This is a genomic window from Pseudomonas sp. I2 (assembly GCF_040984075.1).
In the GTDB taxonomy this organism is placed as follows: Bacteria; Pseudomonadota; Gammaproteobacteria; order Pseudomonadales; family Pseudomonadaceae; genus Aquipseudomonas; species Aquipseudomonas guariconensis_B.
In genome coordinates, this window is the sequence record NZ_JBCGFQ010000047.1 from 1 (window position 1) to 41059 (window position 41059).

The 41059-nt window shown below is 64.9% G+C and carries 35 protein-coding genes and 2 tRNA genes; 18 read left to right on the forward strand and 19 right to left on the reverse strand.

Going from position 1 to position 41059, the window contains the following annotated elements:
- Window positions 1–115: 115 nt before the first annotated feature.
- Together narL and WCE05_RS20685 are read right to left on the reverse strand one after the other, a co-directional pair.
- On the reverse strand, window positions 116–754 hold the full coding sequence (gene narL / locus WCE05_RS20680) for a two-component system response regulator NarL (protein ID WP_253080263.1): 639 nt from the start codon (window positions 752–754) through the stop codon (window positions 116–118).
- Window positions 751–2550, reverse strand: a complete 1800-nt coding sequence (locus tag WCE05_RS20685; protein WP_368816478.1) for a HAMP domain-containing protein — start codon at window positions 2548–2550, stop codon at window positions 751–753. Before WCE05_RS20685 ends, narL begins: the two co-directional genes overlap by 4 nt.
- 231 nt (window positions 2551–2781) lie before the next feature.
- Here WCE05_RS20685 and WCE05_RS20690 point away from each other — a divergent pair, with 231 nt between their 5' ends.
- The 11 genes from WCE05_RS20690 to WCE05_RS20740 all read left to right on the forward strand — a co-directional run bounded on the left by WCE05_RS20690 (window position 2782) and on the right by WCE05_RS20740 (window position 17818).
- Window positions 2782–4026: a nitrate/nitrite transporter gene (locus tag WCE05_RS20690; RefSeq protein ID WP_225786582.1), complete on the forward strand. Its 1245-nt coding sequence runs from the start codon at window positions 2782–2784 to the stop codon at window positions 4024–4026.
- A gap of 19 nt (window positions 4027–4045) precedes the next feature.
- Window positions 4046–5461, forward strand: coding sequence for a NarK family nitrate/nitrite MFS transporter (locus WCE05_RS20695; protein WP_225786581.1), 1416 nt, complete (start codon window positions 4046–4048; stop codon window positions 5459–5461).
- Window positions 5462–5522: 61 nt separating this feature from the next.
- Window positions 5523–9293 carry a nitrate reductase subunit alpha gene (locus tag WCE05_RS20700; RefSeq protein WP_253090691.1) on the forward strand — a complete coding sequence of 1257 codons (3771 nt, stop codon included), beginning with the start codon at window positions 5523–5525 and terminating at the stop codon, window positions 9291–9293.
- Between the two features lie 10 nt (window positions 9294–9303).
- A complete protein-coding gene (gene narH, locus WCE05_RS20705; protein WP_225786579.1) occupies window positions 9304–10842 on the forward strand; it encodes a nitrate reductase subunit beta in 1539 nt (512 codons plus the stop codon).
- A gap of 2 nt (window positions 10843–10844) precedes the next feature.
- On the forward strand, window positions 10845–11597 hold the full coding sequence (gene narJ, locus WCE05_RS20710; RefSeq protein WP_368816479.1) for a nitrate reductase molybdenum cofactor assembly chaperone: 753 nt from the start codon (window positions 10845–10847) through the stop codon (window positions 11595–11597).
- Window positions 11590–12285 (forward strand): respiratory nitrate reductase subunit gamma, encoded by a 696-nt coding sequence (gene narI, locus WCE05_RS20715; RefSeq protein WP_225786577.1) that lies wholly within the window; start codon window positions 11590–11592, stop codon window positions 12283–12285. The genes narJ and narI overlap by 8 nt, the downstream gene beginning before the upstream one ends.
- 47 nt (window positions 12286–12332) lie before the next feature.
- Window positions 12333–13178, forward strand: a complete 846-nt coding sequence (locus WCE05_RS20720) for a peptidylprolyl isomerase (RefSeq protein WP_368816480.1) — start codon at window positions 12333–12335, stop codon at window positions 13176–13178.
- Between the two features lie 66 nt (window positions 13179–13244).
- A complete protein-coding gene (gene moaA / locus WCE05_RS20725; protein WP_368816481.1) occupies window positions 13245–14234 on the forward strand; it encodes a GTP 3',8-cyclase MoaA in 990 nt (329 codons plus the stop codon).
- Between the two features lie 164 nt (window positions 14235–14398).
- A complete protein-coding gene (locus WCE05_RS20730; RefSeq protein WP_225786574.1) occupies window positions 14399–15349 on the forward strand; it encodes a TAXI family TRAP transporter solute-binding subunit in 951 nt (316 codons plus the stop codon).
- Between the two features lie 28 nt (window positions 15350–15377).
- On the forward strand, window positions 15378–17405 hold the full coding sequence (locus WCE05_RS20735) for a TRAP transporter permease (protein ID WP_368816482.1): 2028 nt from the start codon (window positions 15378–15380) through the stop codon (window positions 17403–17405).
- Window positions 17402–17818 (forward strand): DUF1850 domain-containing protein, encoded by a 417-nt coding sequence (locus WCE05_RS20740; protein ID WP_368816483.1) that lies wholly within the window; start codon window positions 17402–17404, stop codon window positions 17816–17818. The genes WCE05_RS20735 and WCE05_RS20740 overlap by 4 nt, the downstream gene beginning before the upstream one ends.
- Window positions 17819–18073: 255 nt before the next feature.
- On the opposite strand, the gene WCE05_RS20745 is transcribed toward WCE05_RS20740, so the two are convergent.
- From WCE05_RS20745 to WCE05_RS20780, 8 genes are all read right to left on the reverse strand, one after another.
- Entirely contained in the window at window positions 18074–19072 is a 999-nt protein-coding gene (locus WCE05_RS20745; RefSeq protein ID WP_368816484.1) for an Abi family protein, read from the reverse strand.
- A 916-nt stretch (window positions 19073–19988) separates the two neighbouring features.
- Window positions 19989–20064 (reverse strand) — tRNA-Thr (locus WCE05_RS20750).
- A 97-nt stretch (window positions 20065–20161) separates the two neighbouring features.
- Window positions 20162–20404 (reverse strand): hypothetical protein, encoded by a 243-nt coding sequence (locus WCE05_RS20755; RefSeq protein WP_368816485.1) that lies wholly within the window; start codon window positions 20402–20404, stop codon window positions 20162–20164.
- A gap of 357 nt (window positions 20405–20761) precedes the next feature.
- A complete protein-coding gene (locus WCE05_RS20760) occupies window positions 20762–21982 on the reverse strand; it encodes a methyltransferase (protein WP_368816486.1) in 1221 nt (406 codons plus the stop codon).
- A gap of 176 nt (window positions 21983–22158) precedes the next feature.
- A complete protein-coding gene (locus WCE05_RS20765; protein ID WP_225786562.1) occupies window positions 22159–22848 on the reverse strand; it encodes an ABC transporter permease in 690 nt (229 codons plus the stop codon).
- Window positions 22845–23540, reverse strand: coding sequence for an ABC transporter permease (locus WCE05_RS20770; protein WP_225786561.1), 696 nt, complete (start codon window positions 23538–23540; stop codon window positions 22845–22847). The genes WCE05_RS20765 and WCE05_RS20770 overlap by 4 nt, the downstream gene beginning before the upstream one ends.
- A 55-nt stretch (window positions 23541–23595) precedes the next feature.
- Window positions 23596–24348: an ABC transporter substrate-binding protein gene (locus WCE05_RS20775; RefSeq protein WP_225786560.1), complete on the reverse strand. Its 753-nt coding sequence runs from the start codon at window positions 24346–24348 to the stop codon at window positions 23596–23598.
- A gap of 11 nt (window positions 24349–24359) precedes the next feature.
- Window positions 24360–25133, reverse strand: coding sequence for an ABC transporter ATP-binding protein (locus WCE05_RS20780; RefSeq protein WP_225786559.1), 774 nt, complete (start codon window positions 25131–25133; stop codon window positions 24360–24362).
- Window positions 25134–25740: 607 nt separating this feature from the next.
- On the opposite strand from WCE05_RS20780, the gene gabP reads away from it, so the two are divergent.
- On the forward strand, window positions 25741–27141 hold the full coding sequence (gabP, locus tag WCE05_RS20785; protein WP_253081639.1) for a GABA permease: 1401 nt from the start codon (window positions 25741–25743) through the stop codon (window positions 27139–27141).
- A 167-nt stretch (window positions 27142–27308) separates the two neighbouring features.
- Here the strand turns inward: gabP and WCE05_RS20790 are convergent, their stop codons facing one another.
- The 6 genes from WCE05_RS20790 to WCE05_RS20815 form a co-directional block, all read right to left on the reverse strand.
- Window positions 27309–27752 (reverse strand): hypothetical protein, encoded by a 444-nt coding sequence (locus WCE05_RS20790; RefSeq protein ID WP_225786557.1) that lies wholly within the window; start codon window positions 27750–27752, stop codon window positions 27309–27311.
- 204 nt (window positions 27753–27956) lie between these two features.
- Window positions 27957–28970 carry a polyphosphate kinase 2 gene (gene ppk2, locus WCE05_RS20795; RefSeq protein WP_253167833.1) on the reverse strand — a complete coding sequence of 338 codons (1014 nt, stop codon included), beginning with the start codon at window positions 28968–28970 and terminating at the stop codon, window positions 27957–27959.
- A gap of 225 nt (window positions 28971–29195) precedes the next feature.
- A tRNA-Phe gene (locus tag WCE05_RS20800) sits at window positions 29196–29271 on the reverse strand.
- Between the two features lie 90 nt (window positions 29272–29361).
- Entirely contained in the window at window positions 29362–29634 is a 273-nt protein-coding gene (locus WCE05_RS20805) for an oxidative damage protection protein (RefSeq protein WP_225786555.1), read from the reverse strand.
- On the reverse strand, window positions 29631–30698 hold the full coding sequence (gene mutY, locus WCE05_RS20810) for an A/G-specific adenine glycosylase (RefSeq protein WP_225786554.1): 1068 nt from the start codon (window positions 30696–30698) through the stop codon (window positions 29631–29633). The genes WCE05_RS20805 and mutY overlap by 4 nt, the downstream gene beginning before the upstream one ends.
- Window positions 30695–32938: an AsmA family protein gene (locus tag WCE05_RS20815; protein ID WP_368816487.1), complete on the reverse strand. Its 2244-nt coding sequence runs from the start codon at window positions 32936–32938 to the stop codon at window positions 30695–30697. The genes mutY and WCE05_RS20815 overlap by 4 nt, the downstream gene beginning before the upstream one ends.
- A gap of 288 nt (window positions 32939–33226) precedes the next feature.
- On the opposite strand from WCE05_RS20815, the gene hisB reads away from it, so the two are divergent.
- From hisB to hisF, 5 genes are all read left to right on the forward strand, one after another.
- Window positions 33227–33820, forward strand: a complete 594-nt coding sequence (gene hisB, locus WCE05_RS20820) for an imidazoleglycerol-phosphate dehydratase HisB (protein ID WP_225786552.1) — start codon at window positions 33227–33229, stop codon at window positions 33818–33820.
- Window positions 33820–34458 carry an imidazole glycerol phosphate synthase subunit HisH gene (hisH, locus tag WCE05_RS20825; RefSeq protein WP_225786551.1) on the forward strand — a complete coding sequence of 213 codons (639 nt, stop codon included), beginning with the start codon at window positions 33820–33822 and terminating at the stop codon, window positions 34456–34458. The genes hisB and hisH overlap by 1 nt, the downstream gene beginning before the upstream one ends.
- A complete protein-coding gene (locus tag WCE05_RS20830; protein ID WP_225786550.1) occupies window positions 34459–34719 on the forward strand; it encodes a DUF2164 domain-containing protein in 261 nt (86 codons plus the stop codon). It begins immediately after the preceding gene.
- 100 nt (window positions 34720–34819) lie between these two features.
- Complete coding sequence (gene hisA / locus WCE05_RS20835; RefSeq protein WP_253081642.1) at window positions 34820–35551, forward strand: 1-(5-phosphoribosyl)-5-[(5-phosphoribosylamino)methylideneamino]imidazole-4-carboxamide isomerase; 732 nt, start codon at window positions 34820–34822, stop codon at window positions 35549–35551.
- 97 nt (window positions 35552–35648) lie between these two features.
- Window positions 35649–36419, forward strand: a complete 771-nt coding sequence (hisF, locus tag WCE05_RS20840) for an imidazole glycerol phosphate synthase subunit HisF (RefSeq protein ID WP_368816488.1) — start codon at window positions 35649–35651, stop codon at window positions 36417–36419.
- 54 nt (window positions 36420–36473) lie between these two features.
- Here hisF and choV read toward each other — a convergent pair whose 3' ends face one another.
- The 3 genes from choV to WCE05_RS20855 form a co-directional block, all read right to left on the reverse strand.
- The gene (gene choV, locus WCE05_RS20845) at window positions 36474–37652 is read right to left on the reverse strand and encodes a choline ABC transporter ATP-binding protein (RefSeq protein ID WP_225786547.1); all 1179 of its coding nucleotides are present in this window, start codon (window positions 37650–37652) and stop codon (window positions 36474–36476) included.
- Window positions 37649–38497, reverse strand: coding sequence for a choline ABC transporter permease subunit (gene choW / locus WCE05_RS20850; protein ID WP_368816490.1), 849 nt, complete (start codon window positions 38495–38497; stop codon window positions 37649–37651). The genes choV and choW overlap by 4 nt, the downstream gene beginning before the upstream one ends.
- A 91-nt stretch (window positions 38498–38588) precedes the next feature.
- Window positions 38589–39536, reverse strand: a complete 948-nt coding sequence (locus WCE05_RS20855) for a choline ABC transporter substrate-binding protein (protein ID WP_225786546.1) — start codon at window positions 39534–39536, stop codon at window positions 38589–38591.
- Between the two features lie 431 nt (window positions 39537–39967).
- On the opposite strand from WCE05_RS20855, the gene WCE05_RS20860 reads away from it, so the two are divergent.
- On the forward strand, window positions 39968–41059 hold a 1092-nt coding region (locus tag WCE05_RS20860; RefSeq protein ID WP_368816489.1), incomplete at its 3' end, for an L-serine ammonia-lyase.

Here is a 41059-nt window from a genome sequence, read left to right on the forward strand (position 1 = left end):
CGGCCCGCCGGCCCCCACAGCGCCCCGCCAAACCGCATCATATGTGGTCGCCGCGGTCCCTGTGGGAGCCGGCTTGCCGGCGATGGGGCGCGAAGCGGCCCCGGGAATGCAGGCCCTAGCGCAGGTTCTCCAGCGCCCAGACCGCCGCCTCCACCCGCGAGCGCAGCCCCAGCTTGTGCAGCAGGTTCTTCACATGCACCTTCACCGTCCCTTCGGTGATCCCCAGCTTGTTGCCGATCATCTTGTTGCTCAACCCGCCGGCGATCATCTTCAACACCTGCCGCTCCCGGTCCGTCAGGTCCTGCGAGCTGGCGCCGTGGGATGCCCGCAGCGCCTGGGCCAGCACCGTGGTCAGCGATGGGCTGACCACCAGGCCCCCCGCCAGCACCTCGTGCAACCTGTCGATCAGCAGCTCCGGCTCCATGTCCTTGAGCAGGTAGCCATTGGCACCGAAGCGCATGGCATCGCTCACATCCTGTTCGGCATCGGACACCGTGAACAGCAGGATCCGCCCCGCATAGCCCTGCTCGCGCAGGCGCTTGAGCGCTTCGACGCCGTTGAGTTCAGGCATGTTGTGGTCGAGCACCACCAGGTCCGGCTGCAGCCGCTCCACCAGGGCGCAGGCTTCCAGGCCGTTGTTGGCCTCGCCGACCACCACCAGGTCGTGCTCCAGCTCGATCAACTGGCGCAGCGCGCGGCGCATCATCGGGTGGTCGTCGGCCAGCAGCAGGGTGTGAGGGGCGGTAGCGTTCATGCGAGTACCTCGGGTTGACGCAAAAAGCTCGGCGCGAAACGTAGTCGCACCTGGGTGCCATGGGGTTCACGGGGGGCCAGGCTGAGCTGGCCGCCCAGGCTGCGGGCGCGCTCTTGCATGATGTTCAGGCCATGGTGCAGGCGGCCGTCGTAGCCGGGCTGGATGCCGATGCCATCGTCCTCCACCAGCAACTCGACCTCGCCGCCCAGCTGGCGCACGTGCACCCAGGCCTCGCTGGCCTGCGCGTGGCGGGCGCAGTTGGACAGCGCTTCGCGGGCGATCTGCAGCACGTGGATCTGTTCGTTGGCGCCGAGGCTGAAGGCCAGCGGCTGCTGTTGCAGGTGTACGCGCATCGCGCCCCGTTCGGCGAACTCGCGGGCGGTGTCCTCCAGCGCCTGCTCCAGGCCACCGTCCTGGATCTGCAGGCGGAAGGTGGTCAGCAGCTCGCGCAACTGGCGATAGCCATTGTTCAGCCCTTCGCGCAGTTCATCGCTCACCACCAGCAGGTGCTCGGCGTTCTCGCCACGGCGGATCAGGGTTTGCAGGCGGCTGACCTGCAGCTTCATGTACGACAGGGCCTGGGCCAGGGAGTCATGCAGCTCGCGGGCGATGGTGGTGCGCTCGTCGAGCAGCAGCAAGCGGTTGTCCTTCTCGCGCTGGCCTTCCAGCGACAGGCTGGTGCCGATCAGGTCGGCCAGGGCCTGGATCAGTTCGCGCTCCCATGGGTGGGCGGCATGGCCGTCGATGAAGTGGGCACGCAGGTCGCCGAGCACGTTGCCCTGGGAGCTGACCTGCAGGCTGAAGCGGTTGGCCAGGCGCTGGCGTTCGCAACCGGCGCAGTCCTGGGGGGCGCACACTTCACGGGTGTCGTTGTCGCCATGCAGGGCGATCAGTTGCCCCTGGCCGGCCTCGGCTCCGCCGCGCAGGCACAGCGACAGGCGCAGGCCGGGCAGGCGTTGCTGGAAGCTGACGATCAGTGCGTCCAGGTGCTCGGCGCTGGTCGGCTGGGTGGCGATGCTGCGGCTGGCATGGCAGAGCAGGTCGAGGGCGGCGTTGCTCTGGGCCAGTTCCTGGGTTTTCTCCGCGACCCGCGAAGCCAGCGTGCGGTGGGACTGTTCGATGGCCTCGGCCATGGCGTTGAAGCTATCGGCCATCTGCCCCAGTTCGTCGCGCGAGCGATAGCGGATGCGCGCATCGAGCTTGCCGGCGCGAAAGCGCTCGGTGGCGCGGACCAGCTCCTGTAGCGGTGCGATCACACCGCTGTGCAGCTCGAACAGGCCGACCAGCAGGATGACCACGGTGATCAGCAGCGCCGCGCCCTGGATGTTCTGTTGCCAGCCCTGGCGCCGCTCGCTCTGTTTCTGCAGTTGCAGGACGAAGTCTTCGAGATGGTCGACGAACACCTGTGCCTCGCGCTGGAACAATTGCCGGTCATTGGCCTCCAGCGCCGGCAGCAAGTGACCTTGCCATTGTCCGAGGACCTTCGAGAAGGCCTTGCCGACCGGGCTGTCGTCGCCGTCTTGCAGCGTGTACGCCAACGTTGGGCTCGCCAGGCGCTGCTGCATGTCCTGGCGCAGTTGCTCGAGGGTGGCGGCCGAGGCATCGGACGCCAGTTGCCAGTTGAGGCGGAAGGTGGCCATGCGCAGGGAGCCGGCGGTGTTCATGGCCGCGGCGTCGTTCTCGCTGACCCGGGCGATCAGCACGGCACTGAAGGTGCTGGCCAGGCTGAGGGTGGCCAGCAGGACCACGGCCAGCCCTGCCCGCGCGGGCAGCGAGCTCTTCAGCCAGTTCAGCATCGCGCTACCTCCAAAGAATCCCAGGCCGTCCAGTGGCGTCGCGAAGCGTCCTGCAATATTGACTAACTATTTGATTTAAAAGGATTAAACCGCCAAGTAAGGCTCTACCACTTTGGTGGTAGATGCCGCCATGGTAAGCCCGCCCCGGCCCCTGCCGCCTTGATGCAGGTCAATCGTGGCCTGCCGGCATGCTCCTAGCCTGCGCTGGACAAGTCGCCCTGGAGAGCGTTCATGCAACGCAAGGTACAACAGGGGCTGGTGCTCGGGATGAGCACGACCGCGTTCACCGTCTGTTTCATGGTGTGGATGATGTTCGCGGTGCTGGGGGTGCCTATCAAGGATCTGCTCGACCTCAACGAAACCCAATTCGGCCTGCTGGCCGCCACGCCGGTGCTCAGTGGCTCGCTGGTGCGCCTGCCGCTGGGCATGCTGGGCGACCGCTTCGGCGGGCGCATCGTGTTCTTCGTGCTGATGCTGGCCTGCGTGTTGCCGATCTACCTGATCGGCCATGCGACCGCGTACTGGCAGTTCCTCGTCCTGGGCCTGTTCGTCGGCCTTGCCGGTGGTTCGTTCTCGGTAGGCATCGCCTACGTCGCCAAGTGGTTCGACGCGTCCAGGCAGGGGCTGGCCATGGGCATCTTCGGCGCCGGCAACGCCGGCTCGGCGCTGACCAAGTTCCTCGCCCCGGCGATCATCGTCGCTGCCGGCTGGCAGATGGTGCCGAAGGCATTCGCGGCGATCCTGCTGGTCACTGCGCTGCTGTTCTGGTGCTTCACCTTCGACGACAAGTCGCACCGGGTGGCGGCCAGCGTGTCCCTGCGCGAGCAACTCGCCACCCTCAAGGACCCCCGCGTCTGGCGTTACTGCCAGTACTACTCGATCGTCTTCGGCGGCTACGTTGCCCTGGCCCTGTGGATGACCCAGTACTACGTCGCCGAATACGGCTTCAGCCTGCAGGGCGCCGCGCTGCTGGCCGCCTGTTTCTCGCTGCCGGGCGGCGTGCTGCGTGCGCTGGGCGGCTGGATGTCGGACCGCTGGGGCGCGCACAGCGTGACCTGGTGGGTGCTGTGGGTGAGCTGGGTGTGCCTGTTCTTGCTGTCGTACCCGCAGACCGACCTCACCCTGCACACCGTCGACGGCCCGCGCACCTTCCACATCGGCCTCAACGCCTGGGTGTTCACCCTGTTGATGTTCGTCGTCGGTGTCGCCTGGGCCTTCGGCAAGGCCTCGGTGTTCAAGTACATCGCCGACGAGTTCCCGGAGCGCATGGGTGCGGTGTCCGGCATCGTCGGCCTGGCCGGCGGCCTGGGCGGCTTCGTCCTGCCGATCCTGTTCGGTGCGCTGGTCGACCTGACCGGCGTGCGCAGCTCCAACTTCATGCTGCTGTACGGCGTGGTCTGGGTCTCGCTGATCTGGATGTACCTCAGCGAAGTCCGTCGGACACCCGTCCTCGGCACCCCCCGTTCCGATTCCTGAAACCTCGAGGAGACTGATCATGTCGGCATCCAACAACCCCGCTGTGGGCGGTGCGCTCCAGCCGGGGCCAGTGATCGAAGACTGGCGTCCGGAAGACCCGCAGTTCTGGGGCGCCACCGGCAAGGCCATCGCCAGCCGCAACCTGTGGATCTCCATCGCCGCGCTGTTCCTGGCCTTCGCCATGTGGATGGTATGGAGCACGGTGATCGTGCGCATGAACGCCGCAGGCTTTGCCTTCACCACCGACCAGCTGTTCTGGCTGGCGGCGCTGCCGGGCCTGTCCGGTGCGGCCTTGCGGGTGTTCTATGCGTTCATCGTGCCGGTGTTCGGCGGCCGCCGCTGGACCGCGCTGAGCACCGCTTCGCTGCTGCTGCCGGCCGTGTGGATGGGCGTGGCGCTGCAGGACACCGCCACGCCCTACAGCGTGTTCGTGATCATCGCGCTGCTGTGCGGCTTCGGCGGCGGCAACTTCGCCTCGTCGATGTCCAACATCAGCTTCTTCTTCCCCAAGGCGCAGCAGGGCACGGCCCTGGGCCTGAATGCCGGGTTGGGCAATTTGGGGGTGTCCGGGATGCAGTTCCTGGTGCCGCTGGTCATCGGCGTGGGCCTGTTCGGCGCCGCCGGTGGCGAGCCGAGCGAACTGGCCGATGGCGGGGCGATGTGGCTGCAGAACGCCGGCCTGGTCTGGGTGCCATTGATCATCCTGGTGACCCTCGCCGCCTGGTTCGGCATGAATGACCTCAAATGCGCCAGCGCCTCGTTCTCCGAGCAGGCGGTGATCTTCAAGCGCAAGCACAATTGGCTGATGTGCTGGCTGTACCTGGCCACCTTCGGCTCGTTCATCGGTTTTGCCGCCGCCTTCCCGCTGCTGATCAAGACCGCCTTCCCTGAGGTCAATGCGCTTCAGTTCGCTTTCCTCGGCCCCTTGGTCGGGGCCCTGGCACGGCCACTGGGTGGCTGGATCTCGGACAAGCTTGGCGGGGCGCGGGTGACCCTGTGGAACTTCGTGCTGATGATCGCCGCCGTGCTTGGGGTCATCGCCTTCCTGCCCGGCGAAGGTGAGGCGGGGCACTTCTTCGGCTTTCTCAGCATGTTCATGGTGCTGTTCGTCACCACCGGCATCGGCAACGGCTCCACCTTCCGCATGATCCCGGTGATCTTCCGCACCCTGCACGAACGCGCCAGCGCCAAGGCCCAGCCGGCCGAACGCGAGCGGGCCCTGCGCGAGGCGGGCAAGGAGTCGGCCGCGGTGCTGGGCTTTAGCTCCGCCGTCGGCGCCTTCGGCGGCTTCTTCATCCCCAAGAGCTTCGGCAGCTCCCTGGCCCTGACCGGGGGGCCGGAAGCGGCCCTGTACGCGTTCATCGCCTACTACGTCAGCTGCATCCTGGTGACCTGGTGGTGGTACTCGCGCAAAGGCGCCGAGACCCCTTGCTGACCGAGCCCGACGACTTGACCACGAGCGCGGGCCACCGCGCTCAGCCTGAGAGGAACAGAACATGAGCCACCTACTCGACCAGATGCGCTTCTTCAAGCGCAAGCAGGGTGAGTTCGCCGATGGCCACGGCGAGACCCGCCAGGAGTCCCGCGACTGGGAGAACGTCTACCGTTCGCGTTGGCAGTACGACAAGATCGTGCGTTCCACCCATGGGGTGAACTGCACCGGGTCGTGCTCCTGGAAGATCTACGTGAAGAACGGCCTGATCACCTGGGAAACCCAGCAGACCGACTACCCGCGTACCCGCAGCGACCTGCCCAACCACGAGCCACGCGGCTGCCCGCGCGGTGCCAGCTACAGCTGGTACATCTACAGCGCCAACCGCCTGAAATACCCCAAGGTGCGCAAGCCGCTGCTCAAGCTGTGGCGTGAGGCGCGCCGCACGCTGGCGCCCGTGGACGCCTGGGCCAGCATCGTCGACGATCCGGCCAAGGCCGAGTCGTACAAGTGCCAGCGCGGCATGGGTGGCTTCGTGCGTTCGAGCTGGGACGAAGTCAACGAGATCATCGCCGCAGCCAACGTGCATACCGTCAAGCAGCATGGCCCGGACCGGGTGGTGGGTTTCTCGCCGATCCCGGCCATGTCGATGGTCAGCTACGCCGCCGGTGCCCGCTACCTGTCGCTGATCGGTGGCGTGTGCCTGTCGTTCTACGACTGGTACTGCGACCTGCCGCCGGCCTCGCCGCAGGTGTGGGGCGAGCAGACCGACGTGCCGGAGTCGGCCGACTGGTACAACGCCAACTACATCATCGCCTGGGGCTCCAACGTCCCGCAGACTCGAACCCCGGATGCGCACTTCTTCACCGAGGTGCGCTACAAGGGCACCAAGACCGTGGCCATCACCCCGGACTACGCCGAGGTGGCCAAGCTCACCGACCTTTGGCTCAACCCCAAGCAGGGTACCGACGCGGCGCTGGCCCAGGCCTTCGCCCACGTGATCTTCAAGGAGTTCCACCTCGACACGCCCAGCGACTACTTCCGCAGCTACGCCAAGCGCTACACCGACTTGCCCATGCTGGTGCTGCTCCAGGCGCGGGACGATGGCTACAGCGCCGACCGTTTCCTGCGGGCCTCGGACCTGGCTGGCAACCTGGGCCAGGACAACAACCCCGAGTGGAAGACCATTGCCATCGACGACAACAGCGCCGGGCTGGTCTCGCCACAGGGCGCCATCGGTTACCGCTGGGGCGAGAAGGGCAAATGGAACATCGAGGCCCGCGAGGGCGGTGAGGGGCGCAGCACCGACTTGCGCTTGAGCCTGATCGGCGACGGCGATGTCGCCGAAGTGGCCTTCCCTTACTTCGGTGGCCAGTACCACGAACACTTCGCCGCCGCCCCGGGCGACGAGGTCCAGCTGCGCCGTGTGCCGGTGCGCACCCTGACCCTGGCCGACGGCCGCCAGGCCAAGGTCGCCACGGTGTTCGACCTGATGGCCGCCAACCTCGGCATCGACCGTGGCCTGGGTGGCGCCAACGTGGCCAGCAGCTACGACGACGCCAGCGTGCCGGGCACCCCGGCCTGGCAGGAGCGCATCACCGGCGTGTCGCGCGAAAAGGCCATCCAGGTTGCCCGCGAGTTCGCCGACAACGCCGACAAGACCCATGGCCGCAGCATGATCATCGTCGGAGCGGCGATGAACCACTGGTACCACATGGACATGAACTACCGCGGGCTGATCAACATGCTCATGCTCTGCGGTTGCGTCGGCCAGACCGGTGGCGGCTGGGCCCACTATGTCGGCCAGGAGAAGCTGCGCCCGCAGTGCGGCTGGCTGCCGCTGGCCTTCGGCCTGGACTGGAGCCGTCCGCCCCGGCAGATGAACGGCACCAGCTTCTTCTACAACCACAGCTCGCAGTGGCGCCACGAGAAGATGAGCATCCACGAAGTGCTCTCGCCGTTGGCCGACAAGTCGCAGTTCCCCGAGCACATGCTCGACTACAACATCCGCGCCGAGCGTGCCGGCTGGCTGCCCAGCGCGCCGCAGCTCAACCGCAACCCGCTGCAGATCACCCGCGATGCCGCCGCGGCCGGCATGACGCCGCAGGACTACGTGCTCACGTCGCTGCAGGACGGCTCCCTGCGCTTTGCCTGCGAGCAGCCGGACAACCCGGCCAACTTCCCGCGCAACCTGTTCATCTGGCGCTCGAACCTGCTGGGCAGCTCCGGCAAGGGCCATGAGTACATGCTCAAGTACCTGCTCGGCACCCGCAACGGCGTGATGAACGAAGACCTGGGCAAGCGCGGCGGCGTCAAGCCGAGCGAAGCCGAGTGGGTGGAGGAAGGTGCCATCGGCAAGCTCGACCTGGTCACCACCCTGGACTTTCGCATGTCCTCGACCTGCATGTACTCCGACATCGTCCTGCCGACCGCGACCTGGTACGAGAAGGACGACATGAACACCTCGGACATGCACCCGTTCATCCATCCGCTGTCCGCCGCCATCGACCCGGCCTGGGAAGCGCGTTCGGACTGGGAGATCTACAAGGGCATCGCCAAGGCGTTCTCGGCCATGAGCGAAGGCCAGCTGGGTGTCGAGCAGGACCTGGTCACCGTGCCGCTGCTGCACGACACCCCCGGCGAGCTGGCCCAGCCGTTCGGCGGCAGCGACTGGAAGACCGAAGGCGTGGCGCCGGTGCCGGGCCTGAACTGCCCGAACATGACCGTGGTCGAGCGCGACTACCCGGCCACCTACAAGAAGTTCACCTCCCTCGGCCCGCTGCTCGACACGCTTGGCAACGGCGGCAAGGGCATCAACTGGAACACCGAGCACGAGGTGGAGTTCCTCGCCGAGCTCAACCACACCGTGCGTGACGAAGGCGTGAGCCAGGGCCGGCCGAAGATCGAGTCGGCCATCGACGCCGCCGAAGTGATCCTCAGCCTGGCGCCGGAAACCAACGGCCATGTGGCGGTGAAGGCCTGGGCCGCGCTGTCGGCGTTCACCGGCCGCGACCACAGCCACCTGGCCGTGCCCAAGGCGCATGAGGCGATCCGCTTCCGCGATATCCAGGCGCAGCCGCGCAAGATCATCTCCAGCCCCACCTGGTCGGGCCTGGAGGACGAGCACGTGAGCTACAACGCCGGCTACACCAACGTCCACGAGCTGATCCCCTGGCGCACCCTCACCGGCCGCCAGCAGTTCTACCAGGACCACCCGTGGATGCAGGCCTTCGGCGAGCAGTTGCAAAGCTATCGTCCGCCGATCGACACCCGCACCGTGGACTACGTGAAGGGCAAGAAGCCCAACGGCAACCCGGAGATCGCGCTCAACTGGATCACCCCGCACCAGAAGTGGGGCATCCACAGCACCTACAGCGACAACCTGATCATGCTCACCTTGAGCCGTGGCGGGCCGATCGTGTGGCTCTCGGAGATCGACGCGAAGAAGGTCGGCATCGAGGACAACGACTGGATCGAGTGCTTCAACGCCAACGGTGCGCTCACTGCCCGTGCGGTGGTCAGCCAGCGGGTCAAGGAGGGCATGGCGATGATGTACCACGCCCAGGAACGCATCGTGAACGTGCCTGGTGCCGAGAGCACCAAGACCCGCGGCGGCCACCACAACTCGGTGACCCGCGTGGTGCTCAAGCCCACCCACATGATCGGTGGCTATGCCCAGCAGGCCTACGGTTTCAACTACTACGGCACGGTCGGCTGCAACCGCGACGAGTTCGTCGTGGTGCGCAAGATGAGCAAGGTCGACTGGCTCGATGGCACCGATGTCGGTGGCTTGGGCGGCGATGCCCTGCCACAGCCACTGCCCAACGACCTCTGAGGAGATAGCCATGAAGATTCGATCGCAAGTCGGCATGGTCCTGAACCTGGACAAGTGCATCGGCTGCCACACCTGCTCGATCACCTGCAAGAACGTCTGGACCAGCCGCGAAGGCATGGAATACGCCTGGTTCAACAACGTCGAGAGCAAGCCCGGTATCGGCTACCCCAAGGAATGGGAGAACCAGGACAAGTGGAAAGGCGGTTGGGTGCGTAACCGCGATGGCTCGATCAACCCGCGCATCGGCGGCAAGTTCCGGGTGCTGGCGAATATCTTCGCCAACCCTGACCTGCCGGCCATCGACGACTACTACGAGCCGTTCGACTTCGACTACCAGCACCTGCACAGCGCGCCGCAGGCCAAGCACCAGCCGGTGGCGCGGCCGCGTTCGCTGGTGTCTGGCCAGCGCATGGAGAAGATCGAGTGGGGGCCGAACTGGGAGGAGATCCTCGGCACCGAGTTCGCCAAGCGGCGCAAGGACAAGAACTTCGATCAGGTCCAGGCCGACATCTACGGGGAGTACGAGAACACCTTCATGATGTACCTGCCGCGCCTGTGCGAGCACTGCCTGAACCCCGCCTGCGCGGCGTCTTGCCCCAGCGGGGCGATCTACAAGCGCGAGGAAGACGGCATCGTCCTGATCGACCAGGAGAAATGCCGTGGCTGGCGCATGTGCATCAGCGGCTGCCCGTACAAGAAGATCTATTTCAACTGGAAGAGCGGCAAGTCCGAGAAGTGCATCTTCTGCTACCCGCGCATCGAGGCGGGCATGCCCACGGTGTGCTCGGAAACCTGCGTCGGGCGTATTCGCTACCTCGGCGTGCTGCTGTACGACGCCGACCGCATCCATGAGGTGGCCAGCACCCCGGGCGAGCAGGACCTGTACCGCAAGCAACTGGAGATGTTCCTCGACCCTAACGATCCGCAGGTCATCGAGCAGGCCCTGAAGGATGGCGTGCCGATGTCGGTGATCGAGGCGGCGCAGCAGTCGCCGGTGTACAAGCTGGCGGTGGACTGGCAACTGGCCCTGCCGCTGCACCCGGAGTACCGCACCCTGCCGATGGTCTGGTACGTGCCGCCGCTGTCGCCGATCCAGAACGCCGCCGCTGCCGGCAGCGTGAGCCTGGATGGCGTACTGCCCGATGTCGACAGCCTGCGCATCCCGGTGCGCTACCTGGCCAACCTGCTCACCGCCGGCGACGAAGCGCCGGTGCGCCTGGCCCTCAAGCGCCTGCTGGCGATGCGCGCCTACAAACGCGCCGAGCAGGTGGACGGCGTGCGCGACCTGGACGTGCTGGCCTCGGTCGGCCTGACCCAGGCCCAGTGCGAGGACATGTACCGCTACCTGGCCATCGCCAACTACGAAGACCGCTACGTCGTGCCCTCGGCGCACCGCGAGGAGGCCATGAGCGACGCCTTCGCCGAGCGTTCCGGCTGCGGCTTCAGCTTTGGCAGCGGGTGTGGCGGCAGCTCCGACATCAACCTGTTCGGGGCGAAGAAGGCCAACCGCCGCGATGTGCTCAAGACCGTCCAGCTGTGGGAGAAATGAACATGCGCATTCTCAAGGTGATTTCCCTGCTGCTCGACTACCCCGAGGCGCCGCTGTGGCAGGCCCGTGCCGAGCTGGCCCAGGCGATCGACGCCGCCCGCCAGATCAGCCCCGCCCAGCGCGCGGCGTTGCGCTGCCTGCTCGACGAACTGACCGGCGCCGAGCCAATGGATGTCCAGGAGCGCTACGACGCGCTGTTCGAACGGGGCCGGGCGTTGTCCCTGCTGCTGTTCGAGCACGTGCATGGCGAGTCCCGCGACCGTGGCCAGGCCATGGTCGACCTGATGGCCCAGTACGAAGCCGCCGGCTTTGCCATCGGCGTGCGCGAGCTGCCGGACTACATCCCGCTGTACCTGGAGTACCTCGCGACCTGCGACGACCTGGGCGCCCGCGAGGGCCTGGCCGATGTAGCGCACCTGCTGGCACTGCTGGCTGCGCGCCTGGAGGAGCGGGGCAGCCGCTACGCGGCGTGTTTCCGGGCCCTGTTGCAGATCGCCGGGGTGCAATCGGGCCAGGTCATGGAGGCTGCCCGCGAACGGGTGGCCGACGAGCCACGCGACGACTCGTTGGAAGCGATGGACAAGGTCTGGGAGGAAGAGGCCGTGGACTTTCTCAAGGCCGAGCAGCAGGAGCGCTGCGCCAGCCAGCCACGTGCGCCTGGCAAGGCGCGCGAGGAGGTGCCGGTGCCGTTGCACTGGGTGGATTTCAAGCATGAGGGGGCGGATGCCCAGGCTCGGGAGGTGCGCAATGTCTAACGTCGATCTGCTGGTGTTCGGGGTCTACCCGTACATCGCCCTGGCCATCTGCCTGGTCGGCAGCTGGGCGCGCTTCGACCTGTCGCAGTACAGCTGGAAGGCCGGCTCCAGCCAGATCTTCAGCCAGACCCCGGCCGACCGGCGCTACATGCGCATCGCCAGCAACCTGTTCCACGTCGGCGTGCTGTTCATCCTCGCCGGCCACTTCGTCGGCCTGCTGACGCCCGAGGCGGTGTACCACCATGTCATCGGCACTGCCGAGAAGCAGTTGCTGGCCATGGTGTCGGGTGGTTTCTTCGGCGTGCTGTGCTTCATCGGCCTGGTGATGTTGCTGCATCGGCGCCTGTTCAACCCACGGGTACGTGCCAGCTCGAGCGTCTCCGACATCCTGATCCTGGTGGTGTTGCTGACCCAGCTGTCGCTCGGCCTGCTGACCATCGTCGCGTCCACCCAGCACCTGGACGGCTCGGTGATGGTGATGCTGGCCGACTGGGCGCAGTACACCGTGACCTTGCAACCGCAACGGGCGGCCGCGGCGATCGCCCAGGTGGGCCTGGTGTACAAGCTGCACGTGTTCCTCGGCCTGACCCTGTTCGTGCTGTTCCCCTTCACCCGCCTGGTGCATTTCGTCAGCGCGCCGGTGTGGTACCTGGGCCGGCGCTACCAGATCGTGCGCCAGAAAGGTTGATGACCGTGGGGGCGCGAGCCCCCGCACTGGATGAAGGAGGCCCGAACATGGGCATTGCAAATACCCACGAGCAGCTGCCGGATGCCGCGACGCTGATCGCGACCAGCGAGCTGCAGTGGCCGCGTATCACGGTCAATGGCGTGGCCCTCGAAGGGGCGGCGATCGCCCGCGAGCTGCAGTACCACCCGGCGCCGAGCCGCGAGGAGGCGATCTTCCTGGCCAGCCAGGCGTTGGTGGTGCGTGAACTGCTGCGCCAGCGCATCGCGCAACTGGGCTTGCAGGCGCAGTGCGCGCAGGGCGAAAGCGAGGAAGAGGCGCTGACCCGGATGCTGATCGAGCAGGAGCTGCAACTGCCGGGTGCCGACGAAGCCATTTGCCGGCACTACTACGACAACAACCGCGAACGCTACACCAGCGCGCCGCTGCTGGCCGTGCGGCATATCCTGCTGGCCTGCGCCCCGGACGATGCCGAGGCGCGCAGCCACGCCAGGGCCTTGGGCGAACGCCTGATCGCCCAGCTGGCCGAGGATGGCGCGCGCTTCGCCGAGCTGGCGCTGGCCCATTCGGGGTGCCCGTCGAAAGAGCAGGGCGGGGCGCTGGGGCAGATCAGCCTGGGGCAGACCGTGCCCGAGTTCGAGCGGCAACTGCTGCGCCTGCCGCCAGGGCTGGCGCAGCAGCCGCTGGAAAGCCGCTATGGCGTGCACCTGGTGTGGGTCGACCAGCGTGTCGAAGGCCGTGCGTTGCCGTTCGCGGTGGTGCACGAGGCGATTCGTGCCGAGCTCGATCAGCGCGTGTGGCAGGTGGCGGTGGCGCAGTACCTCAAGAACCTGGTCGGCCAGGCTGATATCCGCGGCATCTTGCTCGATGGCGCGGATTCGCCGTTGGTTCAATAGCGTTTTGCGCGCCTCTTCGTGGGTTTGCCGGCGATGGGCTGCCAGGCAGCCCCAAGGACTCTCCGAATGAACACCCCGCTGCTCGACGGCCACGGCCGGAAAATCGACTACCTGCGCATCTCGGTCACCGACCGCTGCGATTTGCGCTGCGTCTACTGCATGGCCGAACACATGCATTTCCTTCCCCGCCAGCAGGTGCTGAGCCTGGAAGAAATCGAGCGTGTGGCGCGGCTGTTCGTCAGCCAGGGCGTGCGCAAGATCCGCCTCACCGGCGGCGAGCCGCTGGTGCGCCCTGGCATCGTCGGCCTGTGCGAGCGTATCGCGACGCTGCCGGGCCTGCACGAACTGGTGATGACCAGCAACGGCTCGCAACTGGCCAAACTGGCCCATCCGTTGGCCCAGGCTGGCGTCAAGCGCCTCAACATCAGCCTCGACACCCTCGACCCCAAACGCTTCCGTGCCATCACCCGCACCGGTGAGCTCGACCGTGTGCTGCACGGCATCGAGGCGGCACGCTCGGCAGGTTTTGCCGCCATCAAGCTCAACACCGTGGTGATGCATGGCCGCAATAGCGACGAAGTGCCCGCCTTGGTCGAGTTCGCCATCGCCCACGGCCTGGATATCAGCTTCATCGAGGAAATGCCGCTGGGGGACGTGGGCCGCTCACGCCACGAAAGCTATTGCGCCAGCACCTGGGTGCGCGAGCGCATCGCCGAACGCCATGCACTGATCGACAGCGCTGAGCAGAGCGGCGGCCCCGCCCGTTACGTGCGGGTGAGCGGGCATCCTGGTACGCGCATCGGTTTCATCTCGCCGATCAGCCAGCACTTCTGCGACACCTGCAACCGCGTGCGCATGACCGCCGAGGGGCGCCTGCTGCTGTGCCTGGGCCATGAGCACGCGCTGGACCTGCGCGGGCTGCTGCGGCGTCATCCTGGTGATGACGCGCCCGTGCTCGAGGCGATACGCCAGACCGTGCTGCGCAAGCCTGCCCGGCACCGGTTCGACAGCGATGAGGTGCAGGTGCTGCGGTTCATGAATGCCAGCGGGGGATAGGGTTTGTACGAACTGGCCAGATGCTGGCGGGCTGCAAGACAGCCCAATTAGAGAGGCCTTTCGTGTAGGGCCGGCGAGTGTCGATCGCAAAAGCTGGGCAGGACCTGCCGATTCGTTCTAGGTTTATTGGCGCAGGAAAAAGAACAATAAGTGGAGACTTCGCCATGAACCGAGCCCTTCGACTGGCATTGGCCAGCACCGTTTTTGCCGTCTGCGCCACGGCCCAGGCCGCGCCCACCTTCATCAACATCCTCACGGGCGGCACCAGCGGTGTCTATTACCCCATCGGTGTGGGGATATCGCAGATCTACAGCCATGGCATCGAGGGCAGCAAGACCTCGGTCCAGGCCACCAAGGCCTCGGTGGAGAACCTCAATCTCCTGCAAGCCGGGCGGGGGGAGCTGGCTTTCGCGCTCGGTGACTCGGTGGCCGATGCCTGGAAAGGCGACGCCGAGGCGGGTTTCAAGACGCCGTTGAAGAAGCTGCGGGCCATCGCCGGTACCTACCCCAACTACATCCAGATCGTCGCCAGCAAGGAGTCGGGGATCGAATCCCTGGATGACCTCAAGGGCAAGCGCATCTCGGTGGGCGCTCCCAAGTCCGGCACCGAGCTCAACGCCCGCGCCATCTTCAAGGCCGCAGGGCTCAGCTACCAGGACATGGGTAAGGTCGAATACCTGCCCTATGCCGAGTCCGTCGAACTGATCAAGAACCGCCAGCTCGACGCCACGCTGCAGTCCTCCGGGCTCGGCCAGGCAGCTATCCGCGACCTGGCTGCCACCTTGCCGGTGGTGTTCGTGCCCATTCCCGCCGATGTGGTGGCCAAGATCGGCAACAACGCCTACCAGCAGGCCGCTATCCCCGCCGGGACCTACGATGGGCAGGATGCCGAGGTACCTACCGCAGCCATCAACAACATCCTGGTCACCCATGAAGGCATCAGCGACGACCTGGCCTACCAGATGACCAAGCTGATCTTCGAAAACCTCCCGAGACTGGTCACGGCCCATGCCGCGGCGAAGGACATCCGCGTGGAAAATGCCGCGACGAACCTGCCGATCCCCCTGCATCCTGGCGCGGAGCGTTACTACAAGGAAAAGAACCTGCTCCCCTGAAACCATCGTCGAACCGTGGGAGCAGCGCATGAGCGATACCACCCAAGGCCTGCAGGCCAGCACCGATCGATGGCCTGCCACTCTCTTCGCCGTCGCCCTGGCGTTTTCGATCTTCCAGGTCGCCACCGCGGCCTTCCCGTTGATCTCCACCCAGGTACTGCGGGCGGTCCATGTGGGGTTCCTGCTTCTGGTCGTATACCTGAGCTACCCGCTCGCCGGCCATCGCCGGCCCTGGCAGCCCATGGCCTGGCTGCTGGGGCTCGCGGGCATGGGCACCGCGTTTTACCAGTGGTATTTCGAAGGTGAGCTGATCCAGCGCTCTGGCGAGCTGACCACAGGCGACTTGGTGATCGGGCTGGTGCTGATCGGCCTGGTGTTCGAGGCGGCGCGACGTGTCATGGGCATTGCCCTGCCGATCATCTGTGCGTTGTTCCTGGCCTATGGCGTGTTCGGCCAGTACCTGCCGGGAGAGCTGGCTCACCGGGGCTACGGCCTGGACCAGATGGTCAACCAACTGGCCTTCGGTACCGAGGGGCTCTACGGTACGCCGACCTATGTGTCGGCCACCTACATCTACCTGTTCATCCTGTTCGGTGCCTTCCTCGAGCAGGCGGGGATGATCCGTCTGTTCACCGATTTCGCGATGGGGCTGTTCGGCCACCGCAGCGGTGGCCCGGCCAAGGTCTCGGTGTTTTCCTCGGCGCTGATGGGCACCATTACCGGCTCCGGAGTCGCCAATGTGGTCACCACCGGTCAGTTCACCATCCCCCTGATGAAGCGCTTTGGGTACGCGCCAGCCTTTGCCGGTGGCGTCGAGGCGACGGCCAGCATGGGGAGCCAGCTGATGCCGCCGGTCATGGGGGCAGTGGCTTTCATCATGGCCGAGACGATCAACGTGCCTTACGCCGAGGTGGCCAAGGCGGCGCTGATCCCGGCCTTGCTGTATTTCGGCTCGGTCTACTGGATGGTCCATCTGGAGGCCCGGCGCAGCCAGTTGCACGGCCTGCCACGCGAGCAGTGCCCAAGCGCCTGGGGGGCGTTGCGTGAGCGTTGGTTCCTGCTGGTGCCGCTCATCATCCTGGTGGTCTTGCTGTTCTCCGGGCGCACGCCGCTGTATTCGGGAATGGTCGGGCTGGCCCTGACAGCCATCGTCATCCTGGGTTCGGCGATCATCCTGCGCGCTGGCAAGACCTGGCTGCGGGTGGCCTTCTGGATCGCCCTGGGTGTGCTTTGCTCGGGTTTCTTCCGCATGGGCATCGGCGTCATCCTGCTGGTGATCGCCGCACTCGCTTTGGCGTGCTGCTTCGTCCAGGGCGGCCGGGCGACGCTTCGCGCTTGTGTCATGGCACTGGTCGAGGGCGCGCGCCATGCGGTACCGGTGGGCATCGCCTGCACACTGGTCGGGGTGATCATTGGCGTCATCTCGCTGACTGGCCTGGCCACTACCTTTGCCGGCTACATTCTGGACTTGGGGCGCGACAACCTGCTCTTGTCGTTGGTGCTGACCATGTTCACCTGCCTGGTGCTGGGCATGGGCATCCCGACCATTCCCAACTACATCATCACCAGCTCCATTGCCGCCCCGGCCTTGCTGGAGCTTGGGGTGCCGCTGATCGTCTCGCACATGTTCGTGTTCTACTTCGGCATCCTCGCCGACCTTACCCCGCCGGTGGCGCTGGCATGTTTCGCCGCCGCGCCCATCGCCAAGGAAAGGGGGCTGCTGATCAGCATCTGGGCAGTGCGCATCGCACTGGCCGGGTTCGTCGTGCCGTTCATGGCGGTATACGATCCGGCGCTGATGATGCAGGGCGATAGCTGGAGCGCCACCCTGTACATGCTGGTCAAGGCCATGTTCGCGGTGACGCTCTGGGGCTGTGCCTCGATCGGCCACCTGCGAGGGCCCATGCCCTGGTGGGAGCGCCTGTTGGCATTTGCCGCTGGTGTGTCGTTGATCCTTGCGCTGCCTATCAGCGACGAAGCGGGCTTCGCCCTGGGGGCGATCGTGCTGGGCTGGCATTGCTGGCGACAGCGTCCGCCTACCCAGCAGCCGGCATGACCAGCTTGTGCATTGGGCTCGCGGGGGTGGTCTGGGTCAGCCTGCCGCTGCACGACTTCACCCTGGCCTGGCAGCACAGCATCGAGAAGATCCGCTGGGAGGAGGATTACCAGGTGACGCCTGCAGGCTTGGTCCTGGGCGAGGCGCGCGTGCGCGGCAACGGCGCAGGCATGGACATCCCGGACGATGCCCGCCTGCGTGATGGTGCCTGGCACTACCATCGGCAACTGCCACCCTTGCAACCCCTGCGCGCCGGACGCACGCCCGAGGCTGGCGATTACCAGGTGTGTGCCGCTGGCCGATGCCAGTGGTTGTCGGACTGGCTGGGACCACCGAAGCAGGACGTCGCCGCCGTGGACTTCTGGGCTTGCGAGCGACCTCAGTCGGACCCTCTGCGAGCTGCACAGCCCTGATGCCGGCCAGGCTGTGCAGCAGAACCGGCTTGCCATGTGTTCGCGTTCGATCGGGGGCGTTAGCGGCTCCCCTATGATCGCGACGTTCTGCCTCAGGGGGATGGGGCAGAAGGTGCCGCGCAGGGTCAGCATGTAGTTGCGCGGCTCGCCATACCAGTTGTTGCGGTCGGTGGCGCCGATGGTCTGGTGGTACTTCTTGTCGAACAGGTTGTTGCCGTTCAGCGCCGCTCAGGTAGGGCCCAGCCGATATGAGTTTCAGTTGGACAATTGCCAGAATGGGTCTTGCTGCCAGTCGGGGGGAAAGCCCATCGCTCGCAGGTTGGTTTCTGGAAAGTCCGCCAGTAAATCATGCAATCGCCTATCCCAGCTGGTGTGTGGGCTGACCCGGCGCATCAACAGGTTGAGCATGCACAACACGGTAAACACCCGTGTGTGTTGCCCAGGCTCTTGCAGATGCTGCGGCCAGGGAAAGGTGACTGTCTTTGGCAGCTCAGGTCGAATGCCCAGCTCGCGGTTCCACAGCCGCGCATGGTGCGCGCAGATGTTGCGGATGGTGGTCAGGGTATGGAGCCAGGACTGCAGCAACGGGCCAGGTAGTTCCAGGCGGCGGGCAATGGCTTTCCTGTCTGCGTCTCGCGCCAGGCCTTTGAATAAGTGCGAGAGGTCCCCTAGGGTGATTTCTTCCATGGCGGCCCAAGCGGGCATCAGGCCTGGCGCGTCATAGGTCAGCGCATAGTGGCGGGCATAGCTTTCCTTGGCGCGTAGGTTTTTCAGCTGCTCTTTGCGTCCTGTGGATGCCTTAGAGGCATCGATGCGCCGACATTCGCGCTGATGATCCTGGCATGCCTTGTCCTGCTTGCTGCGAATGCTGTCCAGCAGCTCCGGATGTCGATAGCTGCTTTGAAACAATTGGCGCTGGAGATACCAGTGAGCACCGTGGGTCGGTCCCATGTGGTTGCTGATTGCGGCGCGTGCGGCGACTTCGATGCGCTCGATGGCATCGATGACGAGCAGGCGCAAGCGTCGATCGAAGTCGTACAAACGGGTGAGGTCGCGTAGTCGGGTGCCGGCTTTGAAAGCGTGGTCAGCATCTTCCGGAATCTGGAAGGGGCGCATGTAGGGCGTCAGGCGAAAGAAGCTGACTGCTTCGAGAAAGCAATGCGCCTTGGCTTCATCCTGAATGCTCAAGCCCCGTTGTTTGAGCAGAGCCAGCTGCGCAGGAATGTCGATGGCAGGTTTTTGGAAGGGCTTCATGCAAAACGGCCAGGTAAAAAAAACCCGCTCAATTTGTGCATAGCTGCCGAGGCAACCATAGGCATGGCGGGTGTGTTGTGCGCAAGGGTATGCAGTGCTGCGCAGTTTTGCAAGGTAGTTTGGCACCGTGCTGATGAGAGGGGGAGGTGAAATCGGGGCAGCAAATCACTTACTCCCTCCCGTCAAGGCCCGCTGCGGGTTCTAGCCGCTGAGGGTGCATTGCACGGTGTGTAAGGATTTGCAAAAGAAATGTCACGCGATTGTACGGCGTGACTGAGGGCACGGCGGGGTGGTTTGCGCAAGCCGCACGAGCTGCCGGATTCGAATCGTACTTGGGCTGAACCACCGCGGTTGCGGCGTGGCTTTTCAGGTTCTGGGCTACATTTTGCTGCATCGCGCCCGTGCGTTATGTGCCAAGGCCCTATAGTCGTCGATGATGTCTTGCCTGCAATCATCCCCATAGTCTTCGTGAAAATCCCTTTGGAATGGCGCCGCGTGAATCACTGCGTATCTCTCATGCCACCCCCCGGGTTGGGTGATGAGCGTGTGAGGAAGAGCTGCATCGAATTGGTCGGCGGTGATATCCAGATTGTACCCTTCGAGCCTCAGCCAGATGTGTCGTTGCTCCCTATCTTCCTTCAACTCACCCGTTACCACGTCGATGGTAATGCCCTCGTGTCCCTCGCATAGAAACCACGCCAGCAGCAAACTCGCGAATTCACAGCAGTTCGTGGGGAACATGGAGAATAGGCCGAACGCAAACCATCGCGGAGGGGTTTGCCGGAACGCCTTTGAGAACGCCATAGCTGAATGCACAACGCCTTGCGCAAGGTTGGGGGAATTCGCCATCTGAGTCACATCTCGCAGCCAAAACAAAAAAGGCCCACCTTTCGGTGAGCCTCTTGAGTACTACGTATGGTGCCGGCACCAGGAGTCGAACCCGGGACCTACTGATTACAAGTCAGTTGCTCTACCAGCTGAGCTATACCGGCATAGGGGCGTCATTATAGCGATGGATCGGCAACTGTAAACCACTTCTTGCGATCATCGAGCAACACCCTAAGTTACCGGCTAGAAAGAAGAATTTTCCTACCAGCCACGGTGGATGGTGTTGACGCCCGGCTCGGGCTTGCCAGGGTTGAAGAACAGTTTGTCGTTGTCACAACCGCGCTTGCGGCACGGGGTGTCGATCTGCAGGGGCAGGCCGTGATCTCCACCGAGTTGCATGCCGGGCATGCTCCAGCCCAGGGAAGGGGTATTGGAGGCGTCATTGGCACAACCGGCCAGGGTCAGGGCGAGGGCGAACAGGGCGAAGGACTTGGCTTGGTTCATGGTGGTTCGTTCGTGGGTCGGTCTTCGTCGGGAGGCGCTGGAGGGGTGTCGCAGGCCATGCAATTGATGCCATACGCGCTGGGCGATGGCGAGTATCCATAGGTATGGCTCGGGCCCGGAAAACGGCATCCAGCGCGCCTGCCTGGCACGCTTATGCACAAGCGGCATGCCGGGCTTGCGCGAAAAGCATGCCGATCGACACTGCCGTCGGTCTTTGCGCAAAGGCCTGTTTTCCTTGGTTTTCGAGCGGTGGGTGGAATAAGCCGAGCGGCTGAAATAGCGTTTGGATCCAAGATTTCGTGATTTTCATCACAAGCTTGTTCACAGAGTTATCCACAGGCTGTCAAGCATGTGCGGCTATCCGCCGCGTTCGGCCAGCAACAGCAGGTTGCGTGGCGTCAGGTGGTAGTCGCAGAACACGCCCAGGCGCGCGGCGTAGCCTTGTTCCTGGAGGAACAGGGCGCGATCCAGTACCAGCCAGAGCTCCAGCGGACGACGGAACAGGTTGCGCACCAGCTCCAGGTTGCGCACTTCGGCCAGGCGTCGTTGGCCTGCCGCTTCCAAAGCCGCCCAGTCCGGCTCGCCGGTGATCTCCAGCGCCTTGAGCGCGGCCAGGTCGCGGCAGTACTGGGCGAAGGGCTTCGCCAGCCAGGCGACCGGTAGCGAGGGTGTGGGCAGGTATTCGTTGCGCTGGCGCTGCTGGCGTTGCAGCAGGTCGAAACCCAGGCGTCGGGCCATGGACTCATCGCGCTGGCGGCGTACCCGGGTGCCGGCGGTGACGGTTTCGCTCAAGGGCAGGCCCAGGTCGTCCAGCGAGAGCTGCAGGTTCGAAGCCTGCGCAGCTGCGGATAACGCTTGGTAGTGCGTGCCTTGGATGCGGTTGTAGCAACAGGGGGCTACCGCCATCTGGTGGCAGCCCTGCTGGCTGGCCAGTTGCAGCAGGCGTACGTGCAGGTCTCCGCAGGCGTGCAGGGCGACCACGCTCCTGTCGCTGCCCAGGTGGCGGGCGCTGTCTTCGGCGAGCACATCCTGTCGTACGTGGGTCGCGGGTAGCCGGTGGCGATCGCTCAACGCCTGGCCGGCAGCGACCAGCTCGGCATCGTGTTCCAGGCAGGTCAGGCGCTGCCCTGCTTGCAATACACGCCGACCCAGGTGGCCTTTGCCCGAGCACCAGTCCAGCCAATGGTGCGTGTGCTCGCGAAAGCTCAGGCGGCGGCTGAAGGCTTCGATCTGTTGCCATTTGCGGCCGGGGACGTTGGCATCGAGGCGATGGCCGGCTGGGGGGAGGCCGGCGTCTGGCAGTTCGCCGACCGTGGACAGTTGCCAGGCCTGCTGGGCGAGCTGTGGATAAGGGGCGGGGGCAGGGAGCTGATCGAGGTGCTGCTGGGCCGCCTCGGCTTCCTCCAGGGAGCGCTGGCGCAGCCAGGTCGAGAGCTCGGGGTGGTCCGTTTCCCAGGCCATGCGTAGCTGGGTGAACGGGCGGGGGCGCCAGAGCTGCTGGTGCTGGGCGAGAAAGCGGTCGAGTGCGTGGAAGCGCTCGGCGAGCTGGTCGCCATGGAGGAAGGGGATCTTGCTCATGGTTGCATTATGGATGGCGGTGTTGCGGCGTGTTCGGGGGCGAGGGTCGAGGGCGGTCAGTTAGCGGGCGGCGCCTTTCGGGGGCGTTGTGCGCCCCTTTCCGACCGGTCCGGCGCGCTCCCACAGCGATCTCAAGGGCAGCGCGGCCTGTGGGAGCGGGCTTGCCCGCGAAGCGTTCATCGCCCTTGGCAGGCGTCGACGCGCAACCAGCGCTCGAGCAGCTTGAAGCACTGCACCAGGACGAAGGAGATCAACAGGTAGAACACCCCGGCCGCGAAGAAGATCTCCACCGGCAGGTAGGTACGGGCGATGATGGTCCGGGCCATGCCGGTCAGTTCCAGCAGGGTCACGGTACTGGCCAGGGCACTGGCCTTGAGCATCAGGATCACTTCGTTGCTGTAGGCCGGCAGGCCGATGCGCGCGGCCCGTGGCAGCATGATGTAGAACAGTGTCTTGCTCCGCGACATGCCCAGGGCGCGCGCCGCCTCGATCTCGCCCTTGGGGATGGCCTGCAGCGCGCCGCGCAGGATCTCGGCGATGTAGGCGGCGGTGTGCAGGGTCATGGTCAGCACGGTGCACCAGAACGGGTCGCGCAGGTAGGGCCACAGGGCGCTGCTGCGTACCGCATCGAACTGGGCCAGGCCGTAGTACACCAGGAACAGCTGCACCAGCAGCGGGGTGCCGCGGAAGAAGAAGATGTAGCCGTAGGGCAGGGCGCGCACGTACCAGTGGCGCGAGGCACGGGCAACGCCCAGCGGGATGGCCAGGATCAGCCCGGCGATGACCGCGATGGCCACCAGCTCCAGGGTCAGGGTCGCGCCCTGGGCCAGGCGTGGCAGCCACTTGATGATGACTTCCCAGTTCATTGCTCGGCCCTCACGAAGCCGCGAGCGGCGCGTTTTTCCATGAAGTGCATGCCAACCATGGCGACGATGGTCAGGCTCAGGTAGATGCAGGCAGCGACCATATAGAAGGTGAACGGCTCCTTGCTCACGGTCACGGCGATCTGCGAATGACGCATGATTTCTTCCAGGCCGATCACCGAAACCAGTGCGGTGTCCTTCATCAGGATCATGAACAGGTTGCCCAGGCCAGGCAGGGCGATGCGCCACATCTGCGGCAGGATGATCCGCGACAGGATGCGCCCCTTGGACAGGCCCAAGGCCAGGCCGGCCTCACGGTGGCCCTTGGGGATCGCCAGGATGGCGCCACGGAATACCTCTGTGGCATAGGCGCCGAAGCACAGGCCGAGGGCGATCACGCCGGCGGCGAAGGCATTGAGTTCCAGCCCCGGTATGTTGAGGGCTTCGCCGATGCGGTTCATCAGGCTGACGGTGCCGAAGTAGATCAGCAGGACCCAGAGCAGCTCGGGCACGCCGCGCACCAGGGTCGAATAGGTGCTGCCGAGCCATTGCAGCGGTTTGATCGAGGAGGTCTTGGCCAAGGCGCCGAGCAGGCCCAGGACCAGCCCCAGCAGCAGGGCGCAAAGCGCCAGTTTTACGGTCATCAGGGTGCCGGCCGCCAGGGCCGGACCGAATCCGTGCAGGTCGATATTCATGGGCAGGTGCGTTCAAGGGACCGACACCGCGCGAGGCGGTGCCGGTCGGGGCGTATCATTCGATGCTGAACGGGAAGTACTTGTCGTTGATCTTCTTGTACGTACCGTCGGCTTTGATTTCTTGCAGTGCGGCATTGAGCTTCTCGCGCAGGGGGTCACCCTTGCGCACGGCGATGCCGATCTTGTCGCTGTCTACCACAGGCTCGCCCTTGAACTCGAAGTTCTGGCCGTCCTTGCTCTTGAGCCACTCGTACTGCACGTACTTGTCGGCCAGGATGCCGTCGATGCGCCCGGAAACCAGGTCCAGGTAGGCGTTTTCCTGGGTGTCGTAGAGCTTGATGTCGACGTCGTCGCCGTAGTTGTCCTCGAGCCAGGTACCGGCCAGGGTGGCGCGCTGGGTGCCGATCACCTTGCCCTTGAGCGAGGCCTTGTCGGTCTTGAAGTCGACGTTCTTCGGCGCGATGAACTGCAGTTTGTTGGAGTAGTACGGGTCGGTGAAGTCGACGGCCTGCTTGCGCTCCTCGGTGATCGACAGCGAGGACACCAGGAAGTCGAACTTCTTGGCGTTCAGGGCCGGGATGATGCCGTCCCAGTCGGAGGTGACGACCGAGCACTCGACCTTCATCTTGGCGCACAGGGCGTCGCCGATGTCCTTGTCGAAGCCGACCACGTTGCCGCTGGCGTCCTTGTTGTTGAACGGCGGGTAGGCCGCTTCGATACCCATGCGCAGTTTTTCCGCGGCCATGGCGTTGGCCGAGAAGACCAGGGTGGCGGCGGCGGCCAGGAGGAATTTCTTATAGGTTTGCATGTGTTGCTCCGTTAGCGGTGGCTGGACATGAATTGCTTGCAACGCGCCGAGTTCGGGTTTTCGAAGACCTGCTGCGGCGTTCCTTGCTCTTCGACCAGGCCCTGGTGCAGGAAGACCACTTCGCTGGACACCTGGCGGGCAAAGTTCATCTCGTGCGTCACCAGCAGCATGGTACGGCCTTCTTCGGCGAGCGCACGGATAACGTTAAGCACTTCCTGGACCATTTCCGGATCGAGGGCCGAGGTCGGCTCGTCGAACAGGATGACCTTGGGCTTCATGGCCAGGGTACGGGCAATGGCGGCGCGCTGCTGCTGGCCACCGGAAAGCTGGGCGGGGTAGGCATGACGCTTGTCGTAGATGCCGACCTTGTTGAGCAGCGCCTCGGCGTGCTCGATGGCCTCGGCCTTGCTCTGGCCGAGGACGCGGCGCGGCGCCTCGATGATGTTGTCGAGGATCGACATGTGCGGCCAGAGGTTGAAGTTCTGGAAGACGAAGCCGATCTCGCTGCGCAGGCGGTTGATCTGGCGATTGTCGGCAGCGATCAGGTCGCCGTTCCTCGTCGCCTTGAGCTTGAGCGCCTCGCCGGCGACGAAGATCTCGCCCTGGTGCGGGTTCTCCAGCAGGTTGATGCAGCGCAGCAGGGTGGACTTGCCGGAACCGGACGAGCCGAGGATCGAGATCACGTCACCGTCGCGGGCGGTCAGCGAAATGCCCTTGAGAATTTCCTGGTCGCCGTAGCGTTTGTGCAGGTTGCGGATTTCCAGCGCGGGCGTGGCCTGGGCCATGTGCGGTCCTCATGTGTTCGGGTGCGTTCCCAGCTGTTGGCGGCCTTCCTGGCGAGCGCCAAGCTAGCATAGCGGCGGAATGACAGCCAACCAGGTCGCAAGGGGCTCGGGTCGCTGGCGGGACAGTTTGTCGCATCGTTGCAGCGGACTGTCGCGAGGATGTCCGCGGACGCCTTCGCCCAGCACCGGAGCCTTGATGAAAAAAGGCGCGATGGTGCCAGCTTTGGACGTGCCTGGGAAGCCGTTTTTGGCCGGGTGGCGCTTTCCCGCGCGTTATGTCTTGGCCAGGTTGCGCTTCTGGGTTGCGCTTTTTCATGCAGCATTTTCGTGCGCAGGTGTTACCGAGGAGCACCTTTGGTGCGTTTGTAAGTGAGTATTTCAGTAATCCAGACTTGGCATGGGGCAATGATGGCCTTTCGGTCAAGGGCTGGCTGAATGCCCCGCAAGGCGGTGCTACTCGGGGGCTGGGGAGTTTTCGGACGAGTGTCCTGGCCGGGTGGCTCGCTTATTGCCAGCAGGAGAGGGCCGAATGCAGCGGTGCCTGGATCGACCCCAGGGCGCGCTTGCTATCACGTTCGGACGGTCCACTCCTTACAAAGGTAGTTTTATGAGCGGTAAGCACAATTCCAATGACCTCGCTCAGGGGCTCAAGCAACGGCATGTGACCATGCTGTCCATCGCTGGCGTGATCGGCGCCGGCCTGTTCGTCGGCTCCGGCCACGCCATCGCCATGGCCGGCCCGGCCGTGCTGCTCGCCTATGCCGCCGCCGGTACCCTGGTGGTGCTGGTGATGCGCATGCTTGGCGAGATGGCCATCGCCTCGCCGGACACCGGTTCCTTCTCCACCTACGCCGACCGCGCCATCGGGCGCTGGGCCGGTTTCACCATCGGCTGGCTGTACTGGTGGTTCTGGGTCCTGGTGATCCCGCTGGAGGCCAACGCCGCGGCGGCCATCCTGCACGCCTGGTTCCCTGCCGTGGACCTGTGGGCCTTCTCCTTGGTCATCACCCTGGTGCTGACCGGCACCAACCTGTTCAGCGTGAAGAACTACGGCGAGTTCGAATTCTGGTTCGCCCTGCTCAAGGTGCTGGCGATCATCGGCTTCATCGTGGTCGGTTGCGTGGCCATGTTCGGCCTGGCGCCAGGTAGCCAGGTCAGCGGCGCCAGCCACCTGTTCGATACCCAGGGCTTCATGCCCAATGGCCTGGGCGCCGTGCTGGCGGCCATGCTGACGACCATGTTCTCGTTCATGGGGACCGAGATCGTCACCATCGCGGCGGCGGAGTCGAAGGACCCGGGCAAGCAGATCACCCGCGCCACCAACTCGGTGATCTGGCGTATCTGCCTGTTCTACCTGGTGTCGATCTTCCTGGTCGTGGCCCTGGTGCCGTGGAACGATCCGGCCCTGGCCGAGACCGGCTCCTACCAGACCGTGCTGAGCCGGATCGGCGTGCCCAACGCCAAGCTGATCGTCGACATCGTCGTGCTGATCGCCGTGACCAGCTGCCTGAACTCGGCGCTGTACACCTCCTCGCGCATGCTGTTCTCCCTGAGCAAGCGCGGCGACGCCCCGGCCCTGGCCCAGCGCACCACCAAGGCCGGCACCCCGCACTGGGCGGTGCTGCTGTCCACTGCCGCGGCCTTCCTGACCGTGTTCGCCAACTTCGTCGCCCCGGCGGCGGTGTTCGAGTTCCTGCTGGCCAGCTCCGGCGCCATCGCCTTGCTGGTGTACTTGGTGATCGCCGTGTCGCAGCTGCGCATGCGCAGCCAGCGTGAGGCCCGTGGCGAGACGATCGCCTTCAGGATGTGGCTGTTCCCGGGGCTGACCTGGGCGGCCATCGCCTTCATCGTCGCCGTGCTGGCGGTGATGGCCTTGCGTGAGGATCATCGCGCCGAGATCATCGCCACTGCGCTGCTGAGCATTGGCGTGGTCGCGGCTGGCTTGCTGGTGCATCGCAAGCGCAAGGCCGAAGGCCAGGCGGCCGGGCAGGTGGCCTTGGACAACTGAGGTGGGCTGCTGTGAATGAAAAGGCCGCGTCCTGTGCAGGGCGCGGCCTTTTCATTGGGACCGCTTTATGCTCCTGTCGCGACGCAAGACCGCTCCCGCAGGGCCTCTGCAACCCCCATCGTTCTTGATCGGCCCAGACCTGCGTGGGGCTCGCCGGCGATAGGGTTTCAGCCGAACTGCTTCTGCTGTTGCTGCTGCTTGGCCACCGCTTCGGAGGCTGCCACATAGGCTTCTTGGAACTCATCGCTTTCCAGCCAGGCCATGGTGGTGTCTTCGTCGGTGCCGTCGAGCCATTTGCGGTAGGCGGTGAAGACCATGACGATGTAGTCGGTGGCGTGCTCTTCCTTGTGGCCCTTGAGTACCAGCGCCAGCAGCGGGTCGACCAGGAATACCGAGATCATCGGCACCAGGCCGTTCTCCTGGGCTTCTTTCATCTTGTCGAACAGGCTGTTGTAGCTGCCCGAGTCCATGGCCTTGGTGAACACCTGCTCGACGCTGGCGCTCTCGCCGGTGCTGGCCTTGACCGCCTGGCCGCTGCGCACCATGCGGTTCTGCTTGGCCTTGGCGGCGGCGCGCTTGGCGCGTTTCTGTTGCTTGGTGTTGGAGGCCATGGGGGTAGATCCTTGGGGGTGTCTGGAAAATGCGCGTATTGAAGCGTAGTTGCCGAAGAAACCCAAGCGTTGGCCGATTGGGGCCGCTGTGCGGCCCATCGCTGGCAAGCCAGCTCCCACAGGGAGCGCGCTGCTCTCAAGAACAGCGGTGAGCCTGTGGGAGCGGCCTTGTGTCGAGAAAGGGCTGCGCAGCAGACCGGGGGTTCAACTGGCCTGCGGTGCCGGCTCATCCTCCTCGAACCCCCGCGAAGCCCGCCCCACTAGCAGGGGGTCGGGTGCATGGGCCACGCTGTGGTCCTTGCCCGGATAGTCCAGCGAATGCAGGAAGTGGCGGATGCAGTTGATCCGCGCGCGCTTCTTGTCGTCGGACTTGATCACCGTCCAGGGCGCGTCGGCGGTGTCGGTGTGGAAGAACATGGCCTCCTTGGCCGCGGTGTAGTCCTCCCACCTGTCCAGCGACTTGATGTCGATGGGCGAGAGCTTCCAGTGCTTGAGCGGGTCGTCGCGGCGGGAGATGAAGCGGCGCAGTTGCTCCTCGCGGTTCACCGAGAACCAGTACTTGAACAGCAGGATGCCGCTGTTGCACAGCATGCGCTCCAGCTCCGGGGCTTGGCGCATGAACTCCAGGTACTGCAGCGGCGTGCAGAAGTCCATCACCCGCTCGACGCCGGCGCGGTTGTACCAGGAGCGGTCGAAGAACACCATTTCGCCAGCCGTGGGCAGGTGCTGGATGTAGCGCTGGAAGTACCACTGGCCCTTTTCCTGCTCGGAGGGCTTTTCCAGGGCGACGATCCGCGCGCCACGCGGGTTCAGGTGTTCCATGAAGCGCTTGATCGTGCCGCCCTTGCCCGCCGCGTCGCGGCCCTCGAAGAGGATGACCACGCGCTGGCCGGTTTCCTTCACCCAGCTCTGCACCTTGAGCAGCTCGATCTGCAGGTTGTGCTTGGCCTTCTCGTAGTCCTGGCGGCGCAGGCGGGTGCGGTATGGGTAGTTGGCCGGCAGGCGCGCCGAGGTGCTGTCCTCGCTGCTGCCGTGGCGGGCGGTGGCCACTTCCAGGGCGGCGGGCTGCTGGCTGATGGCGCTGATGGTCGTCTCGGGCTTGATCCTGGCGGCGGGCTTGCGCGGGTGTGAGGGGCGGCGGCGAGGGATCGAGGCGATGCCTGGGCTGGCGTCCTGGGCGGGCGTGGGGGAGAGCAGGGGCGTGGAGTCGTCGCTCATGGAAGTCCCTTCGGGTCGATTCGAGTGTCCACCCGATATGCTAGGACTCGCTGATTGATGGCTTTTTGATGTCGGTCAATGCTGGGCTGATCGTCCGGGCCAGGGGCCGCTTCGCGCCCCATCGCTGGCAAGCCAGCTCACGCATCATGTGTCGTGCAGAGGGCGCTTGCACCGACTGACAGGCATAAAAAAACCCTGGATCTTTCGATCCAGGGTTTCGGTATTTGGTGCCCAGAGACGGAATCGAACCGCCGACACGGGGATTTTCAATCCCCTGCTCTACCGACTGAGCTATCTGGGCAACGGGGCGCATTAAAAGGGTTTTTCAGGATCACGTCAACGACTTTTTGAAAATTTTTTAAATTAATTCCGTCGCTTACGTTTCCGAGGCTCATTCGCTGGGGGGAACGTAGCCTTCGGCCTTGGCGTAGTCTTCGCCGGAGAAGAACTTGTCCATCTCCGCCTGGAGGAACTTGCGGTCCTCGGCGTTCATCATGTTCAGGCGCTTTTCGTTGATCAGCATGGTCTGGTGCTTCTGCCATTCGTCCCAGGCCTGCCTTGAGATGTTGTCGAAGATGTCCTGGCCCTTGGCGCCGGGGTAGGGCGGGCGCTCAAGGCCGGGCAGTTCTTCTTTGTACTTGCGGCACATCACGGTGCGGGTCATCGGGGCTCTCCTGCAATCAATTCGTCGGCCGCGCGTTTGAGCAGTTTCTTGACCGGGGCAGCCAGGCCCAGGCGCGGCGGGGTGGCCAGGTTATACCAGAGCCAGTCGGGCTCGGCCACGTGCGAGCCGGCCGGGTCGACGCGCACCAGCCAGGGCTCGATGGCCAGCTGGAAATGGCTGAAGGTGTGGGTCAGGCCTTCCAGGGCGTGGCTGGCGGTCATGCGCAGGCCATGCTGGTAGGCCAGGTCGTCGAGCTGCTCCAGGCTGTCCAGCTCCGGCAGGCTCCACAGGCCACCCCACAGGCCGCTGGAGGGGCGGCGGTAGAGCAGGATGGCGCCTTGCTGGTTGGCCAGGATCGGCATCAGCGTGCGGCGCTGGGGCAGGGCCTTGCGCGGCTTGGGCTCGGGGTAGTGGGTTTCCTGGCCGAGCAGGTGCGCCTGGCAACCTTGCTGCAGCGGGCAGATCAGGCAACTGGGCTTGCTGCGGGTGCACAGCGTCGCCCCCAGGTCCATCATCGCCTGGGTGTAGTGGTTGACCCGGGTCATCGGCGTGAAGCGCTCGGCATTGGCCCACAGGGCATTGGCCACCTTCGGCTCGCCCGGGTAGCCGGCCTGGGCGGTATAGCGGGCCAGCACGCGCTTGACGTTGCCGTCGAGGATCGGTGCACGAATGCCCATGCTGATGCTGGCGATGGCGCCAGCGGTGGAGCGGCCGATGCCGGGCAGCTCGGTGAGCTGCTCGACGCTGTGCGGGAATTCGCCGCCGTGCTTTTCGACCACGATCTTCGCCGCCTTCTGCAGGTTGCGTGCGCGGGTGTAGTAGCCCAGGCCCGTCCACAGGTGCAGTACCTCGTCCTCTGGCGCCTCGGCCAGGGCCCGTACTGTGGGCAGGGCCTGCATGAAACGGTCGAAATAGTTGAGTACGGTGCTGACCTGGGTCTGCTGCAGCATGATTTCCGAGACCCAGACACGGTAGGGGGTGATGCCCTGTTGCCAGGGCAGGTCGTGGCGGCCGTGCTGGTCGTACCAGTCCAGCACGGCGCTGGAGAACTGCTCGGGACTCATCGTTTGAACAGCCCCTTGAGTGCCTCTTTGACTTCCGGGCTCACCTTGTCACCGAGCTTTTCGTCGAGCTTGTCATCCAGTTTCTCCTTCAGGCGATTGCCGGCCAGCTTGGCGGCGACCTTGCCCAGGCCGTCCTGGTCCAGGCGGCAGGCCTTGGCACCCAGCTCCAGCGGGCCGCGACAGCGCAGCGGCAGTTCGACGCCAACGTAGCGCTCGTTGACCTGGCAGGCCGGGTCAGGCATGGCGCGCTGGTCGCCTTCGACGATCACGCCGATGTTGTAGTCCATGCCCAGCACGCGCAGGTCGACGTCACCATGGCCGTTGACGGCCAGGCCGGGGATGCGCGCCTTCAGGTCTGGGTTGCTGGCCACGCCGTTGCGTATCACCAGGCTGCCGCGCAGTTCCTGGAAGGGCGTGTCCTTGCCGCGCGGCTCGCCGCTGAGCGTCTTGCGGTTGAGGGTGGCGATGGCCTGGCACAGTTGCTGTTCCAGGTTGGCGTTGACCAGCACGCCATCGTTGATGGTGAAGCTGGCTTTGCCGTTGAGGGTATCGACCAGGGCCTTCTGGCTGTTGCCGGTGGCGGTCAGGTCGCTGGAGAGGGTCAGCAGGCCCTTGACCGGCGGGGCCTGGTCCGGGCTTTCGCGCTTGATGAAGTGCTCCACCGGCACGCGAGTGATCTTCGTGTTGACGCCGATCTGTGGTACGGCCGGGCGTACATCGACGGTGCCCTTGGCCTCGAAGCTGCCGTTGTACAGGCTGCCGCGCAGGGTCTGGAGGGTCACCAGGCCGCCCTGGCCGCTGGCCTTGAGCTGGGCGTCGGCGATCGGCAGCTTGTCCAGCGTCAGGGCGCCGAACGACAGGTCGGCCTGCAGGTCGAGTGCGCGCAGGCGGTCCACCGGCAGCAGCTTGTCGTTGCTCCAGGCCACCTGGGTCGGGGCGTTGGGTAGCGGGGTGGTGCCAGTCACCGCGCGGGCTTCCTGCTGCTTGACCTCGGCCTGGCGGGCGGCCGTGGCGCCCTTGGCCTCCTCGCTCTTGGCCGGGAAGTAGCGATCGGCGTCGAACTTGTCGGCTTTCAGGCGCAGGCGCAAGGCCTGCTTGGCGACGTCTTCGACGGCCACGCGGCCGCTGAAGGTGCTGTCGTCCAGTTTCACCGCCAGGTCTTCCAGGGCCAGGCTGTTCGGGTTGCCCTGCAGGCGGCTGACCAGCTCCAGCTTGCCGAACGCGGCCGGGTCGGCGGTGGCCGGCAGCGGGTGGCCGATGCTGTCGAGGAAGGTGCGCAGGTCGAACTGGGCCACGGACAGGCCACCGCTCAGTTGCGGGGTCTTGTCCAAGTCGCGCAGGTTCAGTTCGCCCAGGGCGCGCAGCTGGTTGGCCGACAGCTTCAGGCCGCTCCACGAGGCGACGTTGGCTGCCAGGTCGACCAGCAACTGGCCCTGGGCGGCGAAGGTCATGGTCTTGCCGGCCAGCGGCTCGCCCGAGGTCTCGCCGGAAAGGCGCATGTCCTCGAAGTTGTAGCGCTTGAGCCGACGGTCGAAGCGCAGTTCGCCGGTCAGCTCGGTGCGGGCCTTGAGGTTCGGTTGGCTGGCGCTCAGGAAGGCGCTGGCCTTGAGCGGGATGTTCACGCCCTCGCGCACCGCGCCGGTGCTCAGCTGGATGCTTTCGGCGCTGAAGCTCTGGCCGCTGCGGGCATCGGTGTACTGCACCCGGGCGTTGTTCACGGTCAGGCTGTCGATGTCCAACTTGACCTGGCGCTCGTTGGCACCTTGCTGGCTGGCCGGGGGCTCGCTGGCGGTGGGCTCGGCGGGCTTGGCGCCGCTGCTGGCGCTCTGCTCGGGCAGGGGCTTGCCGATGTCTTCCCAGTTGCCGTGGCCCTGTTCGTCGCGGGTCAACGTCAGGTTCAGGCCCTCGACGCGCACGTCGCTCATCTGCACTTCGCGGCGCAGCAGGGGCAGTACGCGCACCGACAGGCCGAGCATCTGCAGGTCGGCGAACGGCGCCTTGGGGGTGTTCAGCGTGGCGACGCTGGCGTCATGCAGCTCCAGGCCCAGCCACGGGAACAGGCTCCAGCCGATTTCACCGTTGAGGGTCAGCTCGACGTGGGCCTTGTCGCGGGCCAGCTGGCGAATCTCGTCTTTATAGTCGTTGGGATCGAAGAGGTGGGTCAGGGCGAAGCCCAGCGCCACGATGATCAGCAGCAACCCGAGAAGCCCCAGCCCCAGGATTTTGCCGAACGCTTTCATGGGCGAGTCCTTGTAGTCCGATTTTGAAATTCAAGCGGCAAAGTATAGCGCCGCGGCGATGGCTCCTGCGTATCAGACAAGCGATACAGGGCATTTCTTACGAATGTTGAAGAAGGCGCCGATGGTTTGGCCAGTACAAGTTTGACCTCATCCACTACCGCAGTTCCTTGGACGGAGCGGCGGGCGCAAAAATGGCCTGGCGCTGCCATATGTCATCCGCGTTCCAAGCCGGCGCGTTCTGGGCCTATAATGGCAGCCTTTTCGCCCAATGATTTTGCGGAGCTGGTGATGGTCGAACGTAAGGCTTCCGTCGAGCGCAATACCCTGGAAACCCAGGTAAAGGCCTCGATCAACCTCGATGGCAGTGGCAAGGCCCGATTCGATATCGGTGTGCCTTTCCTTGAACACATGCTCGACCAGATCGCCCGGCATGGGCTGATCGACCTGGACATCGAGTGCAAGGGCGACCTGCATATCGACGACCACCACACCGTGGAAGACGTCGGCATCACCCTCGGCCAGGCCTTCGCCAAGGCCATCGGCGACAAGAAGGGCATCCGCCGCTACGGCCATGCCTACGTGCCGCTGGACGAAGCGCTGTCGCGCGTGGTCATCGATTTCTCCGGCCGCCCGGGGCTGCAGATGCATGTGCCGTACACCCGTGCCAGCGTCGGTGGCTTCGACGTCGACCTGTTCCAGGAGTTCTTCCAGGGCTTTGTCAACCACGCCCTGGTGACCCTGCACATCGACAACCTGCGTGGCCACAATACCCACCACCAGATCGAGACGGTGTTCAAGGCCTTCGGCCGCGCCCTGCGCATGGCCGTCGAGCTGGACGAGCGCATGGCCGGGCAGATGCCTTCGACCAAGGGATGCCTGTAATGCAGACAGTCGCCGTTATCGACTATGGCATGGGCAACCTGCACTCGGTGGCCAAGGCCCTGGAGCATGTCGGCGCCGGCAAGGTGCTGATCACCAGCGACGCCGCGGTGATCCGCGAGGCCGACCGGGTGGTGTTCCCCGGCGTCGGCGCGATCCGTGACTGCATGGCCGAAATCCGTCGCCTGGGCTTCGATGGTCTGGTCCGCGAGGTCAGCCAGGACCGTCCGTTCCTCGGCATCTGCGTCGGCATGCAGGCGCTGCTCGAGCACAGCGAGGAGAACGACGGCGTCGATTGCATCGGCCTGTTCCCCGGCCAGGTGCGCTTCTTCGGCAAAGGCCTGCAGGAAGACGGCGAGCACCTGAAGGTGCCGCACATGGGCTGGAACGAGGTCAGCCAGGCCATCGACCACCCCCTGTGGCACGATATCCCCGACCGGGCCCGTTTCTACTTCGTGCACAGCTACTACATCAATGCCGGCAAGCCGGGCCAGGTGGTCGGCCGCGGCCACTACGGCGTCGACTTCGCGGCGGCGCTGGCCGATGGCCCGCGCTTCGCCGTGCAGTTCCACCCGGAGAAGAGCCATACCCATGGCCTGCAGTTGCTGCAGAACTTCATCGCCTGGGACGGGCGCTGGTAGATGAGCAGGTCGCGGACCAAGGCGCCGGTCCTCACCCTGGCCCCCGAGCAGGAGCGCGAGGCCCTCGACACCTTGAAGCGGTTCCTGGAGGACCGCTTCGAGCTGCAACTGGGCTCGTTCGAAGTGGCCGAGGTTCTCGAGCTGTTCAGCAAGGAAATTGCACCCCATTACTACAACAGGGCGATTGCCGATGTTCAGCTGCACCTCAAGGAGCGGTTCGAGAGCATCGAAAGCGACCTATGGGCGTTGGAAAAAAGCTGAAAGCCGCAAGCTAAAGCCTGATCGCCTATCGAACAACCACCGCGCATTGCTTGCAGCTTGTGGCTTGCCGCTTGCCGCTTGAATTGATGAAGGAAAGAGCATGCTGATTATCCCCGCTATCGATCTCAAGGATGGTGCCTGCGTACGCTTGCGCCAAGGTCGCATGGAAGACTCCACCGTATTCTCCGACGACCCGGTGAGCATGGCCGCCAAATGGGTCGAGGGGGGCTGCCGTCGCCTGCACCTGGTCGACCTCAATGGCGCCTTCGAAGGCCAGCCGGTCAATGGCGAGGTGGTCACCGCCATCGCCAAGCGCTACCCACAGCTGCCGATCCAGATCGGCGGCGGCATCCGCTCGCTGGAAACCATCGAGCACTACGTCAAGGCCGGCGTCAGCTACGTGATCATCGGTACCAAGGCGGTCAAGCAGCCAGCGTTCGTCGCCGAAGCGTGCAAGGCCTTCCCGGGCAAGGTCATCGTCGGCCTGGACGCCAAGGACGGTTTCGTCGCCACCGACGGCTGGGCCGAGGTCAGCTCGGTGCAGGTCATCGACCTGGCCAAGCGTTTCGAGGCCGATGGCGTCTCGGCGATCGTCTACACCGACATCGCCAAGGACGGCATGATGCAGGGCTGCAACGTGCCCTTCACCAAGGCCCTGGCCGAAGCCACGTCGATCCCAGTGATCGCCTCGGGCGGCATCCACAACCTGGGCGACATCAAGGCCCTGCTGGACGCCAAGGCGCCGGGCATCATCGGTGCCATCACCGGCCGTGCCATCTACGAAGGCACCCTCGACGTCGCCGAGGCCCAGGCCTTCTGCGACAACTATTGACAGGAGCGGCAAGCTTCAAGCGGCAAGATAAAGGCAGTACGCGCTCCGGCCTTTCTCTTGCCGCTTGAAGCTTGCAGCTGCTCCCCAGGAGTCCCCCATGGCTTTAGCTAAACGCATCATCCCTTGCCTGGACGTGGACAACGGCCGGGTGGTCAAGGGCGTCAAGTTCGAGAACATCCGCGATGCCGGCGACCCGGTGGAGATCGCCCGGCGCTACGACGAGCAGGGTGCCGACGAGATCACCTTCCTCGACATCACCGCCAGCGTCGATGGCCGAGACACCACGCTGCATACCGTCGAGCGCATGGCCAGCCAGGTGTTCATCCCGCTGACCGTGGGCGGTGGCGTGCGTACCGTGCAGGACATCCGCAACCTGCTCAACGCCGGTGCCGACAAGGTCTCGATCAATACCGCCGCGGTGTTCAACCCCGAGTTCGTCGGCGAGGCGGCCGAGCGCTTCGGCTCCCAGTGCATCGTCGTCGCCATCGACGCCAAGAAGGTCAGCGGCCCCGACGAGGCACCGCGCTGGGAGATCTTCACCCACGGCGGGCGCAAGCCGACCGGCCTGGATGCGGTGACCTGGGCGAAGAAGATGGAAGGCCTGGGGGCGGGCGAGATCCTGCTCACCAGCATGGATCAGGATGGCATGAAGAGCGGCTTCGACCTGGGCGTGACCCGCGCCATCAGCGATGCCGTGGGCATCCCGGTGATCGCCTCGGGCGGCGTGGGCAACCTGCAGCACCTGGCTGACGGGATCCTGGAAGGGCATGCCAGCGCGGTGCTGGCGGCGAGCATCTTCCACTTCGGCGAGTACACCGTGCCCGAGGCCAAGGCCTACATGGCGGCGCGGGGAATCGTCGTTCGCTGATTCTGCGCGTGGGGCTTTGAACCCTGGGGCTGCAAAGCAGCCCCCGATTCACGATCAGCCGAGATTCTTGCCCAGCAACGCGTGATACAGCTCGCTGTCGCCAAGAATCCCCACCACCTTGTCGTTCTCTTGCAGCACCAGCTTGTTACCGGTCTGGTAGCGGATCTGCAGGGCTTCGCGCATGCCGATGTCGGCACTCACCAGGGTCGGCTTGCGCGCCAGCGTCTCCACATCCTGCCCTGGCGCCCAGTTCTGCAGGTCCAGGCCATTCTGGCCCTGGCGGGCACGTTTGATCGAACCGCCTTCGCCCAGGTCGAGCCAGGAGTCCACGCCCGGGTCCAGGCACACCGAACCGTTGATCCGCTTGCACTTGTCCAGGGTGCGCATCAGGCTGCGCCCGCACAGCACGTTGAGCGGGTTGGTGTGGGCAACGAAGGTGCGCACGTAGTCGTCCGCCGGGTTCAGGACGATGTCTTCGGGCTTGCTGTACTGGATGATGCGGCCGTCCTTCATGATGGCGATGCGGCTGCCCAGCTTGAGTGCCTCGTCCAGGTCGTGGCTGACGAACACGATGGTCTTGCTCAGCTTGCGCTGCAGCTCCAGCAGCTCGTCCTGCAGGCCCTGACGGATCAGCGGGTCGAGGGCCGAGAAGGGTTCGTCCATCAGCAGGATGTCGGCATCCATGGCCAGCGCCCGGGCCAGGCCCACGCGCTGCTGCATGCCGCCGGAGAGCTCGTCGGGCTTCTTGTTGCGCCACTGGGTCAGGCCCACCAGCTCGAGCTTCTCGTCCACCAGCTTGCGCCGTTCCTTTTCCGGGCGCCCCTGCATCTCCAGGCCAAAGCTGATGTTCTCGCGCACGGTCAGCCAGGGCATCAGGGCGAACTTCTGGAACACCATGGCGATGCGCTTGGTGCGCATCATCTTCAGCTCGGCCGGGGTGCAGTGGGCGATGTCGATATGGTTGCCTTCATGCTCGACGAACAACTTGCCACGGCTGACGGTGTTCAGGCCGTTGATGCAACGCAGCAGGCTCGACTTGCCCGAGCCGGACAGGCCCATGAGCACGCAGATCTCGCCCTTGTCGATGTCCAGGTTGGCCTTTTCCACACCGACCACCAGGCCGGTCTTCTTGAGGATCTGCTCGCGGGTCTGGCCTTGGTCGAGCAGGGCGAGGGCCTCGCGAGGCTTGTTGGAGAAGATGACGTCGACGTCTTCGAAACGAATGATGCTCATGCTTCACCCCTTGCCGGCAGCTCCGGTTGCTTGCAGATACGGTCGAGCATGATCGCCAGCAGTACGATCGCCAGGCCCGCTTCGAAGCCCAGCGAGATATCGGCGGTGTTCAGTGCGTTGACCACGGGTTTGCCCAGGCCGTCCGCGCCCACCAGGGCGGCGATTACCACCATCGACAGCGACAGCATGATGCACTGGGTGACGCCAGCGGCGATGCTCGGCATCGCGTGTGGCAGTTCGATGCGGGTCAGCAACTGGCGCCGGGAGCAGCCGAAGGCCTTGCCGGCGTCCATCAGCTCCTGGGGTACGTCGCAGATCCCCAGGTAGGTCAGGCGGATCGGCGCGGCGATGGCGAACACCACCGTGGAGATCAGCCCCGGTACCACGCCCAGGCCGAACAGGGTCAGGGTCGGGATCAGGTAGACGAAGGTGGGCACCGTCTGCATCAGGTCGAGGATCGGCCGCATGCCGGTGTAGAACCACGGCTTGTGCGCCGCGAGGATGCCCAGCGGCACGCCGATGGCCACGCAGACCACGGTGGCGAAGGTCACCTGCGCCAGGGTCTCCATGGTTTCCTGCCAGTAGCCCAGGTTGAAGATCAGCAGGAACGAGAGGGCAACGAACGCGGTGAGGGCCCATTTGCGCTGGATCAGGTGCGCCAGGGCGGCGAACAGGGCGATGAGAACGTAGGGGTTGAACCAGGTCAGGGCACTGGTGACGCCATGGATCATGAACTCCAGGCCTTGGGCGATGGCGTCGAAGTAATCTGCGCCGTTCTGGGTCAGCCATTCGACGAACGACGCGATGTACTGTCCCAGGGGTATTTTCTGTTCGATAAGCATGATAGCGAGCTTCCACCTGCAAAGATTGAAATCAGTCCGGGGCGGGCACGGTCCTGCCCCGAGGTAGTGCCTACTGCTATTGCATCCATTACTGCTACTGCGTCAGCTTGGCCTTTACCGCCTCCAGCCCCGGTTCGCCGTCCACGGTCGTCACCCCGGCCAGCCAGGTGTCGAGCACTTGCGGGTTGTTCTTCAGCCACGCCTTGGCGGCCGCCTCGGGTTTCATCTTGTCGTCCAGGACGTTGCCCATCAGCGTGCTTTCCATGTCCAAGGTGAACGACAGGTTCTTCAGCAACTGGCCAACGTTGCTGCATTCTTGCGCGTAGCCCTTGCGGGTATTGGTCAGCACCGTCGCCTTGCCGTACTCGGGGCCGAAGAAATCGTCGCCGCCGGAGAGGTACTGCATCTTGAAGCGCTTGTTCATCGGGTGCGGTTCCCAGCCGAGGAACACCACGGCATCACCGCGCTTCTGCGCCCGGTCGACCTGCGACAGCATGCCGGCCTCGCTGGACTGCACCAGCTTGAAACCGGCGTCCTTCAGGCCGAAGGCGTTCTGGTCGATCATGTTCTGGATGGTGCGGTTGCCGTCGTTGCCCGGCTCGATGCCATAGATCTTGCCGCCCAGTTCGCTCTTGAACTTGACGATGTCGGCGAAATCCTTGAGGCCTTTGTCGTACAGCGCCTGGGGCACCGCCAGGGTGTACTTGGCGTTCTCCAGGTTGGCGCGCAGTGTCTCGACGGTGCCGGCGTCGCGGTACTGCTTGATGTCGTTCTCCATGGTCGGCATCCAGTTGCCGAGGAACACGTCGAGGTCCTTGCCGGCGGCCAGCGACTTGTAGGTCACTGGTACCGAGATCATCGTGGTGTGGGTCTTGTAGCCCAGGGCTTCGAGCACGACGCTGGTCACCGCGGTGGTCACGGTGATGTCGGTCCAGCCGACATCGGAGAACCTTACCGTTCGGCACTGCTCGGGTTCGGCGGCCTGGGCCAGCAGCGGAGCGGACAGCAACGCGGCCAGCAACAGCGAGGGTGAAGCTTTCATGAATGGACTCCTGTGATTTTATCTTCGGGTTCGCGCGGGGCGCCGGACGTTCTCGGGGTCCGGTCGACCAGGCCTGCAGAGGGCAGGTTGCGAGGCCGTGCAATACGAGTCGCTTTCGATAATCCCCCAGTGCTCGGCAATCGCCTACTGGTGGGGTCGTAACCAGTACAGGACGGGTCGCATCCAGTAAGGGCGATGTCGCATATGGGGTCTTCCACCCGTTCCCCTGTCTTTTTGCGTCATCCGAGCGCCTGGAAGCGTCGGTCGGTGACCGGGCCAGGGCGGCGCTGCCGGACAAAATGGCGTCGGTTGCAGACGCCGGGAGGTGGGGCAAAAGCCCGATGATGCGAGCATTCACGGCGTTCAGCCTAGCAGCTGTGCGACCTCACGCCTGGCGTGGGGAGACAAGCCCATCAAGAGGTGATTCGACAATGGCCATCAGCGTGTTCGACCTGTTCAAGATCGGTGTCGGGCCTTCCAGCTCCCACACCGTCGGCCCCATGCGCGCCGCCGCCCTGTTCGTCCAGGGCCTGCGCGAGCGCGGCGAGCTGGAGCGGGTAAGGCGGGTCGAGGTGCGGCTGTACGGCTCGCTGTCGGCCACCGGCATCGGCCACGGCACCGACAACGCCACTATCATGGGCCTGATGGGCGAATGGCCCGACGCCATCGACCCCACGGTGATCGCCCCGCGTATCGCCGAGCTGCGCGAAACCAGCACGCTGCTGCTGGATGGCCGCCTGCCCATCGCGTTCGTCTGGGCCCGCGACATGCTGCTGCTCGACGAGAACCTGCCCTATCACCCGAACGCCATGACCCTGGTCGCCGAAGGCGAGCAGGGCGAGCTGCACCGTGACACTTACTACTCGGTCGGCGGCGGCTTCGTGGTCGATGCCGCCCAGGCCGCCAGCGGCGTGCTGGATGCCGACCAGACGGTGCTGCCCTACGATTTCAACAGTGCCGCCGAGCTGCTGCGGCTGTGCAAGCAAAACGACATGCGCGTGTCGCAATTGATGATGGAGAACGAAAAGGCCTGGCGCAGCGAGCAAGAGATCCGCGCCGGCCTGCTCAAGCTCTGGCACGCCATGCAGGAATGCGTGAACAACGGCCTCAAGTACGAGGGTACGCTGCCCGGCGGGCTCAATGTGCGCCGGCGCGCGGCCAAGCTGCACCGCAGCCTGCAGGAGCTGGGCAAGCCCAACGTGATCGGCTCGACCATGAGTGCCATGGAGTGGGTCAACCTGTTCGCCCTGGCGGTCAACGAAGAGAACGCCGCCGGCGGGCGCATGGTCACCGCGCCCACCAATGGCGCGGCCGGCATCATCCCGGCGGTGTTGCACTACTACATGCGCTTCTCCGATGCGGTGGACGAATCCAACGTGGTGGAGTTCTTCCTCGGCGCGGCGGCGGTGGGCATCCTGTGCAAGAAGAACGCCTCGATCTCCGGCGCCGAAGTCGGTTGCCAGGGCGAGGTCGGTTCGGCCTGCGCCATGGCCGCCGCGGGCCTGGCCGAGGTGCTCGGGGCG

Coding starts and splice junctions, on each gene's coding strand:
- WCE05_RS20735 (WP_368816482.1), top strand. CDS start 15,378: ATGAGCGATACCACCCAAGGCCTGCAGGCCAGCACCGATCGATGGCCT.
- mutY (WP_225786554.1), bottom strand. CDS start 30,698: ATGAGTCCCGAGCAGTTCTCCAGCGCCGTGCTGGACTGGTACGACCAG.
- WCE05_RS20790 (WP_225786557.1), bottom strand. CDS start 27,752: ATGGCCTCCAACACCAAGCAACAGAAACGCGCCAAGCGCGCCGCCGCC.
- hisF (WP_368816488.1), top strand. CDS start 35,649: ATGGCTTTAGCTAAACGCATCATCCCTTGCCTGGACGTGGACAACGGC.
- WCE05_RS20730 (WP_225786574.1), top strand. CDS start 14,399: ATGAACCGAGCCCTTCGACTGGCATTGGCCAGCACCGTTTTTGCCGTC.
- WCE05_RS20745 (WP_368816484.1), bottom strand. CDS start 19,072: ATGAAGCCCTTCCAAAAACCTGCCATCGACATTCCTGCGCAGCTGGCT.
- WCE05_RS20685 (WP_368816478.1), bottom strand. CDS start 2,550: ATGCTGAACTGGCTGAAGAGCTCGCTGCCCGCGCGGGCAGGGCTGGCC.
- WCE05_RS20760 (WP_368816486.1), bottom strand. CDS start 21,982: ATGAGCAAGATCCCCTTCCTCCATGGCGACCAGCTCGCCGAGCGCTTC.
- WCE05_RS20780 (WP_225786559.1), bottom strand. CDS start 25,133: ATGGCCCAGGCCACGCCCGCGCTGGAAATCCGCAACCTGCACAAACGC.
- WCE05_RS20830 (WP_225786550.1), top strand. CDS start 34,459: ATGAGCAGGTCGCGGACCAAGGCGCCGGTCCTCACCCTGGCCCCCGAG.
- WCE05_RS20720 (WP_368816480.1), top strand. CDS start 12,333: ATGGGCATTGCAAATACCCACGAGCAGCTGCCGGATGCCGCGACGCTG.
- WCE05_RS20770 (WP_225786561.1), bottom strand. CDS start 23,540: ATGAATATCGACCTGCACGGATTCGGTCCGGCCCTGGCGGCCGGCACC.
- WCE05_RS20765 (WP_225786562.1), bottom strand. CDS start 22,848: ATGAACTGGGAAGTCATCATCAAGTGGCTGCCACGCCTGGCCCAGGGC.
- choV (WP_225786547.1), bottom strand. CDS start 37,652: ATGAGCATCATTCGTTTCGAAGACGTCGACGTCATCTTCTCCAACAAG.
- narI (WP_225786577.1), top strand. CDS start 11,590: ATGTCTAACGTCGATCTGCTGGTGTTCGGGGTCTACCCGTACATCGCC.
- hisB (WP_225786552.1), top strand. CDS start 33,227: ATGGTCGAACGTAAGGCTTCCGTCGAGCGCAATACCCTGGAAACCCAG.
- moaA (WP_368816481.1), top strand. CDS start 13,245: ATGAACACCCCGCTGCTCGACGGCCACGGCCGGAAAATCGACTACCTG.
- WCE05_RS20815 (WP_368816487.1), bottom strand. CDS start 32,938: ATGAAAGCGTTCGGCAAAATCCTGGGGCTGGGGCTTCTCGGGTTGCTG.
- WCE05_RS20855 (WP_225786546.1), bottom strand. CDS start 39,536: ATGAAAGCTTCACCCTCGCTGTTGCTGGCCGCGTTGCTGTCCGCTCCG.
- WCE05_RS20755 (WP_368816485.1), bottom strand. CDS start 20,404: ATGAACCAAGCCAAGTCCTTCGCCCTGTTCGCCCTCGCCCTGACCCTG.
- ppk2 (WP_253167833.1), bottom strand. CDS start 28,970: ATGAGCGACGACTCCACGCCCCTGCTCTCCCCCACGCCCGCCCAGGAC.
- WCE05_RS20805 (WP_225786555.1), bottom strand. CDS start 29,634: ATGACCCGCACCGTGATGTGCCGCAAGTACAAAGAAGAACTGCCCGGC.
- WCE05_RS20695 (WP_225786581.1), top strand. CDS start 4,046: ATGTCGGCATCCAACAACCCCGCTGTGGGCGGTGCGCTCCAGCCGGGG.
- WCE05_RS20775 (WP_225786560.1), bottom strand. CDS start 24,348: ATGCAAACCTATAAGAAATTCCTCCTGGCCGCCGCCGCCACCCTGGTC.
- WCE05_RS20690 (WP_225786582.1), top strand. CDS start 2,782: ATGCAACGCAAGGTACAACAGGGGCTGGTGCTCGGGATGAGCACGACC.
- hisA (WP_253081642.1), top strand. CDS start 34,820: ATGCTGATTATCCCCGCTATCGATCTCAAGGATGGTGCCTGCGTACGC.
- narH (WP_225786579.1), top strand. CDS start 9,304: ATGAAGATTCGATCGCAAGTCGGCATGGTCCTGAACCTGGACAAGTGC.
- hisH (WP_225786551.1), top strand. CDS start 33,820: ATGCAGACAGTCGCCGTTATCGACTATGGCATGGGCAACCTGCACTCG.
- narJ (WP_368816479.1), top strand. CDS start 10,845: ATGCGCATTCTCAAGGTGATTTCCCTGCTGCTCGACTACCCCGAGGCG.
- narL (WP_253080263.1), bottom strand. CDS start 754: ATGAACGCTACCGCCCCTCACACCCTGCTGCTGGCCGACGACCACCCG.
- WCE05_RS20700 (WP_253090691.1), top strand. CDS start 5,523: ATGAGCCACCTACTCGACCAGATGCGCTTCTTCAAGCGCAAGCAGGGT.
- gabP (WP_253081639.1), top strand. CDS start 25,741: ATGAGCGGTAAGCACAATTCCAATGACCTCGCTCAGGGGCTCAAGCAA.
- WCE05_RS20740 (WP_368816483.1), top strand. CDS start 17,402: ATGACCAGCTTGTGCATTGGGCTCGCGGGGGTGGTCTGGGTCAGCCTG.